The 57671-nt window shown below is 49.3% G+C and carries 48 protein-coding genes (1 of these 48 running past the window's edge); 41 read left to right on the top strand and 7 right to left on the bottom strand.

Translation table 11 applies throughout. The annotated features are described in order from the left end of the window. From aroA to ACXX53_RS21125, 8 genes are all read left to right on the top strand, one after another. A protein-coding gene (aroA, locus tag ACXX53_RS21160; protein ID WP_458570673.1) for a 3-phosphoshikimate 1-carboxyvinyltransferase crosses the window boundary here: on the top strand, positions 1-577 show its 3' portion. The gene continues 728 nt to the left of window position 1, outside the view; 577 of the gene's 1305 nt are visible here — the last part of the coding sequence; the start codon falls outside the window, past its left edge; its stop codon occupies positions 575-577. Between the two features lie 50 nt (positions 578-627). Further along, complete coding sequence (locus ACXX53_RS21155) at positions 628-1053, top strand: CoA-binding protein (RefSeq protein WP_458570672.1); 426 nt, start codon at positions 628-630, stop codon at positions 1051-1053. Between the two features lie 228 nt (positions 1054-1281). Beyond that, entirely contained in the window at positions 1282-3174 is a 1893-nt protein-coding gene (locus tag ACXX53_RS21150) for a glucose PTS transporter subunit IIA (RefSeq protein WP_458570671.1), read from the top strand. Beyond that, positions 3171-4949 (top strand): phosphoenolpyruvate--protein phosphotransferase, encoded by a 1779-nt coding sequence (gene ptsP / locus ACXX53_RS21145; protein WP_458570670.1) that lies wholly within the window; start codon positions 3171-3173, stop codon positions 4947-4949. Before ACXX53_RS21150 ends, ptsP begins: the two co-directional genes overlap by 4 nt. Positions 4950-5343: 394 nt before the next feature. Continuing rightward, on the top strand, positions 5344-5781 hold the full coding sequence (locus ACXX53_RS21140) for a hypothetical protein (RefSeq protein WP_458570669.1): 438 nt from the start codon (positions 5344-5346) through the stop codon (positions 5779-5781). Positions 5782-5849: 68 nt separating this feature from the next. Next, the gene (gene ytxJ, locus ACXX53_RS21135) at positions 5850-6191 is read left to right on the top strand and encodes a bacillithiol system redox-active protein YtxJ (RefSeq protein WP_458570668.1); all 342 of its coding nucleotides are present in this window, start codon (positions 5850-5852) and stop codon (positions 6189-6191) included. A gap of 118 nt (positions 6192-6309) precedes the next feature. Next, the gene (gene ccpA / locus ACXX53_RS21130) at positions 6310-7320 is read left to right on the top strand and encodes a catabolite control protein A (RefSeq protein ID WP_458570667.1); all 1011 of its coding nucleotides are present in this window, start codon (positions 6310-6312) and stop codon (positions 7318-7320) included. 99 nt (positions 7321-7419) lie between these two features. Further along, positions 7420-8112, top strand: coding sequence for a 5'-methylthioadenosine/adenosylhomocysteine nucleosidase (locus tag ACXX53_RS21125; RefSeq protein WP_458570666.1), 693 nt, complete (start codon positions 7420-7422; stop codon positions 8110-8112). Positions 8113-8172: 60 nt separating this feature from the next. Here the strand turns inward: ACXX53_RS21125 and ACXX53_RS21120 are convergent, their stop codons facing one another. Together ACXX53_RS21120 and ACXX53_RS21115 are read right to left on the bottom strand one after the other, a co-directional pair. Continuing rightward, entirely contained in the window at positions 8173-9357 is a 1185-nt protein-coding gene (locus ACXX53_RS21120; protein WP_458570665.1) for an acetoin utilization protein AcuC, read from the bottom strand. A 24-nt stretch (positions 9358-9381) separates the two neighbouring features. Then, positions 9382-10014, bottom strand: a complete 633-nt coding sequence (locus ACXX53_RS21115; protein WP_458570664.1) for a GNAT family N-acetyltransferase — start codon at positions 10012-10014, stop codon at positions 9382-9384. Between the two features lie 236 nt (positions 10015-10250). Between ACXX53_RS21115 and acsA the strand changes: the two genes are divergently transcribed. The 6 genes from acsA (at position 10251) to ACXX53_RS21085 (ending at position 17862) form a co-directional block, all read left to right on the top strand. Continuing rightward, complete coding sequence (acsA, locus tag ACXX53_RS21110) at positions 10251-11975, top strand: acetate--CoA ligase (protein ID WP_458570663.1); 1725 nt, start codon at positions 10251-10253, stop codon at positions 11973-11975. Positions 11976-12201: 226 nt separating this feature from the next. Further along, positions 12202-13506: an extracellular solute-binding protein gene (locus tag ACXX53_RS21105; protein ID WP_458570662.1), complete on the top strand. Its 1305-nt coding sequence runs from the start codon at positions 12202-12204 to the stop codon at positions 13504-13506. A 145-nt stretch (positions 13507-13651) separates the two neighbouring features. Next, complete coding sequence (locus ACXX53_RS21100; protein ID WP_458570661.1) at positions 13652-14608, top strand: carbohydrate ABC transporter permease; 957 nt, start codon at positions 13652-13654, stop codon at positions 14606-14608. 21 nt (positions 14609-14629) lie between these two features. Beyond that, complete coding sequence (locus tag ACXX53_RS21095) at positions 14630-15487, top strand: carbohydrate ABC transporter permease (RefSeq protein ID WP_458570660.1); 858 nt, start codon at positions 14630-14632, stop codon at positions 15485-15487. A 6-nt stretch (positions 15488-15493) separates the two neighbouring features. After that, positions 15494-16957, top strand: a complete 1464-nt coding sequence (locus tag ACXX53_RS21090; RefSeq protein ID WP_458570659.1) for a PTS transporter subunit EIIC — start codon at positions 15494-15496, stop codon at positions 16955-16957. 65 nt (positions 16958-17022) lie between these two features. After that, complete coding sequence (locus tag ACXX53_RS21085) at positions 17023-17862, top strand: PRD domain-containing protein (protein ID WP_458570658.1); 840 nt, start codon at positions 17023-17025, stop codon at positions 17860-17862. A 49-nt stretch (positions 17863-17911) separates the two neighbouring features. On the opposite strand, the gene ACXX53_RS21080 is transcribed toward ACXX53_RS21085, so the two are convergent. Further along, positions 17912-21079: a transglycosylase domain-containing protein gene (locus ACXX53_RS21080; RefSeq protein ID WP_458570657.1), complete on the bottom strand. Its 3168-nt coding sequence runs from the start codon at positions 21077-21079 to the stop codon at positions 17912-17914. Between the two features lie 329 nt (positions 21080-21408). Then, positions 21409-22008, bottom strand: a complete 600-nt coding sequence (gene rpsD / locus ACXX53_RS21075) for a 30S ribosomal protein S4 (protein ID WP_458570656.1) — start codon at positions 22006-22008, stop codon at positions 21409-21411. 531 nt (positions 22009-22539) lie between these two features. Between rpsD and ACXX53_RS21070 the strand changes: the two genes are divergently transcribed. The 5 genes from ACXX53_RS21070 to ACXX53_RS21050 all read left to right on the top strand — a co-directional run bounded on the left by ACXX53_RS21070 (position 22540) and on the right by ACXX53_RS21050 (position 27135). After that, positions 22540-24393 (top strand): diguanylate cyclase, encoded by a 1854-nt coding sequence (locus tag ACXX53_RS21070; protein ID WP_458570655.1) that lies wholly within the window; start codon positions 22540-22542, stop codon positions 24391-24393. Between the two features lie 303 nt (positions 24394-24696). After that, complete coding sequence (locus tag ACXX53_RS21065) at positions 24697-25812, top strand: aminopeptidase (RefSeq protein WP_458570654.1); 1116 nt, start codon at positions 24697-24699, stop codon at positions 25810-25812. 101 nt (positions 25813-25913) lie between these two features. Beyond that, the gene (locus ACXX53_RS21060) at positions 25914-26156 is read left to right on the top strand and encodes an HPr family phosphocarrier protein (protein ID WP_458570653.1); all 243 of its coding nucleotides are present in this window, start codon (positions 25914-25916) and stop codon (positions 26154-26156) included. 145 nt (positions 26157-26301) lie between these two features. Continuing rightward, positions 26302-26595 (top strand): DUF1507 family protein, encoded by a 294-nt coding sequence (locus ACXX53_RS21055; RefSeq protein ID WP_458570652.1) that lies wholly within the window; start codon positions 26302-26304, stop codon positions 26593-26595. 177 nt (positions 26596-26772) lie between these two features. Then, complete coding sequence (locus tag ACXX53_RS21050; protein ID WP_458570651.1) at positions 26773-27135, top strand: Asp23/Gls24 family envelope stress response protein; 363 nt, start codon at positions 26773-26775, stop codon at positions 27133-27135. A 33-nt stretch (positions 27136-27168) separates the two neighbouring features. On the opposite strand, the gene ftsW is transcribed toward ACXX53_RS21050, so the two are convergent. Together ftsW and ACXX53_RS21040 are read right to left on the bottom strand one after the other, a co-directional pair. After that, positions 27169-28401 (bottom strand): putative lipid II flippase FtsW, encoded by a 1233-nt coding sequence (ftsW, locus tag ACXX53_RS21045; RefSeq protein WP_458570650.1) that lies wholly within the window; start codon positions 28399-28401, stop codon positions 27169-27171. Positions 28402-28434: 33 nt separating this feature from the next. Further along, positions 28435-28782, bottom strand: a complete 348-nt coding sequence (locus ACXX53_RS21040; RefSeq protein WP_458570649.1) for a YugN family protein — start codon at positions 28780-28782, stop codon at positions 28435-28437. Positions 28783-29003: 221 nt separating this feature from the next. Between ACXX53_RS21040 and ACXX53_RS21035 the strand changes: the two genes are divergently transcribed. The 8 genes from ACXX53_RS21035 to ACXX53_RS21000 all read left to right on the top strand — a co-directional run bounded on the left by ACXX53_RS21035 (position 29004) and on the right by ACXX53_RS21000 (position 37454). After that, positions 29004-30200 carry an amidohydrolase gene (locus ACXX53_RS21035; protein ID WP_458570648.1) on the top strand — a complete coding sequence of 399 codons (1197 nt, stop codon included), beginning with the start codon at positions 29004-29006 and terminating at the stop codon, positions 30198-30200. A gap of 81 nt (positions 30201-30281) precedes the next feature. Further along, positions 30282-30707, top strand: a complete 426-nt coding sequence (locus ACXX53_RS21030; RefSeq protein WP_458570647.1) for a CBS domain-containing protein — start codon at positions 30282-30284, stop codon at positions 30705-30707. Positions 30708-30886: 179 nt separating this feature from the next. Next, the gene (locus ACXX53_RS21025) at positions 30887-32590 is read left to right on the top strand and encodes a DNA repair helicase XPB (protein WP_458570646.1); all 1704 of its coding nucleotides are present in this window, start codon (positions 30887-30889) and stop codon (positions 32588-32590) included. Further along, a complete protein-coding gene (locus ACXX53_RS21020) occupies positions 32556-34643 on the top strand; it encodes a helicase-associated domain-containing protein (protein WP_458570645.1) in 2088 nt (695 codons plus the stop codon). Before ACXX53_RS21025 ends, ACXX53_RS21020 begins: the two co-directional genes overlap by 35 nt. A 60-nt stretch (positions 34644-34703) precedes the next feature. Beyond that, positions 34704-35117, top strand: coding sequence for a YlbF family regulator (locus tag ACXX53_RS21015; RefSeq protein ID WP_458570697.1), 414 nt, complete (start codon positions 34704-34706; stop codon positions 35115-35117). A 54-nt stretch (positions 35118-35171) separates the two neighbouring features. Further along, positions 35172-35435: a YlbG family protein gene (locus tag ACXX53_RS21010; RefSeq protein WP_458570644.1), complete on the top strand. Its 264-nt coding sequence runs from the start codon at positions 35172-35174 to the stop codon at positions 35433-35435. A gap of 200 nt (positions 35436-35635) precedes the next feature. Further along, positions 35636-36535 (top strand): selenium metabolism-associated LysR family transcriptional regulator, encoded by a 900-nt coding sequence (locus ACXX53_RS21005; protein WP_458570643.1) that lies wholly within the window; start codon positions 35636-35638, stop codon positions 36533-36535. A 22-nt stretch (positions 36536-36557) separates the two neighbouring features. Further along, complete coding sequence (locus ACXX53_RS21000; protein ID WP_458570642.1) at positions 36558-37454, top strand: PHP domain-containing protein; 897 nt, start codon at positions 36558-36560, stop codon at positions 37452-37454. Between the two features lie 54 nt (positions 37455-37508). On the opposite strand, the gene ACXX53_RS20995 is transcribed toward ACXX53_RS21000, so the two are convergent. Then, positions 37509-39305 (bottom strand): Rqc2 family fibronectin-binding protein, encoded by a 1797-nt coding sequence (locus ACXX53_RS20995; RefSeq protein WP_458570641.1) that lies wholly within the window; start codon positions 39303-39305, stop codon positions 37509-37511. A gap of 212 nt (positions 39306-39517) precedes the next feature. Here ACXX53_RS20995 and ACXX53_RS20990 point away from each other — a divergent pair, with 212 nt between their 5' ends. The 14 genes from ACXX53_RS20990 (at position 39518) to ACXX53_RS20925 (ending at position 57599) form a co-directional block, all read left to right on the top strand. Next, positions 39518-42325 (top strand): calcium-translocating P-type ATPase, SERCA-type, encoded by a 2808-nt coding sequence (locus ACXX53_RS20990; RefSeq protein WP_458570640.1) that lies wholly within the window; start codon positions 39518-39520, stop codon positions 42323-42325. Between the two features lie 708 nt (positions 42326-43033). Further along, positions 43034-43870, top strand: coding sequence for a diaminopimelate epimerase (dapF, locus tag ACXX53_RS20985; protein WP_458570696.1), 837 nt, complete (start codon positions 43034-43036; stop codon positions 43868-43870). Positions 43871-44030: 160 nt separating this feature from the next. Further along, on the top strand, positions 44031-45953 hold the full coding sequence (locus ACXX53_RS20980) for a bifunctional homocysteine S-methyltransferase/methylenetetrahydrofolate reductase (RefSeq protein WP_458570639.1): 1923 nt from the start codon (positions 44031-44033) through the stop codon (positions 45951-45953). A gap of 32 nt (positions 45954-45985) precedes the next feature. Next, positions 45986-46870 (top strand): YicC/YloC family endoribonuclease, encoded by an 885-nt coding sequence (locus ACXX53_RS20975; RefSeq protein WP_458570638.1) that lies wholly within the window; start codon positions 45986-45988, stop codon positions 46868-46870. Between the two features lie 34 nt (positions 46871-46904). Next, positions 46905-47165 (top strand): extracellular matrix/biofilm regulator RemA, encoded by a 261-nt coding sequence (gene remA, locus ACXX53_RS20970; RefSeq protein WP_005548256.1) that lies wholly within the window; start codon positions 46905-46907, stop codon positions 47163-47165. 13 nt (positions 47166-47178) lie between these two features. Then, complete coding sequence (gene gmk, locus ACXX53_RS20965) at positions 47179-47745, top strand: guanylate kinase (protein ID WP_458570695.1); 567 nt, start codon at positions 47179-47181, stop codon at positions 47743-47745. Between the two features lie 103 nt (positions 47746-47848). Then, a complete protein-coding gene (gene rpoZ / locus ACXX53_RS20960) occupies positions 47849-48073 on the top strand; it encodes a DNA-directed RNA polymerase subunit omega (protein ID WP_458570637.1) in 225 nt (74 codons plus the stop codon). Between the two features lie 281 nt (positions 48074-48354). Beyond that, a complete protein-coding gene (gene coaBC, locus ACXX53_RS20955) occupies positions 48355-49668 on the top strand; it encodes a bifunctional phosphopantothenoylcysteine decarboxylase/phosphopantothenate--cysteine ligase CoaBC (RefSeq protein WP_458570636.1) in 1314 nt (437 codons plus the stop codon). A gap of 37 nt (positions 49669-49705) precedes the next feature. Beyond that, the gene (priA, locus tag ACXX53_RS20950; protein WP_458570694.1) at positions 49706-52276 is read left to right on the top strand and encodes a primosomal protein N'; all 2571 of its coding nucleotides are present in this window, start codon (positions 49706-49708) and stop codon (positions 52274-52276) included. A 442-nt stretch (positions 52277-52718) separates the two neighbouring features. After that, positions 52719-53195 (top strand): peptide deformylase, encoded by a 477-nt coding sequence (gene def / locus ACXX53_RS20945; RefSeq protein ID WP_458570635.1) that lies wholly within the window; start codon positions 52719-52721, stop codon positions 53193-53195. A 4-nt stretch (positions 53196-53199) separates the two neighbouring features. After that, complete coding sequence (gene fmt / locus ACXX53_RS20940; RefSeq protein ID WP_458570634.1) at positions 53200-54138, top strand: methionyl-tRNA formyltransferase; 939 nt, start codon at positions 53200-53202, stop codon at positions 54136-54138. Positions 54139-54143: 5 nt separating this feature from the next. After that, positions 54144-55523, top strand: coding sequence for a 16S rRNA (cytosine(967)-C(5))-methyltransferase RsmB (gene rsmB / locus ACXX53_RS20935; RefSeq protein ID WP_458570633.1), 1380 nt, complete (start codon positions 54144-54146; stop codon positions 55521-55523). Between the two features lie 251 nt (positions 55524-55774). Then, positions 55775-56821, top strand: a complete 1047-nt coding sequence (rlmN, locus tag ACXX53_RS20930; protein WP_458570693.1) for a 23S rRNA (adenine(2503)-C(2))-methyltransferase RlmN — start codon at positions 55775-55777, stop codon at positions 56819-56821. Between the two features lie 10 nt (positions 56822-56831). Then, on the top strand, positions 56832-57599 hold the full coding sequence (locus ACXX53_RS20925) for a Stp1/IreP family PP2C-type Ser/Thr phosphatase (protein WP_458570632.1): 768 nt from the start codon (positions 56832-56834) through the stop codon (positions 57597-57599). Positions 57600-57671 lie beyond the last annotated feature (72 nt).

Raw genomic sequence — 57671 nt, 5'->3', positions numbered from 1 at the left:
TTCAGCGGCGGTTCTGGCTGCTGCAGCGGTTACGCAATCAGACGTCGTATTGCGCGGCTTGACTCCAGACAGCAAGCAGGGTGAACGCGCGATCGTCGATGTGCTTCGTATGATGGAAGTGCCGCTTACGCACGAACAGAACAACATCCACGTCAAGAGCACAGGCAAGCTCAAAGCGGTTGAATTCGACGGCGACGCTGCAACAGATGCGGTCTTGGCGATGGTAGCGGCTGCGGTATTTGCAGATGGAACCTCCCGCTTCTATAACGTTGAGAATCTGCGTTACAAGGAGTGTGATCGCATAACGGATTATGTAACCGAGCTGGGCAAAGCCGGAGCCAATGTAGAAGAACGCCAGGCGGAGATTATTGTCCACGGCCGTCCAGAAGGTGTGGAAGGCGGAGTGGAGATCAATGCTCACTTCGACCACCGGGTCATCATGGCGCTCACAGTAGTGGGCTTACGCTCCAAACAGCCTATTCGCATCAAGGATGCGCATCATGTAGCCAAGTCTTACCCGAACTATTTTGATCATTTACAAGCTCTCGGTGCTCAAGTAGAATGGATTGAAGCTTAATCAAAATCATATTGATTGATGAATGGAATAGTGGAATGGAGGAATATAAAGTGGCATATGAACACCCTTCTCAAGACGCAATCAAGCAGCTGCTCCAAAATAGCAAGACGATAGCTGTAGTAGGATTGTCCGATGATCCTAGCCGTACTTCTCATATGGTTGCTCAAGCTATGAAGTATAAGGGCTATCGCATCATACCCGTCAATCCTAAGGCTGAGACGATATTAGGCGAGAAGTGCTACCCTTCACTGCAGGACATTCCAGAGCCTATCGATATCGTCAATGTATTCCGACGCAGTGAATACTGCTTGGATGTCGCCAAGGATGCTGTAGCAATCGGTGCGAGATCGATCTGGCTGCAGCAAGGTATCGTGAATGAGGAAGCCGCGGCTTATGCCAGTGAGCATGGCCTGCAAGTTGTGATGGATTCCTGCATTAAGGTAATGGACGCTATTCTGCTGCCAAAAGGCAAATAGAAGACATCCATTCGGCATATTGGAAACAGAATGAATGAAGTTAATAGGTGATAACGCTCATCCGTGTTATAATGATGAAGCCATTGACGCGTTATTTCATTGTGAGCCGGAGTGACGCTCCCGAAAGTCTGGGGCTGAACTTCGGCTATTCACGATTATTGAGACATCGAGTCACTCCAACCAATGAATATTCAGTAATTCATTCGATTGATCAAGGGGGGATCGTAGTTGAATCAGTTAGGGTCATTACAGCAGCTTTCACGCTCACTCATGCAGCCTATGATGGTGATGCCGGCTGTTGCAGTTCTCCTCGCGGCTGGGCAGTTGCTCGGTCTCTTTGGATTAGATGACGCGGCTGTCTGGTTCTCCAGTGCAGGCACGACGCTGCTTGGCCTGCTTCCATACTTCTTTGCGGTTGGTGTGGCACTTGGAATGTCCAACAATTCAGGGATCGCCGGATTGGCTGGCTTGATCGGTATCTTTATCTACCAGCGTTTACCCGGTTTATGGCTTGATGCGAACGTGATCGCACCGGAGCCGACGATATTAGTAGGTATCGTATTCGGCCTAATGGCCGGATTCGTACATGAAAAGTTCCGTACCCTGCAATTTCCGGAATACATTCAGTTTTTTGGCGGATCACGATTTGTTGTGCTCGTGATGGCGTTAGTATCTGTTGGGATGTCCTATGTTCTGACATTAGCGTTGCCGTCTATTAACGAAGGGATCGAATTTCTAGGGCAAGAATTAGTAAAGATGGGGAGCTTCGGTGTGTTTTTGTACGGAGTGCTTCATCGAGTGCTTGTTGCCTTCGGGCTGCACCACCTATTGAATAATGTAATCTGGTTTCAGCTTGGCAGCTATACAGACGCAGCGGGCGTAACGGTAACGGGCGATCTACCGAGGTTCTTCGCTGGCGATCCGACAGCAGGAATGTATATGGCAGGGCTATATCCAATCATGATGTTTGGCCTGCCAGCTGTTGCAATGGCGATTGTGCATGAATCAAGGGAAGATTTGAGGCCTAAGGTTCGCAAAACGTATTATAATGCCGCACTTGTATCGATGCTTACAGGCATCACGGAGCCGATCGAGTTTGCATTTCTATTCTCTTCGCCGCTGCTATTTATCGTACATGCGCTGCTATCAGGCGCTGCCATGTGGCTCACTGCGGAGCTTGGTATTTTACATGGGTTCTCATTTTCCGCTGGGGCGATCGATTATGTGATGAATTTCCATCTTTCCACACATGGATTGTGGTTAATTCCAATCGGTATCGCTTTCGGTTTTATTTATTATGTCGTGTTTCGATTTGCGATTCAACGCTTTCAGATTCCAACGCCTGGTCGGGTTGATGGCAGTCTACTGGATGATATGGCTGGTGATCTCGTGCATCGGGCACCGCTTATTATTCGTGCGCTCGGAGGCAAGGATAACCTTATTGACATTCAGGCCTGCATCACGCGCTTGCGGCTGCGAGTCAACAATGAGAAGCTGATCGATCGGCATGCCTTGCGCACATTAGGTGCGGCCGGAGTCATTCGATTAGGCGGCGGTCATGTTCAAGTGGTATTCGGTACATATTCTGAAGTCATTCGCGATGAAATGCTAAGGCGTCTGCAACGCAATGCACAGCAAGTATGGTTCGTTTCGCCCGTACAGGGTCGTATGATTCCGATCGAAGATGTGCCTGATACGATCTTCGCCAAGAAGATTGTAGGGAACGGTGTTGCCTTCTATCCGGATAAGGGTGAACTTGTATCCCCAGTAGCCGGCGTTGTACGCCACATTTACCCAAGCATGCATGCATTAGGGATTGAAACGCCTGAAGGGTTAGAGGTGCTGCTTCATATCGGGATCGAAACCTCTTCGTTAAATGGCGCTGGCTTTCAGGCTGTAGTTCAGGAAGGTGATGGAGTGAAGCCAGGACAGCTGCTAATTAAATTTGATATAGCATATATTAAGAAGAAGAATTTGTCGTTAGCTACGCCAATGGTCATTACGAATAGTAATAAAGTCGCATCTTGGAGCATCGCTCCATATGGTGCGGTTAAGAAAGGGCAGGAGTCTATTCTGTCTGTAGTTCTCATGGATGAAAGTCGCGGAGGTGAGAAGCATTGACACAAAAGATTAAAGGTATCGGTGCTTCAAGGGGTATTGCAATAGGCAAGGCTTTTGTACTTCCAACTTGGGAGTGGGATGTACCGGAAGAGAAGATGGATCCTACCGATCTGGCAAGGGAATTCGAGCGTTTGTATGAAGGGATCCGATCGTCGAAGGATGAGATTGAATACATTAAGAGAGAGATCAAAGATATGGTTGGAACGGAAGAGTCGTCGATATTTGATGCTCATCTTGCTATATTGGAAGATCCCATTTTCATGAATGAGATTCAGGGCATTATCCAACGCCAGTATAAGGCGGCCGAAGTTGCCGTGAAAGAGGCGATCGATCATTTCGTCACGATGTTCGATTTGCTGGATGATGAATATATGAAAGAGCGGGCACTTGATATTAAGGATGTGGGTAACCGTCTGTTGAAGCATCTGCTTGGCGCGCCAGAGATCACACTTCCAACAGATACTCAGCCTTATATATTGGTAGCTAAGGAGCTGTCCCCGTCACAGCTTGTCCATCTGAATCCGAAAAATGTGCTCGGCATTGTCATGCTGCAGGGTGGAAGAACTTCTCACTCCGCTATTATGGCACGCGCTCTCGGCATTCCGTTGGTGCTTGGTCTTGAAGGCAAGCTGAGCAAGCCGGTTCAAACGGGAGACGCAGTCATCGTAGATGGGGAGCATGGGTTTGTATTCCTGAATCCAGAGCACCATATCCGAACGTGGTATGAGGAACGGCGCGATCAGTATTTGAAGGAAGCTGAAGAGCTGGCTAAGATGAATGATTTGCCTGCGGAAACGGTAGATGGGCATCGAATTCATCTCGCTGCTAACATCAGCTCAACTCGTGAGCTGGATATCGCCATTCAAAGCGGCGCTGAGAGCATCGGTTTGTTCCGAACCGAATTTTTATATATGGATCGATCTTATCCGCCTAATGAAATCGAGCAGTATACGGTATACCGCGAAGTAGCGGAGGCGTTTAAAGATCAATCGGTCATTATTCGTACACTTGATATTGGCGGCGATAAGCCGATGGAATATTTGCAGATTCCGGAAGAAGATAATCCGTTTCTTGGATACCGCGCGATCCGCATCTGCTTAAACCGTACAGACGTGTTCAAGACCCAACTGCGCGCGATCCTGCGCGCCAGCGCGCATGGACAAGTTAAAGTGATGTTCCCGATGATCAGCTCTATGGAAGAGATTATCGCTGCTAAGGAAATATTGGAGGAAGCGAAGCGTGAATTGCGTGAAGAACAGCTTCCGTTCGATGAGAAGCTGCCGATCGGCATTATGATCGAAGTGCCTGCTGCTGCAGCAACTGCTGACTTGCTGGCTGAGGAAGTTGATTTCTTCAGTATAGGGACTAATGATCTGGTTCAATATACCCTAGCTGTTGATCGGATGAATGAGCAGATCGCACACATGTATGATCCTTATCATCCTGCAGTCCTTCGCCTTATTCGCAATGCGGTAGAGGGTGCGAAGCTGCATGGAATATCCGTAGGCGTTTGCGGGGAAATGGCCGGCGATCCGCAAGCGGTACCGTTATGGATTGCACTCGGCATTGACGAATTGAGCATGTCATCGCGTTCCATACCGCGCGTCAAGGCCGCGGTGAGACGAGCTCAGTATGAGCAAGCGGTGCAGGTAACGGAGCAAGCATATGCATGCCGCAACAAAGCCGGACTAGAGAAAGTGTTGGGCTTGGAGTCGCCTCCGGAGCACACGCCGCCTCTTGTTAACGAGGATGCAGCATCAAGCGCAACTCTATAACTAAGTCATGGAGCTAGAGCAGCTCTCTATGTAGTTCATTCTACTTAGGGAGCTGCTTTTTTGTATTTCAACAGGAGTACGGGTTACATTTTAAGTTGTAGGCGATACCAATTTAATCCTTTTCTCATTTATTTGAATAATTATTTTCCAGTTGTGTTTATAGATATATATAGGTATAAGTACATATAGACTAATAATTTCAAGCTCTGATTAGTGATATAAATCATTGCCATATGGAGATGCGTTTCTATTAGTGTAAATAAATACAAGTTCGATCTAAGCAGGAGAATGACAATCGAAGCAGAAATATAGGTTATTATCTTGCGTTATAGAGAAGAAATTAATATTCACTTATACACATACATTTATAAATATAATCTAGGGGTGAATGAAATTGAATAAACGATGCCAGTGTGGACAAGAAATGGATGTAACACTACGCACAATTGTATATGCGAGGAAGCTTATGATTATGCATGTTCCTGTATATACTTGCCTAAGCTGCGAGCATTCCGAGCTCGTGTCTGAGATCAAACAGGATGTCATAGACATCATGCAGCAGATGAATGAACATGCGCCGTCTAAACGCGTTAAAGTCATGTTCGATGAGCAGCAGGAATTAGCGAGTGTATATAAGGAATGTCTTGAGCATGAAGGCGGAGACCTCTCTATTTCATTCGAGAAAATAGCTCAAGAACGTGTAAATCAATTGCTTGACGTATATTTGCTGGCCCAGACATGGGGAGATATGACCTGGATGGAGGATGTTGAACGCAGATTAAGACAAGTTAGTTGTTTTAGAACTAACCAGAATAGGGTTAAAATAGGATAGTGTGCATATTAACGGACAATCATTGTCGGGATTGCCGAGTGCTATTCTATACATGAGGAGGCAGATCCATGATCGCGATTCAATCGGAAGAGGCATTGCTTGAGATGATCCAGCAATCGGTAGGGAAACCACTCGTGCTGTTTAAACATAGCACTCGCTGTCCTATAAGTTCCGCAGCAAATGAAGAGATGAAGAAGATCGAGGAAGATTTTCAAGATCGCGGTATAAATTTCGGTCTGATCTATGTAGTCGAGAACCGTGATGTATCGCTTGCATGTGCGAAGCTGGCTGATGTAAAGCATGAATCACCGCAAGTTATAGTGCTGCAGGATAATAAAGTGCTCTGGAATCAATCTCATTACGCTATTCGTTATGATCGATTGGAGCCTGTACTGTCGGAACTGTGCTAATCTGTGACAATTTTCGTGGAAAACAGGACGTATCGTTGCGGATTTTCTGAAAATAGCGTATCATAAATGATAAGTTTTAATAACGAACTAAATACTTTGCATATTGGAGAGAAGTATCGTGACGGTAACTATTTATGATGTAGCGAGAGAAGCAGGAGTCTCGATGGCGACTGTTTCCCGGGTTGTAAACAACAACCCAAACGTAAAGCCTCAAACTCGCAAGAAAGTGTATGAAGCGATTGAGCGTTTAGGTTATCGCCCGAATGCGGTTGCCCGTGGACTTGCTAGTAAGAAAACAACTACAGTAGGAGTTGTTATTCCGGATATTTCTAATTCTATCTTCGCTGAAATTGCTCGTGGTATTGAAGATATTGCGAATATGTACCACTACAATATTATTTTGTGTAATGCGGATAAGAAGAAGGAAAAGGAAATTCGGGTTATCAACACTTTGCTTGAGAAGCAAGTTGATGGATTGCTGTTTATGGGCGGTGTTGTAACTGAAGATCATATACAGGCATTCCGCACATCATCTGTGCCGATTGTACTCTGTGCGACGAAGGATGATAATGGCTCTATCCCGTCTGTCGATATCGACCATGAAGCGGCGGCATTTGACGCAGTCAATACGCTGATTCGTCATGGACATCGCGATATCGCGATGATCAGCGGCACGTTGCAGGATCCTGCTAACGGTTACGCTCGTTTCCAAGGTTATAAGAAAGCGCTTGAAGGAGCGGGAATCGAATACAAGGAAGATTTGGTTCGAATCGGCAACTACCGGTATGAATCCGGAATCGAAGCGATGAAATATTTCCTTGGATTAAAAAAGAAGCCTACGGCAATCTTCTCTGCAACAGATGAAATGGCGATAGGCGCTATTCACTGTATCCAAGATGCTGGTTCTAATGTACCTGAAGACTTCTCGGTCATCAGTGTGGATAATGTCCGTATGGCATCTATGGTTCGCCCTCAGTTGACTACAGTTGCTCAACCGATGTACGACATCGGCGCGGTAGCGATGCGTCTATTGACGAAGCTGATGAAGAAAGAACATGTGGAGCATGCTCAGGTTACGCTGCCGCATGAGACGATCTTGCGTCTATCGGTAAGCAGTGTGAACGAATAAGTAGCACTGCGGTGTGAGGCCCCGTGATACGGGGCCTTTTGCACGTCTGAGAGAATATCCAGCCATATTTTTAGATCGTGTCTATGGAGGTTATGAAGAATGATTATAGGTATTATCGGAGCGATGGATGAAGAAATTGCATTGCTGCTGCAGCAGTTAGACACGGTGAAAGAAGACGTACAAGCGGGCAATCGATATTACACTGGGAAAATGAGCGGCCATCAAGTCGTTATATGCAAATCAGGTGTGGGCAAAGTGAATGCGGCGATTACAACACAGGTGTTGATTGATCGTTTTCATGTTGAGCGCGTCCTATTTACGGGCGTTGCAGGCGCAGTGGCACCTGACTTGGATATCGGCAATATCGTCATCTCCACCGGCTGCATTCAGCACGATATGGATGTGACTGCGCTTGGCTTCAAGCTAGGTGAGATTCCGTATCAGGCGAACTCTACTTTTATGGCGGATGAAGGGTTAGTGTCATTAGCAGAACGTGTGTGCCAGCAATTGGTGCCGGACTCGTATAAGCTCGGTATTGTGCTGTCTGGGGATCAGTTTATTGCGAGTCGCGATAAGGTTCGCGAGCTCCATGAGACTTTCCAAGGAGCATGCACAGAAATGGAAGGCGCGGCAGTGGCGCAGGTTTGTATGGTGAACGCTGTACCGTTCGTTATCATACGTTCGATGTCAGATAAAGCGGATGGTTCCGCTCATGTCAACTTCGCGGAGTTCACGGTGAAGGCGTCTGAGAATTCGTTCCGAATTGTGGAACATATGCTTAAAGAGATGTAATCCATTTAAAAGAGCTGTGGTCTCCTATTGCTTATAGGGGAGGCCAACAGCTCTTATTGATTATCGCATATATTCTAGTGCGAGCTCTTTCACTTTTGCGTTATTATGACGAATAATTTCGCGCCTAGGCATCGGCTCCCACATTTCTACAGGATCCAGCCATGTCGTCGGCACCAAAACAGGCGAATGAGTCTGCCAAGTCTGGACCCACTCCTCGTCTATAGGCTTCAACGGATCAACTGCAAGCTGCTGGGCGAGCGGATGATCGCTCATTTCCAGCCATAGCAAACTCCATGCACGCGGAACGACTCGCCATATGTCATAGCCGCCGCCACCTAACGCAACCCATTTCCCATCGCAGTAGGTATGTGCTAATTGATGAATGATCTTAGGCATCTCCAGGTATATTTTCATGCTGCAATGCATGTGGGATAATGGGTCAAAGGCGTGCGCATCACAGCCGTGCTGGCTGACGATAAGATCAGGCTTGAAGGTGCGGGCAACTTGCTCAATCGTCGCTGCAAATGTCTCAAGCCAAGATTCATCCTCTGTATAGGGCTCGAGCGGAACGTTCACACAAGCTCCAAAGCCTTCGCCAACCCCGCGCTCATGCACGAAGCCTGTTCCAGGAAATAAGTATTTGCCTGTCTCATGGATGGAATAAGTCAAGACGTTCGAGTCGGTGTAAAATGACCACTGCACACCGTCACCATGATGCACGTCTGTATCGATGTATAAGACTCTGGCCTGATACTTCTGCCTGACTACCTCAATGGCTATTGCTGCATCATTATACACGCAGAATCCTGCGCCTTTATCGGGAAAAGCGTGATGCAGGCCGCCGCCCAGATGCAAAGCGTGTTCTGCTCGTCCCGACATAACAGACTCGCATGCAGCGACTGTTCCGCCAACGATAGCGGCCGCGGCAGTATGCATGCCTTCGAAGTAAGGTGTATCTTCGGTATGAAGTCCGTAAACATCGGCTCGCACGATCCAGTCTGGATCAGGGAGCGGCTTGCTCAACTGCTGGACCGCTTCAATATAATCGGAACGGTGAATCAGCTGAAGCGCTTCCAATGAGGCTGACGCTGGGACTAGATGTTTCTCCGGCTGTAAAGCTCCAATCCGGTTCAACAAATCGTGAGTCATCATTAATCGCGTCTGATCAAATGGGTGTTCCGCATTAAAGCGATATTTCAGCGCGTCAGGATGGAACACGTAGACCGCTCCTGTGTGACTGTTCATGAACTGCTTCCTCCCCTGTACATTTTAGTACATGAACCGCTGCTGGAAGCGTGCTCGGTCAAATTGCTCCTTGGATGAGAGGGGCACGTTCTTGCCGATGCGCACCATTAAGCAGTTGGCAGGATGCGAACAGATTTCAGGGTCATCCGTCGCATACCATATCATATCTACTGATTTCATTAACCGCTCCATCATTTTACGATAATCCCACACAGATAAGCCTGTACCTTCCAAGTCCCAATGCCAGTAATACTCTGTTGTAAATACGATGTAGTTCTCCATCTGCTCTTCTGAGAAGGCAAGACGAATCATCTTCTTCCCAAGTCCGAGCGAGCGGAAATCTTTGGCGACCTCAATGGCGCCAAGCTCGATCAGATCGTTCATCTTGGCTTCAGACCAACGTTCAAGCTCGTCTGGGTAATGGAAGGTCACATATCCCACAATCATCTGACCGAATCGCGCAATGATGATGCGCCCCTCAGGCAGTTCAGCGATCTCGGTCAATGCTTCTTTCTGTTCATTAGGCCTGCGAAATGCACGAAGATCAGGATGCATCTCAAGCGCGCGCAGCGTCTCCGGTTTTACTGGACCTTCAATGATAACCACATTGTCCTGATAGGGGATAATCTCGGCGTTGTAACATTTATGATGTTCCATGGGCGACAACTCCTTTTAGGCTTCAATTCGGTTATAACAAAAAAAGGAACAATTGAAAAGGAAAATTATAGGCGGGACATTATAGGTGTGATATAATGAATATGTTTTAAAATTTTCAAACATTTCCCCTTGACATCATGAATAACATCATCGTCCTTAGACATCGGTTTAATGTAAGCGGTTATATACCAGTATTTATGTCATGAAGATGTACAGAAACAGGAGGATGAACCCGAATGAGTAACGTTCAAGGAGAAATTGTGGCGGCGACCGTCACAAATTCCAATTTACCAAGCTATGAAGAAGCGCGGGCTAATTTTGACTGGAGCAACATTGAGAAGCATTTTACTTGGTATGAGACGGGCAAAGTCAACATGGCCTATGAAGCGATCGATCGTCATGTCGCGGAAGGCCGCGGCGACAAGGTAGCGCTGTTGTACAGCGATGCGACGCGCGATGAGTCTTATACATTCGCGGACATTAGCCGCAAGTCCAATCAATTCGCAAATGTCCTTCGCAAGCACGGCATTAGCAAGGGAGAGCGGGTATTTATCTTTTTGCCGCGTTCACCGGAACTCTATTTCAGCTTGCTCGGGGTATTGAAGGTAGGAGCGGTTGTAGGTCCATTATTTGAAGCATTCATGGAGACAGCGGTAAAGGATCGACTTGAGGACAGCTCAGCGGTTGCGATTATTACGTCACCAGCTCTCGTTCATCGCGTAAACCGTGATCTGTTGCCTGAGCTCAAGCATATCATCCTCGTAGGTGATGATGTTGGACAGGGTGAAGGCATGATCGATTATCATGCTGAGATGCTGGCTGCTGAGGAAGAGACGGAAATAGAGTGGATGGAGCGCGAAGACGGCTTGATTATTCACTATACGTCCGGTTCAACCGGCAAGCCAAAAGGTGTCTTTCATGTGCAGAATGCTATGATACAGCACTACTACACAGGTAAGATCGTGCTTGACCTTCAAGAGAACGATATTTACTGGTGTACAGCGGATCCAGGCTGGGTAACCGGAACTTCATACGGTATCTTCGCACCGTGGTTGAACGGCGCAACGAACGTCGTACGCGGCGGTCGCTTCAGCCCGCAGGATTGGTATAACACGATTCAAAAGTATAAAGTAACGGTATGGTACAGCGCTCCAACCGCGTTCCGGATGCTAATGGGAGCGGGAGATGACGTCATTGCGAATTATGATTTATCCTCATTGCGTCATGTTCTTTCCGTTGGTGAGCCGTTAAACCCGGAAGTCGTTCGTTGGGGATTGAAAGTATATAATCAACGCATTCATGATACATGGTGGATGACCGAAACGGGCGGTCAATTGATCTGCAATTATCCTAGCATGCCGATCAAGCCAGGCTCTATGGGGCGTCCGCTCCCTGGCGTTCAGGCTGCAATCCTTGATAATCAAGGCAACGAGCTGCCGCCGTACCGCATGGGGAACTTAGCGATTAGCACGCCTTGGCCATCGATGATGCGCAAGATCTGGAACAACCCGTCCAAGTACCAGGAGTACTTCCAATGGGAAGGCTGGTATGTTTCCGGCGATTCCGCCTATATGGATGAAGATGGGTATTTCTGGTTCCAAGGCCGCGTCGACGATGTCATTAACACAGCTGGCGAGCGTGTAGGTCCGTTCGAAGTCGAGAGTAAACTGATCGAGCATCCTGCAATTGCTGAAGCAGGCGTTATCGGCAAGCCAGATCCGGTGCGCGGAGAAATTATTAAAGCGTTCATCTCGCTCCGTGAAGGCTTCAGTCCATCAGATGAACTGAAGGCTGACATCGCGAAGTTCGTGAAGGTAGGCTTGTCCGCTCATGCTGCTCCACGCGAAATTGAGTTCAAGGATAAGCTTCCGAAGACGCGCTCCGGCAAGATTATGCGACGTGTGTTGAAGGCTTGGGAATTGAATCTGCCGACAGGCGACTTGTCGACGATCGAAGACTAATACTTGGTCACCGTTGACAAATGTAACAGAATGGTATAATATCCCAGTTAGTAAAGCGAAATTGCTGAACGAGTGGACAATTACATCGCTAGCAAACATAACATGTTACCGAAAGGGCATCCGTTATGGAAGTTATGTCGGAATCCGACTGCTTCTTAACGTATGCCCTTTTTGCCGTTCGCAGCGTTTCCTTACGAATAAATACGCTCATGAGAGGGGTAATGGAATGAACAAGCCACAGAAAAAGTGGAGCAGAACGGTAGTGCTGCTGTTGATTAGCGCACTGCTTGTGACGTTGGCAGCTGGTTGCGGTGAGAAGAAAAAGAGTGGAACATCTGGGGAATTCGAGATTCAATACTTTGTTGGCGGATATGGTGACGCAGGTTGGAAGCGCATTCTAGCAGCATTCCAAAAGAAATATCCTGACTTGAAGATCAAGGAAACGGCAGGTCCGAAGATTAATGAGCAGACGAAGCCGCGATGGATTCAAGGGGATACGCCTGACTTCGTATACATTGACGGAGCAGGGTCTAATGCAACCCAGATGGTTCTTGACGACCAATTGATGGATCTTACGGATTATATCAAGCAGGCGAAAAATGCTGACGGCAACTTAATCCTTGATGAACTCTACTTGAAGCCAATCGACTATAGCGGCAAGATCTATACTATTCCTTTCGTATTTGGCTCTTGGGGCGTGTTCTATGACCAGAAGTTCTTCGATGATAACAGCTGGAAAGCACCTGCAGACTTCGAAGGCTTCATGAGTGTGTCCAAGACGATCAAGGACTCAGGCAAGGTCACAGCGCCTCTGATTTATACGGGCATGTACCCTTATTACTTCCATGGGGGAATTCTTGACTCCGCATTTGTCGTGAACAACAACAATGACACGTCCATATTGAAGGATATGTCAGCGCTGAAGGAAGGCGTCTTCAAGAGCGATGCGGTGAAGAAGGCGTTGGATCAGATGGTAGCGATTCGGGATTCCGGCATAGTAGATCCCGCTTCTGCTGCAATCAATCACACAGACTCGCAGATGCTGTTCCTGCAGCATAAGAATGCATTCATTCCTAACGGCCTGTGGCTTGAAAATGAGATGAAGAAGGATGTTCCCGCGGACTTCCAATTCTCATTCCTGCCATCTATCACACAAGCGCCGGGTGGTAAGTCTGTCGCCATTCCATTTACCGCAACGGTAGGCATCTCGAAGAAAGCGAAGAACCCTGAAGCGGCAAAAGCATTCCTGGAGTTCCTGTTCCAGAAGGAGTCCGCGATCGCTTGGGCTGAAGAGACAGGCGCTTTGAGCAACCTGAAGGTGGATCTGGAGAATTCGAAAGCGAGCAGCCTTGTTAAGACGGCAATGAAAGTATATAGTTCCGATCAGACTATTGTTGCTCCTTTCGTAGAGCTGAATGCAGATGTAGACAAGGTGAAGCAAGATTCTACCCTTGCTTTGATGATCGGCAAGATAACGCCGGATGATTGGATGAACCGTATGGAAGAAGCAGCTGCGAAATATCGGAAATAATAGGCGACTGAAAGGGAATAAGTTGCGCTCTCAAGCAGAATAAGAAGTGATCATATTTGGAGATGTGCGCCGTATACTGTAGCACGCTTAAGCTTGATGCGGTCGGTGCGGCGCATATCTATTTTTCGATAAGGAGGGATTGAGCATGAACGATGCTCCGACTACGAGAAATTCATCTATAGACCAAGCTCTGCGGGCAGGCGGGTTAAAATGGAAGACGAAGCGGAAAGTGTTTATGTTCGTGTTCACCGTACCTACGCTGCTGTTCTTTTGCTTATTTATGATTTATCCGATATTTCATGGCTTGTACTACAGCTTCACCGATTGGTCAGGCGGATCGGAGACGCATAACTTAATCGGCTTGGACAATTACAAGGAGCTGGTCAAGGATCCCATTATCGGTACAGCTATTCTAAATGACTACTTCCTCGTGTTCTGGAAAGTCATAGGCATTGTCGGTCTAGGCGTATTCTTTGCGGTCGTGCTGACTCGGTTCCGATTGCGCGGAACCGGCTTTTTCCGGTCTGTCTTCTTCATTCCAAATATATTGTCGGTGGTTGTGATAGGAGTTCTATGGAGCTATATTTACAATCCGAGCATCGGCTTCTTGAATCAATTCCTGTCACTGTTTACGAGAGAGAAGGTGCAAACTCCATGGTTGGGTAATGTGGATACAGCTATGTGGTCACTGCTGCCGCCATCCATCTGGGCAGGGATCGGCTTCGTCATGGTGCTGACTATTGCGGCGATTCTAACGATTCCGAGGGATCTGTATGAAGCAGCCAGCCTAGACGGGGCGTCAGAACGCCAGCAGTTCTGGCGAATCACGCTTCCCCTCATATGGGAGCAGGTGAAGGTATCCATTCTATGGGTTGTCATGACGACATTGAACGGTTCCTTCGTGATTGTGTGGATTATGACCAAGGGGGGGCCGGATAATGCGACACAGGTACTTGGCTCTTATTTATATCAAATGGGCTTCAGACAGTTTCACTTCGGATATGCATCAGCTATTGGGGCGTTAATACTGACACTGTCTCTCATTACGACACTAGCCTTGCAGCGCTTAATGAAGCGGGATTCGATCGAGATGTCTGGCTGACGCCATAAGGGGGCAATTACGATGTACAATTCGGTTCAACATAAGCGCAGCAATCCAATCATTCGTATTCTGATATATGTAATCATGGCGGTATGGACGGTGTGCGTGATTTACCCGCTATTGTGGTCGGTTATGGGGGCATTAAAGACGAATCAGCAGTTTATACTTCAATCTCCTTGGAGCTTGCCGGAATTTCCTCTGCAATGGGGGAACTTCGTCAACGTATGGACTAACTACAATCTGGGTACGTATTTTATGAATTCATTAATCGTTACGGCGATCAGTACTGTGCTTGCATTGCTGTTAGCTTCATCTACCTCCTATATCATTGCAAGATTCCCTTTCCGCGGCAGTCAGGCTCTGTATAACTTGTACCTTACAAGCATGATGATTCCGATCATTCTGGGCTTAATTCCATTGTTCTTCTTGCTCACTGATCTTGGGGTGAACAATACGCTGTTCGGACTCATCCTCGTATATAGTGCAGCTAATTTGCCGTTTGGTGTGTTCGTACTGGTAGGATTTTTCAGATCCATGCCGAAAGAATTAGATGAAGCAGCGTCAATTGATGGCAGCTCGCATTACGGGGTGTTTTTTCGGATCATGCTGCCTTTGGCAAAGCCCGGGCTTATCTCAGTTGGCATGATGAACGTATTGAATATATGGAATGAATATGTTCTCGGAACGGTAATCGTGAGCAATCCTGAGAAATATACACTCCCCGTAGGAATCGCCGTCATGATGGAAGAGATGCAATATCGAACAGAGTGGGGCGCATTGTTTGCGGGTTTGCTCATCTCGATTATACCTGTATTGATCATCTATTTATTCTATCAACGTCAAATTACGAGCGGAATGATGGCTGGAGCAGTTAAATAAGAAGGAATGATGAAGCGAGTGGCAGCAAAACGAAGGGTATTCGTGTACGTTCAACAGATGGGGCGCTCATTGATGGTCCCGATTGCCGTTCTGCCAGCTGCCTCGATTCTGGTGCGTATCGGAGACATGCAGGTTGATACTCCTTGGCTCGCCGCGATTGTGAGCGTATGCAAGCTGGGGGGCAATGCTATATTCAACCATCTGCCGATCTTCTTCGCGATCGGAATCGCGATTGGCTTAACAGGCGGAAGCGGAATTGCGGCATTGGCCGCAGCGGTAGGGTACTTTGTATTCAGTGATGTGATCACCTTCTTTGAAGCGAGTGCAGCAGCCAAGCTGGATACCGGAGTGCTGGGAGGGATGCTGTGCGGCGCCATTACGACGATCATGTACAAGCGATTCCATCAGATCAAGCTGCCTGACGCGCTTGGCTTCTTCGGCGGCAAACGATTTGTGCCCATTGCAACTTCACTCGTGATGGTTATCGTTGGTCTCGCCGTCGGAGCGGTGTGGCCTGGGATTCAGTCTTACATTAAGGAATTTGGCATATGGATGACACAGCAAGGAGCGTGGGGAGCGGGGATATATGGCTTCATTAATCGAATGTTGATCCCCACAGGTCTGCATCATATTCTAAACCATATCGCTTGGTTTCAGCTTGGTGAATATGCTGCCGCGAACGGAAATGTTGTCAATGGCGATTTGTGGCGCTATTATGCGGGCGACCCAACTGCAGGCATGTATATGACGGGATTCTTTCCTGTGATGATGTTCGGGCTCCAAGGCTATGCCCTTGCGTTCGTGCATGCAGCTCATTCACAGAATCGAAAGCGCATTGCTTCCGTGATGCTGACTGCGGCGCTCACCAGTTTCTTAACAGGTATAACGGAGCCTCTGGAGTTTGCCTTTATGCTGACTGTACCATTGCTGTACGGAATACATGCGCTATATACAGGCTTATCGATGATCATCACCTCACTGCTTCATATGCGTGCAGGCTTCGGCTTCTCTGCTGGATTCATTGATCTCATCATCACATGGCAGAATGGTCAGAACCAATGGATACTGCTGCTGCTTGGTCTATGTTATTTTGCTCTGTATTACGGAACGGCAATGCTTTGTATTCGCCTCTTTAACCTCCAGACTCCTGGGCGAGAAGAGCTGGAACCGCTGCCTTCTGCAGTCATTTCACCGAATGCAGCAAGGACTTCCGGCAGCATACTGGATCAGCTGTTGGTTCATGTCGGAGGTATAACGAACATCGTGGACGTTGATGCGTGTATAACGAGACTTCGGCTTCATATTCGAAATGACAAATTGATTAACGAAGCGGCGCTCATGCAGATCGGGGCATACGGACTTATGAGAATATCGAGTCATCATATTCATATTATAATGGGTACCGATTCGGATGAACTGCGAGATAAGATTGAACAGATGCTTACAGCACAGACTGCTCGACAGGCATAAGATTGTTCTGTAGTTATGGAGTAAGGAGTGGTTATGATGAGACTACCCTTGACGGAGGGAGCAACATGATTGAACGAAAGATCGTGTATGTGCTGTCTCATAACGTCGTCATGACCAAGCTGTCTACGGGCAAGAACTCGATTGTGTTCGGTAAAGGTATCGGTTTTCATAATAAGCCGGGCATGATCATTGCCGAGAACCAGATCAATCAAGAGTTTCTGCTGCAAACGTCAGCCGTGATTGAGCATTATGAGCACATCTTGCAGGCTGTTGATTTTCATATTATCGGAGTCGTAGAAGAAGTCATCGCATTCGCGCAAGGACATCTCGAGGGCGCGTTCTCTGAGACGATTCACTCAGCGTTGGTGGATCATATCAATCTGGCTATCGAACGTACGAAACGCGGCATTCATATTAGCAATCCGTTTATGTTTGAGATTCAGCATCTGTACCGAGAAGAGTATCGTGTTGCTGAACGAGCAGTGGATTATTTGAACGAACAGCTTGATGTTAAGCTTCCGCAGGACGAGGTCTCGTTTCTAGCTATGCACTTTCACGGTGCAAGGCGTAATGAGAAAGCAGGGAAGCCTATGGCAGAAGTCAAGCTGATCTCCCAAGTGCTGGAGGAAGGGAAACGAGCGGGGATTCGATTCGACGAATCGCTGTCAACGGTACATTTCATTAGCCACTTAAAGGGACTGATAGATCGAGTCAAGGCGGGGCGAACGTTAAGCAATCAGCTGCTTGCCCAGATCCGCGAGGAATACGAAGATGTATTTGCTTGCGCGATCATTCTCGCTAATAAGATTGCAGATGGACTGCAGAAGCCGGTTCCGATGGAAGAGGTAGGCTTCTTAACGATGCACCTGCAGCGGTTGCTTCAACGACAGGATATGCTCATGTAGCTTTATATTATAACAGGGCCGTCTCGATGAGACGGCCCTGCTTGTTAATCTATTCGCCAACCTGCACTTGGCGTGATGGCTTGGATTCACCGACAGCATTTACTGCTGTGACGTAGTAGAAGCCTTCCGGCTTCAACGTAATGATCTCGAACTCCGGTGTTGGGCTGGAACCAATTCGTTCATAGTTGCCGTCCCGCTTCGAGCTGTAGTACACATTATAAGACTCCGTTTTATGGTTGGATGCCTTCCACGTAAGTTTCACTCCGAGATCCGTTACACTGGATCTTACTTGGTTAGGCGCATCAGGTACTTTGTCCACTGATGTAGTCGGAGGAGTTTCTTCCTCCGGCTCAGAAGGATCTGTCGGGTCCACTGGGTCGCCAGGTTCGCCAGGTGTTTCTCCTTCACCCGGATCTGTATCGCCAGGATCGGTGACCTCGCCGCCAGGCGTTTCTGGTGTCGTGCTGGCAGCACCCCATGCTGCGTGTGCGGAAGGGGCTGACTCTTTGCCAACTACGTCAACAGCAGTTACATAATAGCTATAACTGTTCGATGCAGATGCGTAGTTGAGGAAACGCAGCTCTTCACCTACTAGAGCTGAACCTTGAAGCTGGTGTGGTCCGCCGTTCAATGACCGATATAGACGGTAACCGACGATATCTTTCTCAGGACTGGCTTCAAATTTAACACGAACCGTAGAGTCGTTGACGGGTTCTACGACAACAGATCCGGGAGCGCTAGGAGCGCTGCCGTCATCGGCTCGCGGATCCTCCTTGGACGGTGCATCATTTCCCGCGTCTTCCGGTAGATAGCTTTCAATGGAGCGGCGCTTGCTGCTGGATGACAGCTTGTTAAGCGCAGTCTTCAGTTCTTCTACAAGGTCTTGAATCGGCTTCTCCCGCTTCACCATGACCTTTTCACGCACCATATCTTCCGGTGTAGCAGGGTTTGGTACATAGTTCACATTTTCATACGTTACATACTTCGCTTTCACAAGAGCATCCTCTTCTTCAGTAGGAATGTACTTGCGGTTAAAGATGTCGGTCACTAGTTTATTCGATTGACGTGTCAGATCATTCGGCAGCTTGCCGCTGTAACCAGAGACCGTCATGCGCACGATCCCGTCAGGACGCTCAAACTTCTTCGTTGAGAGCAATTCCGGCTTCACCTTGAGCGTTTCATTCATGACTTTGGACCATATTTCTCGCGCACGCGAGTATGCGCTCTTGTTCAACACATGCTTCTGCTCATCGTATCCGACCCACATGCCCAATGTAACATCAGGTGTATAGCCAACGAACCAAGTATCAGCATAATTCTGAGTTGAACCGGTCTTACCGGCAACTTCAATCTCGCCAAAGCCATCAAACTCAGATTGAATCTTTCGACCTGTTCCACGAGGATCCGTGATTACCGTCTTCAGCATATCCGTCATGAGATATGCGCTCTGCTGCGATACGACTTGCTGCGGTTCAACCTTGTGCAGATATACTTCCTTCGCGTTTGAGTCCAATATCTTCGATACGAAGTAGGCATCGGTAAACTTGCCTTGATTCGCAATCGCGCTGTATGCATTAGTCAATTCTTCAACCGTTACTCCGACTGTAAGACCGCCAATAACTCCGGTTTGCGAATAATAGTCGTCTGGCTGAATCGTCGTAATACCTAGCTTCTCGACAAACTCCCATGCGCCTTTAATCGTAACCTTATCAATGAACACCTTAATAGCAGGCAGGTTAAGGGATTGATTCAACGCGTCCCTCGCTGTTACTAAGCCTTGATAACGCATATTAGCGTTGCCTGGGATATGGAAACCCTTGTTAGAGTCCTTCAGCACGATTGGCGCATCGTCTATGATCGAAGCTGGTTGAATCGCACCGCTATCGATCGCAGGCAAGTAGGCCGCGACCGGCTTCATCGTTGAACCAGGCTGACGTGTCATCTGAGTAGCCAAGTTCATCTGCTCTTTATAGAAATCGCGCCCTTCGATCATCCCGAGGATTGCGCCTGTCTTATTATCAAGCATAATACCGGCTACTTGCTCCATGCCTTTCGTTTCACTGTCAGGAGAGAAGTTCTCCGGGTTCTCCGCAATCTCGCGCATCGAGTCATAGATCGTCTTGTCGATCGTCGTATAGATGCGGTAGCCGCCGCGAAGCAGTTCTACTCGAGCTTGTTCCATGAGATCCGCGTTCTCTGCTTTGCGAAGATCTTCCTTCGTGAGCTGCGGGTTCTTCTGCAGCACCATGACCTCGGCTGCCGCACGCTCTGCTTCCATCATGAGATAAGGATATGTAGAATAGGCTTTTTCTTTTGGTTTAGCCATGGAACCCTTAATGTCAAAGGCTAATGCCTCTTCGTATTGCTGCTGCGTAATCTTATTTTCTTCCAGCATATACTTTAGTACGCGCTTCTGACGCTCGATCGCCTTCTCAATTCCCTTCTCATTGTATTCACCTTTACTGGTGAAAGCAGAGTAGGTGGATGGCGCCTGCGGAAGCCCGGCTAAATAAGCGGCTTGCGCGACATTAAGCTTATCTTTCTCTTTGCTAATGTCGATATCGAATATACCTTTGGCTGCAGCTTTAATGCCGTATACGTTATATCCATTCGAACCATTGCCAAAATGCATCTTGTTCAGGTATGCGGTTATGATTTCTTGTTTCGATAGGATTCGCTCGATCCGCAATGAGAGGAAGATCTCCTTCGCTTTGCGGCTGTCCGTCTTATCTAAGCTCAGAAATACTTGACGCGCCAACTGCTGTGTAAGCGTACTGCCGCCCGTCTGTGTAGGAGTATTCAATACTTTTTGTAGTACAGCACGGGATAATCCCTTTATATCGATACCATTGTGTTCGAAAAATCGGTTGTCTTCCGTAGCCACCAATGCATCAATGACAAGCGGGGGAATCTGATCATAAGTGACTGGAGTGCGATCTTCATCTGTTCGCAATTGTCCAATTAGTGTTCCGTCGCTAAAATATACATAGCCTGTTATTGCATTCTCTGAAACTTTTTGCTTTATGAATTCTTCACTTCGCACTTCATCGTCTTTTACAAGAGAGGTCACATATCCGGTCACAACCCCGCCTGCCATGAAACCGCAGAGCAGTACGAACAGCATGAACCATTTCGTAGCTGTCCATATGACACGTCCAACGGAGCGCTTGGGCCGTGCCGGTTTAGGGGTAGGATCCGTCACTTTCTCTTCAGCCATGCATCTTATCCTCCTTAATGATTGCAGCGCTTTCCATTATATCATAAAAAAGTAGTATTGTACTTGAATGTATAGACGCATCTTCTATCAATTTGTTCTATATCCTTTGGCGCTATATTGAATAAATTTGGCAAATTAGTTTAGGAAAAATGGATAGAGCGCTTGAGCTCCAAGACGGTGATATCGTCCAAGTTGGAAGAAGCAAGTTCGCGAGAATTAAGCTGGTATAACGTAGCAAATAGCTTCTAATTGCGATTATGTGCGAATATATAAGCACAAAAAAACCGCTGAATCCCGAAGGGGTTCAGCGGTTTCTCTTTGTCCGAATATTAGCGGCTGTAGAACTCGACGATTTGCTTCTCGTCGATGTCTTGAGACAATTCAGCGCGCTCAGGAAGACGGATGAACTTACCTTCCATAGCTGCTTCGTTGTACTCAACGTAAGCTGGCAGGTGATGACGACCTTCGATAGCTTCTTTGATCGACTTCATGCTGCGGCTTCTCTCACGCAAGCCGATAACGTCGCCAGTGCTTACCAAGTAGGAAGCGATGTCGACTTTCTTGCCGTTTACAGTTACGTGACCATGGGAAACCAACTGACGTGCGCCTGCACGGGAGTTAGCGAAGCCAAGACGGTAAACGAGGTTGTCCAAACGGCTCTCGAGCAAGAACATGAAGTTCTCACCAGCGATACCTTGCATCTTCAATGCGCGATCGAACAAGTTGCGGAATTGCTTCTCGCTCAAACCGTACATGTGACGAAGCTTTTGCTTCTCTTGCAATTGAACGCCATAGCCGCTCAACTTTTTGCGTTGGTTAGGACCATGTTGTCCTGGTGGATATGCGCGTTTCAATTCTTTGCCAGTACCGCTCAAGGATACGCCCAGACGGCGGCTTAATTTAAACTTAGGACCTGTGTAACGTGCCATAATATAATTGACTCCTTCGTATATCATAATGGGATTAGATGAGGGTCAGTTTGCGCCGAATTCACTCTATGCTCAATTCTGTGAGCTCAATCGCGAAAGTTCAGCCGCTGTCGCGATTGTGGTGAGATCCGTAAGGGTGACACAACAGTTATTCCCCATATACATCATACAATTTTATAAGACAACAAGGTGCCGTGTCAAGTTTCAGTTTAGGAGTAAAATAGATTTCCATCATTTTATAGATTCCGAACCTAAAACAGCATAGTACTACAAATATCGGCACCGAGTGACGGAACTATTAGTAGTTATTCGACATAGTTCTAAAGACCCAAAAAAAGTTGTGAACTTCTGTCAATAGAGTACCTTTTGCTTAAGAAATCATGTATGATAGAAGTAGAAAATTTCGGTATGAAGGAGAACAGGATGACTGACCGGCAACTCTCACCTAAGTCAATTAACAATAGGATAGCCAATTGTGAGCATCTCGAGCATGTACAGGGCGACCAGAGCATGCCTCCAGGGCAGTCTCGGATGAGACCGGATGTTTTGGTGAATGATTTGCCCTGGGTGAAGCAGCTGCTGCAAACGGCTTACATTCAATGGCTTATAGAAATTCCAAAGTCAGTTCGGGCTTTGCTTGGCACGCCATTCCTGTATGACTATGCCGGTGTGAGCATAGAGGGAGAGGAGGCTCAGCTGGAATCAGTAGAGTCTGACTGCTTGCAGAAGTTAATAGCCCAAGCTATCTCTGAGCACACCTCTGCAACTATCGCTCTTGAACTAGATAAAGTATTAGTCGCGATTCCAATGATGACGAGATCAGCAAACATTTGCATTGGCGTACTTGTATATCGAGTAGCATCCGAACTTGCAAAAGACGGAGTGCTGTTGATTGAAGGCTGGGCAATGCAATTGCGAACTCATTTCTATAGAGAATATGACCTAATGGTATCGGATGAGGCACGAAACGCTGCGCTTGCCGTTGACATTGAAGCGAAGCGGAGACAGGTGCTGCTGGATGTTGTTCGGCATCTTCATGATCATATTGAGGTGGACTCCGTCCTGTCGCAGATCGTGAACGGAATCCTAATGCTGCTGCCAGATGTTCAAGTTGAAGTGTTCCTATCTCAAGACCATCACAGCGAGAATCCCCATGTTAAAGAGTTAACCTTTAACTCAGAGAGTGATCCGCTTGTCATGCAAGCTTTCATGAACGGGGAGGCTTGTTATTTGCAGCGTAAAGATCAGTACCTTGAAGTTGTACTAGCTTTGACTGGCAAGCAGGGATCTTATGGTGTGCTTAAGCTGACATTCTCCTCTGACAAGAATCCGGATCCATCTGATATGCAGATGGTTCAATTAATCGTAGAAACCGCAGGCACTGCGTTCGAGAATGCGCGATTGCATGAACAGGCGAATGCCGTCATACAAGAACTGCGCTTTATAAATGATCTGACCAAGCGTATCAACCAAAGCTTGCGCTTGCGGGATGTGTTTCATGACGCGACCCAAGAGTTAATACGTGTATTCCGTGCAGACTTCTGCATGCTGCTGCAGTTGGATGCGAATGAGGACAAGTTTGAAGTCGTGTCGTCGAACCGCGCCGAATACAATGGAGTGAAGCTTCCTGGAAACAGCGGCCTATTCGGATATATGCGCTCATTGCGCGAGCCGATCATTATCTCGGACACGAAGGAGCAGTCTCAAGAAAGAGTTCACTTCTTTGAGCAGATTCAGCTTCGTTCCATTATTGCTGTTCCATTGTTTGGAGGCGGAGAGATGGTAGGGATTGTAGTCGTAGCGGACAAGCGTCCTCACTTTTTCTCCTATGATAATTATAAGCTACTGCAGATGCTGGCAACTCACTTAGGACTTGCGATCGCGAATGCGAAGCTGCATGCGCGTGTAAAGCATCTTGCGAACAAGGATCAGGTAACGGGCTTATATGCTCGTCATTACTTAGACAAGCAGATTAACCGTCAATTGAACAATGATTTTTGCGGATCGCTTATTGTGGTCGACATCGACTTGTTCAAGCAAATTAATGATGTATATGGACACCAGATCGGCGATAAGATATTGAAGCAGGTCGCTGAGATCATCCGCACCTCGATCCGCGAGGCGGATATTGCGGCACGTTGGGGCGGGGAAGAATTCGCCGTGTACTTGCCGCAGTTGAATGTGGCGCAGACAATGAAAGTAGCAGAGCGTATTCGCAACCGCGTTCTGAATGAAACAGATCCAGGCGTTACGGTATCGTGCGGTATCTCAGAATGGAATTGGCAGGATGATAAGATAAGTGTAGAATCGTTATTTTACCGCGCGGATATGGCGATGTATGAAGCGAAGGACAATGGACGCAACCGAATTCGGATTCGTTCCTGATTATGAATATTAGCGGGGCTGTCTCGTTAGCGAAGAGCTAATGGGGCAGTCCTTTTCTTTCGTGTCACTAATGACAATATCGGTATACAGAGCAAGCATATGGTGGAATACTAGATTGACCGTTGGTCATTGAATCAATCGCTTCAATTCTGGCAGCAGCATATAGACAATATCGCTGACTTCAAATGCGGCTCGTGGTACAATTAAGGGTGCTCGGCATCATATGGCATCATATTCCGTATAGTCAGCGACAGCATGTCTTGTTCTGACTTCTTATTTACAGACGATTGAGGAGGAAGTTGTATGAAGGATCCAAGAATTGAACAATTGGCACATAATCTGGTCAATTATTCTGTTAAAGTGCAGACAGGTGAAAATGTACTGGTGGAGATGATCGGCTCAGAGCGTGAGCTAGTTCGCTGCCTTATTGATGAGATCGGCAAGGCTGGCGGTCGTCCTTATGTACAGCTAACGGATCGCTCGGTGCTCCGTTCCCTGTTGATGAATGCAACGAAGGAGCAAATGGAACAATGGAAAGAGTTCGATCTGCTTCGCATGCAGCGCATGGATGCATACATCGGTATCCGTGCAGGCGAAAATGCTAGTGAGCTCTCAGACGTACCTTCGGATAAGATGAGATTGTACGACAGCATCTACTCACATCCTGTACATATGGAAGAACGTGTGAAACGCACGAAGTGGGTTGTGCTTCGTTACCCGAATTCCTCCATGGCTCAATTGGCCAACACTTCTACAGAAGCGTTTGAAAATTTCTATTTCGATGTATGTAATCTTGATTACTCGAAGATGGATAAGGCAATGGATTCGCTCAAGACGCTTATGGAGAAGACTGATCGCGTACGGCTCGTAGCTCCTGGTACAGACCTTAGCTTCTCGATCAAAGGGATTAATGCGATCAAATGCGCTGGAGAACTCAACATTCCTGACGGAGAGGTCTATACGGCACCTGTTCGAGATTCAGTCAACGGAACAATCACCTACAACACTCCGACTTTGCACGGCGGCACAACATTTGAGAATATCTCTTTCCGCTTTGAGAATGGCAAGATTGTTGAAGCGACGAGCAATGATACGGATCGCTTGAATGAAATTCTCGATGCGGACGAGGGGGCGCGTTACATTGGAGAGTTTGCAATCGGTGTGAATCCGTATATTCTGCACCCAATGAAGGATACTCTATTCGATGAGAAGATCGCAGGCAGCATCCACTTTACACCTGGACAAGCTTATGAGATAGCTGACAACGGCAATCGTTCGTCTATTCATTGGGATCTAGTGCTTATCCAGCGTCCTGAGTATGGCGGCGGCGAAATTTACTTTGACGATGTTTTGATTCGTAAAGATGGATTGTTCGTCATACCGGAACTAGAATGCTTGAACCCAGAACAACTAAAGTAATCGATTTCCAACCCAAATCATGTTGCGTGTTCGAATAGGTTCAAGGTATGATGGTTATGAGTAAGTGTATACTTATCTAAATATTAGTTGGAGGGATTACGATGGCAGACAATGCTGCAATTGTTGAAATTTCCCAGAAAGCAAATCAATACCGTTCCTCGATTGTTCTTCAAGCAGACAACAAATACATCGATGTTAAGAGCATCTTGGGATTGTTTACAACGCTAGTTGATAATCATTCCTATGAGCTCCATGTGCATGGTGCGGATGCTGAAGAGGCAAGAGAAGGAATGGCGTCTGTATTTGAGAAGCATGGGTTGAAAGTTACGATCGTCAGCGAATAGTACATATGTACCCAAGCAGCCAGAAAGCCGATGAACGAGAATCGTTCTCGGCTTTTTTGGTGTGCGTGTCTTGTGTTCAAAGTCGTAATCGTCTAATATGATAGTAGAACAAATGTGACTTCGGGTCATAGGGGGGATATTAGGCATGACTTCGTCGAATGTGTTGCAACAATTGAATGACAAGGCGTTATTCTTGCTAGAAGAAGAAGCGCATCAGATAGAGAAACTGATCCAGGTTCAGATGGAGAACCTGGCGACACGTTATTGCCCTCTCTATGAGGAAGTGTTGGATACTCAGATGTATGGTTTCTCACGGCAAGTAGACTTTGCAGTTAAGGCAGGGCTTGTTGAAGAAAATGTAGGCAAGCAGCTAGTCAGTATGCTGGAACGGAACTTGGCTTCGTTATACGAAGCGTTAGATAAGTCTCGTCACAAATAATAAACAAGGGACTGCTCTAGAAGTCATTTGGCTTAGGGGAGTCCCTTTTTACACCATGATCAGTCACAAGAATGAGAGTGTTAGACATGTTTATTTGAGTACATATGAGCTTGTTCGTTTGATTTCATGTTGGCTGAACGTTACAATAATATCAAACGGATAGAGAGGAAGATGACAATGCCAGAAGAACAACTGTTGAATGAAGATGGAACGATTCGGATATCGAATGATGTCGTTGCGACGATCGCAGGGCTGGCTGCTCTTGAGACACCTGGGGTAGCTGCAATGTCCGGAGGTTTGTCAGAGGGTTGGGCTAAACGTTTGAGCGGTAAGAACGTGCAAAAGGGTGTATCGGTTGAAGTAGGTCAGGTTGAGGCTGCTATTGATTTGCGAGTAATCATAATGTATGGTATGCCGATTCATGAAGTTTGCCGACAATTGCAGCTGAATGTACGTGAAGCTGTTCAGAATATGACAGGCTTGAACGTGGTCGAGATCAACGTTAAAGTAGAAGGCGTTGCGTTCAAGGACGAGGAATAATACGAATACAATTGCTGTATAAAGAAAAAAAGACTACATAGGCCGTAAAGGCCGGTAGTCTTTTTTGCGTTCTAGCGTAGTTATCGCTTCACTTCGAATTGTCTTTGGTTGGTCTACTCGATAGCACTCTCGAGAAATGTTGAGCAGGATGCCGATGCTTGCCATCGTTATGAGCAGGGATGTACCACCATAGCTGATGAACGGCAGCGTGACTCCTGTTAATGGAATCGTACGGGTAACACCACCAATATTGATAAAGGCTTGCACTGCGATATTCCCGATGACACCTACACCGATGAGAGTACCGAAAATATCTGGGCATCTCAGCGCGATAAGCAATCCGCGCCAGATGAAATAAGCATAGACAAGCAGGAATATCGTCGTTCCGATGAATCCCAGTTCTTCCGCAATAACGGCAAAGATAAAGTCGTTATACGGATAAGGGAGGTAGAAGAGCTTCTGAATGCCTTGTCCGAATCCAGCTCCAGTCCATCCGCCGTGAGCAATCGCCTTCAGTGACTGCATCAAGTTGTAGCTGGAGTTCTGTTCGTCTTGAAACGGATCGATCCACGTTGTAATGCGATCGAATCGATAACTGTCAAACGGATTATCTGGTGAAATCAATAAGCTGATGCCCAGTACAATAACGACACCTAGCAATCCGACCAATAGACAGTTAAAGATATGCTTCAGGTTGGCACCGCCAGCGATGACGATAATTCCAGCAGTCATCGTTAAGATTATAGCAGAACCTAAGTCCGGCTGCAGAAGGATAAGTCCGACAACGATACCGACGATGATCATGACAGGGAACAAGCCTTTCTTGAAATCGCGGAACTTCTCGCCTTTCTTCGAGATGAGCGCTGCAAGATATAGCACGACAGAGATCTTGGCTAACTCTGCTGGCTGTAAGCTGACAGGACCGAAATTAAACCAACTGCGCGCCCCGTTTCGTTCAACCCCGATTATTAGTACTAAGATAAGTAGGATTAAAGTGACGATAAATATCGGAATAAACAGTTTCTTATAGAGACGATAAGGAATATTCATTGCGACCAGCATCGCAATAAAGCCCAGTACGGCATACATTCCCTGGCGTTTGACGAAGTAAAAAGCATCATGATTGTAATCAGCAGAAACGGCAGCAATACTGGAACTTGCACTGAACACCATGACAATCCCGAAGCCCACAAGCAGCAGAGTCAACACGAGTAGTTGAAAGTCTGGTTTACCTTTGGTCGGCGGTGTCGGGGTATTCCCTTGCATGGATTTATAAGATGTACGTTTCAATGAATCCCCTTAAGCAACCAGCGCATGCTTGAGTTCTTCAAGCTTCTTCGTTGCAGTATTTAAGATGGATTGTGGGATTGGAGATTCATAGTCCAAGCCGTGCGGGAATGATGCTCTTCCCATATATACTGCCTCTATTGCAAGAATGGAATCTGCATCCTCAAGCTTGCCTTCTGTCACACGGGTGTTGATGCGGAGGTAGTAGTCTTCGCCGTTTTGTTTGTCTTCGAGCTTCAAATCGTATGTAGCGCGGTAATATTCCCATTGCCAGCGAACGAAGCCGAGCGACTCGGATACTTCGTCCAGATGAGCTAGATCGGAAACGAGTCCGTTCAGGCCGGAATGTTCAATGATCATGTTCCAGTTCCTCCTATTCTATTAACGCCAAGTCAATCTCCATTCCATGATAGTATGTTTCCTTTGTCAGCGCAAGATATCGGCACATTTTGTGGTAAGAAATGGAACATATCTTTTGCGACGAAAAAGGGACAATCCATGCGGATAGGGTATGTGCTACAATATGGTATATATTTATTTCATGTATTCATCACGGCTGAGGAGAGGACGTGGAGGTTGTCATGGTAAAATGGTGGCTTCAAACTGATGAATGGAAATTTGACGAGATGGTGGAGTGGCGCCGACATCTTCATATGCATCCTGAGGTTTCCTATGAAGAGGAACGCACTGCACGATTCATTGCAGAGAAGCTGGAACAATTCGGTATTCCGGTTACTCGCAATGTGGGCGGACACGGTGTTGTAGGCGTTATTCGCTCTACCTTGGGAGAAGGACCGACTGTTGCATTGCGGGCAGACTTTGATGCACTGGCGATTCAAGATGAGAAGACGTGTGAGTATCGCTCAACGGTTCCCGGTGTGATGCATGCTTGCGGTCATGATGGACATACAGCCGGCTTGCTGGGAGCTGCACGAATGTTGATGAATAACCGAGATAAATGGCGCGGTGAGATTCGTTTGCTGTTTCAACCAGCTGAGGAAATCAGTCCTGGCGGCGCGCAAGCGATGATACGCGAACATGCTCTGGAAGGTGTTCAGGCGGTATATGGAATTCACCTGTGGACTCCAATTCAAACGGGCACGATAGCGACACGTCCGGGACCGATTATGGCATCTGTAGATGACTTCTTCCTTACGATATATGGCAAGGGCGGGCATGGAGGAATGCCGCATGTATGTACCGACGCAGTCATAATCGGCGCTTCGCTCGTGCAGCAGTTCCAGACTATCGTCAGCCGCAACGTTTCGCCGCTTGATTCAGCCGTTGTATCTATAGGAACTTTGCAAGCAGGGTCAACACAGAATGTGATAGCCGATCGCGCCATTATTAAAGGAACGGTTCGTGCGTTCCAGCCTCATGTGAGAACATTGCTACAAGAGCGCATCGAGCAGATGATCAAACACACCTGTGCGATGTATAATGCGGAATATGAGCTGGAATATCGTATTGGATATCCAACGCTGGTAAATGATGAACTTGAAGCTGAGCGCATGATGAAAGCGGCGACTGAAAGCTTCGGATCGCATGCTATAGAGGAATCGGAAATGATCATGCCTGCTGAGGACTTTGCCTATTATGCGGAAAAGCTGCCAGCCTGCTTTGCATTCGTAGGTGCTGGCAATGATCAGCAAGCCAAGTATCCGCATCACCATCCCATGTTTGATATCGATGAGCATGCAATGCTTCAGGCAGGACAATTGTTGATCGCGACGGCGATGGACGCGCTCGTCCATTTGAATGTTCCCGTTAGCAAATAAATACATAAGCTCACTCCTCCCGTCGCTGCATGAAGCAGTGATGAACTGGGAACTTTAGAAATAGATTGGAGTGATGCTAATATGGCAACAGTGAAAGATGTCATGACTACTTCTTGTAAGACATTAACATTGCAAGACAACGTATATGAAGCAGCGGTATTGATGAAAGAACAGGATATTGGCTTTGTGCCGATTGTTGATCAGAATCGTGTCATCGGCGTTATTACGGATCGTGACATCGTCATTCGAGGTGTGGCGGAGAAGAAGCCAAATTCCGCAAGTTTATCCGATGTGATGACACAGCATCTGATCTCTGTAAGTCCAGAGATGTCGTCTGAAGAAGCGGCAGGTGTAATGGCTGAACATCAGGTTCGGAGACTTCCGGTCATTGATAATGGACATTTAGTCGGTGTTGTTTCTCTTGGGGATCTGGCTATTCGTACGCCGCAGTCCCATGAAGCGGGTCCGGCTTTAAGCGAAATTTCAGAGTCTCATTACACACAATGATCGTGAGATCGTGTGATGGCGATAAGTTCATTTCGTCGGCTTTCCTGTTGACACCGGTTGTTCCGGCGATTCGGGATATGATGAAATGAGCTTTTTTGCTGTAAAAATGATTTCCGATAGTGTTCTACTGCAATAGATCAGAATTACAATCGGCTGTAAGAAAGAGAGGTGCTGGGATCATGTCGAAGTTCGAGCTGGTTGTCCAGCAGGATCTTAGTATATTGGTTCATGAGCAAGGTTCGCGATATGCCGAGATCCGTTCGGCGCTGCAGCGATTTGCTTCACTCATTAAACATCCTGCGGGTGTGCATACGTTCCAGATAACCGCACTAACGTTATGGAACGCGGCAGCATACGGCCTTAAGGATACAGATGTTATCGAGATACTGGATCGGTACGCATCATGGCCGATTCCACTTCGCGCCAAGCAGGATATATCCTTATGGATGAATCGCTATGGACTGTTCACACTGTCTGGCGGAGATGAAGAGCTTACACTTCGGTTAACATGTCGGGATAACACCTTATTGGAACGGATGATGAACGATACGGAAACGGGCTCCTTATTCAGTGGAAGGATTGAACAAGGAGTTGCAATCGTTCCAGCGAAGCATCGAGGTCGTCTCAAACGCGTGTTGGCGCGAATCGGATACCCCGTCATCGACAAGGTTGGTTATCATGATGGAGATAAGCTTTCCTTTTCGCTCATAGGGGCAGAAGAAGATGGCCTTACGCTGCTGCGGAGCTATCAATCGGAAGCGGTCGAAGCGTATATCGGCGGCAAAGACAAGCTGGGCGGCGACGGGGTTATACTACTGCCGTGCGGAGCTGGTAAGACGGTTGTAGGGATAGGCGCGATGGCGGCGTTGCAGAGTGAGACGCTTATATTAACGTCCAATACAACCTCGGTTCAGCAGTGGAAGCGTGAGCTAATCGCTAAGACTACGATTAAGCCTGAACAGATCGGGGAATATACTTCAGCGAGGAAGCAGATTCGTCCTGTGACGATCACAACCTATCAGATGATGACGTATCGGCGGACGGAGGGAGAGGAATGGTCGCATATGCGCCTATTTCACGAGCGAGACTGGGGCCTCATCATATACGATGAAGTACATCTGCTGCCCGCTCCGATCTTTCGTACGACGGCGGATCTCCAGGCTACCCGCCGCTTAGGGCTGACAGCGACGCTGGTGCGTGAAGACGGCTGCGAACGGGATGTGTTCTCGCTTATCGGTCCTAAACGGTTCGAGCTGCCGTGGCGTCAGTTAGAGGAGCAGGGCTGGATTGCGACGGTTCTCTGCACAGAGGTCAGAGTGGCAATGTCGGAGCCGACGATGGAGCGCTATCGCCGCGCTGTGCTGAGGGAGAAAACGCGTATTGCGGGCGAGAACGAGGACAAGATCAGCATGACACGCCAGATCCTAGCAGCGCACCCAGACGTTCCGACACTCGTAATTGGACAATATCTAGATCAGCTGGAGGAGCTGTCGCAAGCCTTGCATGCCCCGCTGTTGACGGGCAAGACACCGCAGGATGAGCGTCAGCGGCTGTATGAACAGTTTAAGAACGGCAGTGTGCCGGTATTGGTCGTATCGAAAGTAGCCAACTTTGCCGTCGACCTGCCGGATGCTACGCTGGCGATTCAGGTATCCGGGAGCTATGGTTCCAGGCAGGAGGAAGCGCAGCGGCTGGGAAGATTGCTGCGACCCAAGGCGGATGGAAGAATGGCGCATTTCTATACGCTCGTTAGCGAAGATACGAAAGAAACAGAATATGCGATGAAACGTCAGCTATTTTTAATCGAGCAGGGCTATGAGTATAGGTTGATAAAGGAGTGGGAGAACGGTGAATACGGCACAGCTAATTCAAAAAGCAGTTAGCAGCAATGGAGCGGGTGACGATCAGCTTATCTCACTTTGGACAGAATATGCACGTGATCGCAATACGATAAAGGAAGCAATAGAAGCTTTAAGTCCAGAACGTCGTTCCCTATTCAAGGCGTTGACGCGCCGAACGGGGCCACTGCCGTTTGATCTGAACAAGCTGGATCAGTGGCATCATATCGACCTGCCAGTGTCCTACATACGCGCTCTGCTCCCGCAGTTGCTCAAGACAGGATTAGTCGCGGCGCTGCGCAAAACGTGGGGAGAGCGGATCTATTTCATCCCATCTGATATATATGAGGTTATGATTGAGCTTCAGCTGACGGAGGCTTTAGATACGTCGACTATTCAGCATAATTTTGTGGAAATGCCTGCCGTACAGCCTCTTTCAGATACAGATGCAATTGAAGCGGGAGAAGGAGCTGCAGGTGCAGTCTTCAGGTTAGCTGTCAGAGCAGCGGAGGAAGGATTGCCGCTTACAGCCAAAGGATTGCTGCATAAGAAGACGATTCAGCGATTGGAGAGCGAGCTTAATCTTCAGGACGAAACGCTGTCTGTGCTACACATCCAGTATCCATTTTCCGACACATTATCAATAGCCGCCACTCTTGCTCTCGATGTTTCGCTTCGGCTTGGTCTATTGCTCAAAGAGCCAGGCGGATATCGGCTTCATCGAGCGACGCTGAAGGAATGGCTGCAGCGACCTCTTGAGACATGGCGTCAGGCGCTGTTCCATATTGCGGCTGAACACTACGTCCCTAACCAAGTTGAGTATAAGCATATCGTTTATGCACTAGCATGTTCGAGTGCTGGAATAGGCGAAGAGGCAGGAGGAAGTCGTACTTATCATTGGCAGTGCGCGGAGCGTGTTATGGCAGTTCTGCTGGAGCAGGGATGGCTTCATGTTCCCGCGGATCAGCAATCAAGTGCTCATGTTGCAGGCACCGTGCGTGAATGGTTGTCAGCGGCCCATGAACTCGGTTTGTGCGATCTTGGGACGGATGATGCCGGTCAGTGGTGGTATCGCTGGCTTGCTCCGCTTTACGAAGATGCTTCTAATTGTGCTGAGAGCGAGCAGCTTGAAAGTATGCTGGACGGAATATTTGTCCAGCCTGACTTTGAAGTTATCGTCCCGCCCGACAGCTCCTTCCTCCTGCGTTGGGAGTTAGAGATGATGGCTGAGCGTGCAGCTTCAGAGCCCATGATTACTTATCGACTGACGCGAGAAGCATGTCATCGTGCGATTGAGTTGCGTCGTTCTCTTGAATGGCAGCTGGCATTTCTGGAACAGCATGCGATGTCAGGAGTACCGGATAATGTTCGGGATGCACTCGAACGCTGGGCTTCTCAATACGGCAGGGTGCATTTTGCAGAGGTGGTATTGCTGCGCGCTGCGGATCAGCCGACTGGTGAACGTATTGCACAGGAGATCGCGCAGAATAGGCTTGCTGGCGTTGTTCCAATTGGGCCGCAGGATTATATCGTGGAACGCAGCCAAATTGAGTCCTTGCGCAAACAGCTTGACCAGCTAGGTTTAACTCCATTGAAGCGTTGGGAATCCGAAAACGGAAGCAATCCAGATGAAAAATCGGATGTATTATTTTGGTTGCCAAATTCCAATAATTCTCAAGACAGCCGCGGAAATGCGGAGCATAATGGTCAATCGCTTGAAGCGGCTGGAAAAGGAATGGTTTACAGTCAAAGTGCATTGCAGTATTATGAAATGGACACGAGCATTCCAGAGGATGACGTGTTGGCGCAGTTCCGCCAACTGCCTGCTATGTGGACGACCGCTGTCCGCAGCTATCATTCCTCTACTTTAAGGGAACTGGTGGATACTGCTGTACGCCTGCGAATTCCGCTTTATATCGAAGACGACCAAGTCGGATCGATGAAAGTGCTTCCGATCAGAACTGACGATGCTGCTGCTCCCGCAGGTTGGTCAGTGACTGTGAAACGTGATTCGGATGGTGATGCAGAGTCCGTTGTGTTAAGTTCCTCATCGTGGAAAGGTGTGCGGATTATGCTGCCAGGTTGGTTGGAACGTTAGCGACTATCTATTAAGGAATTGAGCGTGATAATCGTGCTGCAAACGAACGAGCAGGCCGATATGGCCGCTCTGCTAACGACAGCTTATGAGTTGGGAGACATGGTTAAGGAATCGGCCGAGATGGCCGCTTATCTATATTGGAAAGAGCGAGTAGACGCTCAGCAAGATGTTCAGCAGTTATTGATTGAATTTGCCCGCAAGAAGGAATTGTTTGCTGAAACGGAACGGTTTGGCCGTTTCCATCCTGATTATCATGAAGCCAGAAAGGCTGTTAAGGAGATGGAGGCTCGCTTAGAACAGTTTGAGGAAGTATACGAATTCAAGCGTGCAGAGGAAGCATTGGACGATATGCTTTACTCCATGTCCAAGACGATTGCAAACTCGGTGTCAGAGTCTATTAAGGTGCCAAGCAATTCGCTGAAATCTTCTGGCGGATGCGGCGGCGGTTGCAGTGGCAACTGCAGCAGCTGCTGATCGATCAGAGGTTGATGCTCTTTCAATTCGGTAGCTAGGAAAGAGAGGGGAAGCATGTTTCCAGAACGGACAGGTTATATCATATGGATTAGTGATGTCAAAGCCGCTCGCAATCTTGAGAAGTATGGGGCACTCCATTACATTTCACGGCGAATGCAGTATGCCGTATTGTATGTGAACGCTGACAAAGCGGAGGAGACGATGAAAAATGTAAAGCGTCTCAGCTACGTCAAGAAGATTGAACGCTCCTACCGCAATGAGCTTAAGACGGAATACAGCGGACAATTTGAAGAGAAGACACGATTCTACGGTATGTAAGCTGTAGGAGGATCGTGTCTCCATCAGTTAATATGCATCAACCGCTCGCATGCCGATATCGGCAGCGGGCGGTTTTTTTGTGCAGCGTGCGATGCGCGGCAGAACGGATACACTTTAGATGCAGCAGGTGAATCAACGCAAGGGGATTGGATATAAATGTGATATAATGGACGCAAATATAACGAGGGGCAGGCGGGTGAATGGGAGTCAATTTTCATCAGCTGCATATTTTTTATACGGTTGCTGCCAAGGGCAGCTTTTCTGCTGCTGCTCAAGCGCTGCATATGACACAGCCTGCAGTAACGATGCAGGTTCAATCGCTGGAAGAATATTTCGGGACGAAGCTATTTCATCGATCAACGAAGAAGCTCCAGCTATCTGATGCGGGCAGAACGTTGCTCCCATTTGCCCAGCGCAGCCTCGACTTGGTCCGAGAGACCGAGCTGGCTATGACCCATTTTACGAATGAGCTGCAAGGAAGGCTTCAGCTCGGCGCCAGTCTGACGATCGGCGAGTACGTGCTGCCGCAGGTGCTTGGTTCATTTGGCTTGAAGCATCCGAAGATGGTGCTGCGCATGCAGGTGATGAATACGCGGCAGATCGTTGAAGGGATACGGGCGCACCAATTGGACTTAGGACTGATCGAAGCCCCTATATCGGACGCTGATATTGAAGTGGAGTCTGTGATGGAGGATGAGTTAATGCTGATCGTCCCAGCCAACCATCGCTTGGCGGGTTCTGAGGTCGTAACGATGTCCGATCTGCTGGACTGCTCATTTGTCCTGCGCGAGCAGGGCTCTGGAACGCGGCTCGTCATGGAAGAGACGCTGCGGCAGCACGGAGTTGACCCATCGCAGATACGAGTGGTCATGGAGCTCGGCAGCAGCGGTGCGGTCAAATCCGCTGTTGAAGCCGGCATCGGCGTGACGATGCTCTCGCCGTCAGCTGTACGGCATGAGCGCGCCTTGAAGCTTGTGGACGCGCTGCGTGTAGAGGGTGTTTCCTTCACACGCCAATTTTACGCCGTGCAGCTTCGCGACAGCATGCTGGCATGGCCGGCAGCGGCCTTTCTAAGCCATATGAAAGGGCAAAAGACATAGTATCAAGAAGGAGAGACGGAAGATGATCGAACAACCATATAGCAGTATTGGATATCCGCTTGAATCCAGCGGTGCGGATATGCACTCCCATACGACAGCCTCAGACGGCATGGAACGTCCTAGCCGCAATGTTCAGTTAGCTAAGCTGGCAGGGATGGAAGCCGTCGCGATTACAGATCATGATACCGTAGCGGGAATTGCGGAAGCGAAGCGGGAGGCTGACGTGCAGGGGATCGAGCTTGTACCCGGTGTAGAAGTGAGTACAGTGCTTGAAGGCGTGGATATTCATGTGCTCGGCTACTACATCGATGATCAGGATGAGCAGTTCTTGAAACGGCTTGCGAGTCTGCGTGAGACGCGGGATCGCCGCAACGAGATGATGTGCGCCAAGCTCACGGAACTGGGTATTCCTCTGACTATGGAGGAGGTTGTGTCCGAGTTGGGTCGACCGTTAGCAGACGGTGAGACGGTCGGTCGCCCGCACATTGCGGACGCGCTCGTTAAACGAGGTGTGGTCCGCAACATGAAGGAAGCGTTCGACCGCTATCTTGGCGCTAACGGAGCGGCATATGTGAATCCGCCGCGCATACGTCCGCAGGATGCGGCGCAATGGATTCGTGATGCGGGAGGCGCGGTCGTGCTTGCGCACCCTGGGCTGTACGGCAGCGATGAGCTTGTAGAGCGAATCGTCGCGGATATTAAGCCCGATGGGATCGAGGTATGGCATTCCGATCATGGTGAGGAGGATGTCATACGGTATGAGAGGATGGCAGAGCGCTGCGGGTGCTTGAAGACCGCTGGCTCCGACTTTCACGGCGCCCGTCAAGGCGAAGTATTTCACGGTCGATTAGGCTCAAGACGGATCGGAATGGATACCGTTCATCAGCTGAAGCTGATTGCTGACCGTTTGAAGGCATAACAGCAAAGGCTGCCGATACAGAAGAGAAACCTTCCTGTATCGGCAGCCTTTCGTTTATCCGCCCTGCTTCATTTGGAATGGCAGGGTATTGATGAGGTCCGCATTCGGCGTAATAAACAGCGTTTTCTGACGCTCGTATATGACGAAGCCCGGCTTCGCGCCGTTCGGTTTGCGTACATGACGGATCAGGGTGTAATCCACCGGCACCTGGCTGGAATGCTTGGCCTGGCTGAAATACGCCGCGAGCTGCGCCGCTTCCTCCAGCGTCTGCTCCCCGAACTGTTCGGCTCGTATGACGACGTGCGAACCCGGAATATCCTTCGTGTGAAGCCAAGTGTCGTTCGACTTCGCTAGCCTATTTGTAACGTACTCGTTTTGTAAGTTGTTTTTACCAACATACATAGGTATTCCTTCGGAAGAGGTATAGCTGTACACCGTCGGGCGAGAATCCTTCTTCTTGCGTTTTTGTTTGCGATCCCGATTGCGCAATATGCCCTGTTCTACAAGCTCCTCGCGAATTTCCTGAGCGTCCAGCATATTGGCCTCTGACAACTGCTGCAGAAGAACTTCGTAGTATTCATTTTCCGAACGCGCTTCAGCCATCTGCTCTTCGACAACCTTCATGCTGTTCTTCAGCTTGTTGTACTTCTTGAAATACCGCTGCGCGTTATCAGACGGCATCAGGAGCGGGTCAAGCTCGATCCGGATCATGGCACCATTCTCATCATAGAAGTTAGGAAGCTCTACGCTGCTGTCCCCCTTATGCACCATGTGCAGCGATGCAAATAACAGCTCGCCCATGATCCGATATTGATCAGCCTCATGCGCTTCCTGCAGCGTATCCTGCAGCTTCGCGAGCTTCTTCTCGTTCTTGGCATGCTCTTGATGAAGGAAACGAGCTAGATCTCCCACTCGCTGCTTCACCATATCCCGCTCCGCTTTATCGCCGAAGAAGGCTTCCATACATTCGCTTATTGTTGAATAGGTGTGGACGTTCCCCTCTACGAAAGAGATCGGCAGCGCGGAGAAATATACTTTTCCCGCCTCGTCTTCCACCATTGTAGGCGAATACTGTTGCTTGCGGCAAGGCTCCACGATGGACTGAAAAGCAATCCAACCTCGCTGCACCGCATCGCCTTCTTCCGATTGAGCTCGATGCAGCCATTCGTCAGCTAATCGCGGGCTGAAGCCGGACATGTGCTGGACAAGCCATGAAGTAGGTTTAGCTGGTGCGCGGTCAGCAACTGCTTCCAGTGCATCTTGATCCAACGTGTCTAATTCGGCAGCAATGGCTTCATTCCACAGCACGGAGAAGCGATCTCGTGTTACTTCCAACGGATTATCCTTGTGCTGCTCTGGCGGAGCTGTATACGCGAAGCCCGGCATCACGATTCGATAGCTGCTGATCGCTGGCGTGATATGGTGAATACCGTCAACGATGGTGTCCGTTGTTGGATCGATCAGCACGATGTTGCTGTGTCTGCCTGTGAGCTCGATCGTGATTCGCTTGACAGCTTCATCACCCAGCTCATCTCGCTGCCGCACATCGATATGCAAGACGCGTTCCATGCCTGTTTGCACCACGCGTTCTATGAAGCCTCCCTCACAGTGCTTGCGCATCAGCATGCAGAACATAGGGGGCTCGGGCGGATTCACATACGTCTGCTCCGAAAAATGAACACGAGGATAAGTAGGATTCGCAGATAGGATAAGCTTTAAATTTTTGCCGGTTGATCTAATATGCAGAATAATATCATGTTCAGTAGGTTGATGAATTTTATGAATGCGGCCGCTGACGATCTGTTGCAGCTCATGAACGATCGCGCGGGTTACGATGCCGTCTAATGCCATAGCTTGATTCTCCTATTCCCTTACACTGTTTTCTCTATGATGCCATACTTTTGCTCAAAACTTAAGCACGGGTTTAGTTGAGTGGGATATTTCGAGACTCGTCCGAATAGATTTAGCGTAGAGGCTGTCCGCACGCGTGCCTTCCTAAATAGGTGCAGTGGTTGTGAAATGAATGCGTACGGGCGCACAATGGAGGGAAAGGGGAACGGACCATGGAACAAAACAAGTGGCACCAAATAGCGGCAAGCGACCTGCTGTCCGCGCTTGAGGTCCACATCGACGAAGGAATCAGCGACGAGCAGGCTTCCAAACGCCAGGAGCGTTTCGGAGCTAATGAGCTGTCTGAAGGGAAGCAAATCTCTCCCTTGGCGCTGTTTCTGAACCAGTTCAAAGATTTTATGGTGCTCGTGCTGGCAGGTGCAACTCTCGTGTCCGGAATGCTCGGAGAATATTTGGACGCGGTGACGATCATTGCCATTATTATTTTGAACGGGGTGCTGGGATTTGTTCAAGAGTTCCGCGCCGAACGGTCACTGCGAGCGTTGAAGCAGCTGTCGGCACCTACTGCCAAGGTGCTTCGCTCAGGTCAAGTGAAGCATATCGCTGCGAAGGAGCTTGTGCCGGGCGATATCATTCTGATGGAAAGCGGGGATCGTGTACCTGCAGACGTACGTTGGCTGGACACGAACAGCTGCTACGTGGAGGAGTCCGCGCTGACTGGTGAATCAGTGCCGGTCAACAAGCACCATCAAACGATCGAGAGAGAAGATATTCCGCTTGGCGATATGAAAAATATCGGCTTTATGGGAACGATGATGTCCCGAGGCACTGCGAAAGGGGTCGTCATTCGAACAGGTATGGATACGGAAATGGGCAAGATTGCTCATTTGATTCAGCATACAGATTCGATGGAGACGCCGCTGCAGCATCGATTGGAACAGCTAGGCAAAATATTAATCATCGTCGCTCTCGTTCTTACCGTAATGGTAGTCGTAGCAGGAATATTGCACGGACAACCCGCGCTCGGTATGTTTCTCGCAGGCGTCAGCTTGGCGGTTGCCGCTATCCCAGAGGGTTTGCCGGCGATCGTAACTATCGCTCTTGCACTGGGTGTGCAGCGCATGATCAAGCGCAAAGCGATCGTGCGCAAGCTGCCATCAGTAGAAACGCTCGGATGCGCATCTGTCATCTGTTCAGACAAGACGGGAACGCTGACCCAGAATAAGATGACCGTTACGCGCCTCTGGCTCGGAGGACGAGCGCTGGAAGTGAGTGGCGAAGGCTATGAGCCGACAGGTCAAGTAACGGAAGGCGGTAAGCCGATCGATCTGAAGAATGACCAGGCAATGCGCCGTTTGCTGCAGGTTAGCGCGTTATGCAACAATGCAGTGCTGGAGACGATCGACGCAGAGCAGCTTCGTTCGTCCCGCAATACGAAGGCGGCTAAGAAGAAGGAACAAGCTCCTGATAATAGTGTGTGGGACATCAAGGGCGATCCGACCGAGGGCGCGTTGCTTGTTATGGCGGCGAAGCTCGGCGCTACGCCGATGTCCTTGGGAGCGACTTATCGGAGAGAACAGGAGCTGCCGTTTGATTCAGATCGCAAGCGAATGTCGGTAGTCGTGTCGCACCAAGGTGGACGCAACGTCTACACGAAGGGCGCATTCGATGTGCTGATGGACCGCTGCGCCTATGTCCTGTGGGATGGCAAGGTTGTCCCATTCACGGCTACGCTGAAGCAGCGGGTGCAGAGTGCGAACGAGCATATGGCGAAGCAAGCGCTGCGCGTGCTTGGGATGGCTTACCGCGAGCTGAAAGCGAATGAGCATGCGGATGATGAGGATGGTATGGAGTCGCAGCTCATCTTTGTGGGTCTCGCGGGCATGATTGACCCGCCGCGCCGCGAAGTTCGCGAAGCGATCCAGCAGTGCCGCCGCGCTGGCATTAAGACGGTCATGATCACGGGTGACCATCAGTTGACTGCAGAAGCGATCGCGAACCAGCTCGGCATATTGCCGAAGAATGGGCTGACGGTCAATGGAACGCAGCTTGCGCAAATGGACGATGACGCGTTGGATAAGGTCGTCGACAATGTGTATGTGTATGCTCGCGTATCGCCTGAGCATAAGCTGCGGATCGTGAAATCGCTGCAGCGTAAAGGTCATGTCGTCGCGATGACAGGCGACGGCGTCAATGACGCTCCTGCGATTAAAGCGGCTGACATCGGCATCTCGATGGGAATTAACGGAACTGATGTATCTAAAGAGGCATCTTCACTTATATTGAGCGATGATAACTTCTCAACGATCGTATCAGCGATTGAAGAGGGGCGTGCAATATACGAAAACATTCGCAAGTTTATCCGCTATTTGCTCGCTTCGAATGTTGGCGAGATTCTCGTCATGTTCTTTGCAATGATGGCGGGTCTGCCGCTGCCACTCATACCGATTCAGATCCTATGGGTCAATCTGGTGACCGACGGTCTGCCTGCAATGGCTCTCGGTGTTGATCAGCCGGAGAAGGATCTGATGGAGCATCGTCCGCGCTCCGCGAAAGAGAATATATTTGCTCGCCGTCTAGGCTGGAAGATTATCAGCCGCGGCTTCCTGATTGGATTGTGCACGCTGGCTGCGTTCTGGATCACGCTTAACGCTATTCCGGGTGACGCCAATTCTCTGGTCCATGCGCAGTCTGTAGCATTTACGACACTTGTTATGGCGCAGCTTATTCATGTATTTGACTGCCGCAGCTCGCGCTCGATCTTTCACCGCAACATCCTGCAGAACAAGTATTTGGTGCTCGCTGTATTGTCTTCGCTCGTTCTGCTGCTGGCTGTCTTATATGTCGAGCCGCTGCAGCCGATCTTCAAGACCGTGCCGCTCGATCTGCGCGATTGGTGCGTCACGCTTGTCATGGCGGGCATCCCTACCTTCTTGATGGGAATCGGCTCCGTTATGTCGGGCAAGAAGAACCGCAACCGCATAAAGCCGATTCGACCAGTCGCACGTCGCGCGGCATAATGTCGGGGTATCATTTAGTTGAGACAGAACCTTCAACACCGCAATTTGCGGTTTGAGGGTTCTTTCGCGTTGAAGGGTAATCGGCTTACAGGATCTCGAGCGGTCGATGAGGTGGGGCCACGCACGGTGTAACAGGCTTTTACCCGGTTACAGCGATGGAACCCCACCCTAAGGAATGAGATAACGGGGTAAAATCGGCTTACAGGATCTCGAGGGGGCGAGGAGGTGGGGCCACGCACGGTGTAACAGGTTTTTACCCAGTTACAGCGATGGAACCCGACTCTAAGGAATGAGATAACGGGGTGAAATCGGCTTACAGGAGCTCGAGCGGTCGAGGAGGTGGGGTCAGGCGCGGTGTAACAGGTTTTTACCCAGTTACAGCGATGGAACTCCACCCTAAGGAATGAGATAACGGGGTAAAATCGGCTTACAGGATCTCGAGCGGTCGAGGAGGCAGGGTCAAGCGCGAGATAACAGGCTTTTACCCAGTAACTATGAAAGAGCTGCATACTGGAATACGAAGGATGACAGGACATTGTGATGTATTTTAGTGCAAATAAAACTTCAGTTACTCAATACCATAACACCTTTATTTAAGCTATTCTTTGGTCAAGGAAATCTTTAAGCTATGCAGGAAAAGACAAACAATTTGTGGCTATTAAGATCGTGCTGAAGATAGGGGAGCTAGATAAGGGAGTTGGGCTGAATATGCACTTTATGAAGATGAACGGTTTGGGAAATGACTTTGTGATCGTGTTCGGTGAACAGGAGCTGCCAGCAAACGCGGCGGAGCTGGCCGTAGCGACGTGTAATCGATACTTTGGAATAGGTGCGGATGGCTTAGTCTATATATTGCCGTCAGAGCGGGCTGACTATATGATGCGCATTATGAACTCGGATGGTACGGAAGCGGAGCAGTGCGGCAATGCGATTCGCTGCGTAGCGAAGTATGTAGCGGATCAGGGATACACGAATGGTGACGAGTTGACGATTGAAACGATTGGCGCTGGGGTTCAACGCGTTCATTTGAATAAACGGGACGGTCAAGTAGAGACTGTGCGAGTTGACATGGGAGAGCCGATTCTTAACGGGCTAAGCGTGCCAACGACAATTGATGCGGCACAGGTCGTCGATCAAACGATTGAGGTTGAGGGGCGTTTGTTTCATTTTACAGCAGTATCGATGGGTAATCCGCATTGTGTCATATATGTTGATGATGCAGCAACGTTCGATATTGGACGATGGGGACCAAAGCTTGAGAAGCATCCGATGTTCCCTCATAAAATTAATGTAGAGTTCGTGACTGTCAAGTCGCAGGACTATGCGGATATGAGAGTTTGGGAACGAGGGGCGGGGCCTACGCTGGCTTGCGGAACTGGCGCATGCGCAACGTTAGTGTCGAGTGTGTTGAACGGCAAAACAGATCGGGCCGCAACGATTTCACTGGCTGGCGGAGATTTATATATTGAGTGGAATGAACAAGACAATCATGTGTATATGACAGGTCCAGCTGAATTTGTCTATCAAGGGGAGTGGATTAAATAAAATATGTGAATATTTATCCAAATTCCATACACCAAATGGAATTGTGATGCTATAATTGATGAACTAACTGGAATACTACGGCGCCCCGAAAGGGCGCTTTTTATTCAACATTTATTCATAATCTCGCTATCATACATACACATAGAACGGGGGAGTTGGAATGGGAGAAATTGTCACCTCATCATTAAGAGAAGCAGTTCGCAGCGGTATTATTGTTGGCGACGGAGCAATGGGGACATATTTATATCAAATGGGATATCCAGTTGGAATCTCATACGAAGAATTGAACATTAGCAACCCCGATGTCATTCGCAGAATTCATCGAGAGTATGTAGATGCGGGCGCTCAATTGCTGGAAACGAACACGTTTACTGCGAATCGGGTCAAGCTGGCTAAGCATAATCTAGCTGACAAGGTTCAAGAGATTAACCGTGCCGGTGTACGTCTTGCCCGGGAGGCTGCTGCTGGAAAGGCATATGTAATCGGTGCTCTCGGCTCCATTCGCGCAGGTAAATGGGAAAATATCGATACCTCCGAAGTGACGCGAGATTATGAGGAACAGCTGTCCGCTATGTTGGAGGAAGGCGTCGACGGCATCATGTTCGAAACCTTCTACGATCTAGAGGAAATGCTGCTGGCGCTGCGTATCGCTCGCAGGCTGGATGCTGACGTCCCAACGATATGCCAATTCGCGGTTGAGGAAACAGAGCGCACGAAGGATGGCTTCTCACTGGTTGAGGCATTTCACATTCTGCAGCATGAAGGCGCGGATATTGTTGGCTTGAACTGCCGAATGGGTCCTAACGGCATCCTGCGCGCAATTGAAACATTAAAGCCGCATGTTCATATGCCGATGTCGGCATTTCCAAACGCAGGTCTGCCTGACTATGTGGACGGTCGCTACAACTTCGTAGCGACTGCAGAATATATGGCTGACAGCGCGATTCGCTTCGCGAAGAGCGGCGCGCGCTTGATCGGCGGCTGCTGCGGTACGACTCCGGAACATATTCGCGCGATTGCGAGTGCGCTGAGAACGGTTGACCCCGCGGAGCTGCCTGTTATTGAAGGTAAGCCTGCTTCAATAGACAGCGGTGAGCTGGACTTGTTGACAGAACGAATTCTTCATGAAGGCATTCGCCCGTCTGCTCCTGCAAGAATCCAAGGTGAAACGATCGTGGATATCGTTAAGCAGCGGCATACTATCATCGTTGAGCTTGACCCGCCGCGTGATCTGGACATCGCGAAGTTCATGAAAGGTGTAGACGTGCTGAAGGCTGCGGGCGCGGACGCGGTTACGCTGGCTGACAACTCGCTCGCCGTAACGCGGATGAGCAATATGGCGCTTGGTGCGTTAATGCAGCAGAAGGCAGGAGTTCGTCCGCTTATTCATATCGCCTGTCGAGACCGCAACTTGATCGGTACGCAGTCTCATATGATGGGGCTGGACGCACTTGGCATCGATCATGTGCTTGCCGTTACGGGTGACCCTGCTCGTTTTGGCGATTTGCCTGATTCCAGCTCTGTTTACGATCTGACATCATTTGAAATGATTCGAATGATCAAGCAGTTGAACAATGGCATTGCGTTCTCTGGCAAGCCCTTGAAGCAGAATGCTCGTTTCGTGGTAGGCGCGGCCTTTAACCCGAATGTTAAATATCTAGAGAAAGCAATCGGACGTTTACACCGCAAGGTGGAAGCAGGTGCTGATTATGTGATGACCCAGCCGGTATACGATATCGATTTAATCGAACGACTGGCTGAGATGACAAAAGATATCTCGATTCCTATATTTGTAGGTATTATGCCGTTAGCAAGCGGGCGCAACGCAGAGTACCTGCATAATGAGGTTCCAGGGATCCAATTGTCTGATGAAGTACGGGCTCGGATGAAGGGACTAGAAGGCGAACAGGGCCGCGCAGAGGGCGTTAAGATTGCAAAAGAGCTGATTGACGCGGTGATGAAGCATTTTAATGGCATTTATCTGATGACTCCATTTATGTTCTATGAGATGACAGCGGATCTCACATCATATGTTTGGCAAAAAGCGGAACGCCTAGCAGACCCCTTGTTTCATCAAACATAATCAATTAAAATAGAACAATGGATGTGGTTCCCATGGTTTTCAGTATGACTGGATATGGTCAATCCGCTAAAGAGATAGGCGGATATAAGATTAGCATTGAAATGAAATCCGTAAATCATCGATACAGCGAGATCGTATTCCGCATGCCCCGTGAGTGGACGTGTTTCGAAGATCGCTTGCGCCGCATCGTGCAGAATCAGCTCAAGCGCGGTCGTGTCGATGTGTTTATTAACAAAGAGCGTGAAGCGGAATCGACAAGTATTGTTGAAGTCAACTTGCAGGTAGTAGAAGCTTACATGCAAGCTGCTGACCAGCTGCGTCAGAAATACGGCATGACAGGGACGGTTGAAATTAATCAGCTGCTTAGCCTGCCGGATGTAATGACGGTGCGAGAACAAGCAAACTGGTCAGAAGAACAACTGGAAACTTGTTTAGTTGAAGGGTTGACGGAAGCTTTGGACGGTTTATGTCGTATGCGTGCTCAAGAAGGAAGTCATTTGAAGCAGGATACGGAGAAACGTTTGCTCCGAGTTGAGGCGATCCTTGCGGAACTAGTGAAGTGGGCACCCGAAGTCGTTGTAGAATATCGGGCGAAGCTGAAGCAACGCTTGGAACAGCTGTCAGAGCAGCATCTTACTTTCGATGACACGAAGTTCGGCATGGAGGTTGCACTCTTTGCGGAACGCTCCAACATCGATGAGGAATTAACACGGCTGAAGAGTCATATTCAGCAGTTCAACCAACTGCTTTCTAGTCAGGAACCGGTTGGTCGCAAGCTAGACTTCCTAATTCAGGAGATGAACCGCGAGACGAATACAATCGGCTCTAAGGCTAATCATCTCGAGCTTGTGAACCGGGTCGTGGATATGAAGGCCGAGTTAGAAAAAATACGCGAGCAAGTCGCGAACATGGAGTAACAATGGAGCGCTCGAAACAAGAGGAGGGCCAGTAATGGCGATTAAACTGATTAATATCGGTTTCGGCAACATCGTATCCGCCAACCGTATCATCTCGATCGTAAGTCCGGAATCGGCTCCGATCAAACGAATTATTCAAGAAGCACGAGACCGTCATATGTTGATAGACGCGACATATGGACGCCGTACCCGCGCCGTCATCATCACGGATAGCGATCATGTCATTTTATCGGCGGTTCAACCGGAGACGGTAGCGCATCGTCTATCGACAAAGGATGACGACAACGACGAATAAAATGGAGATGCAGATGAAGAAGGGGTTATTAATTGTGCTTTCAGGACCTTCCGGCGTGGGCAAGGGAACGGTATGCAAAGCACTTATGAAGAAAACATCGAATTTGATTTATTCCGTATCAGCTACGACACGCCAGCCGCGTCTCGGCGAAATCGACGGCGTCAATTACTTCTTTAAGACTCGCGAGCAGTTTATGCAGATGATTGAAGACGATCAGATGCTGGAGTATGCGGAGTATGTCGGCAATTACTATGGAACACCGCGCGGATTCGTTGAGGAGACGCTGGCCAAGGGTCAAGATATTATTCTAGAGATCGAAGTACAAGGCGCGCTTAAGGTGAAAGAGAAGTTTCCAGAAGGGGTCTTTATCTTCCTACTTCCGCCTTCTCTGGACGAGCTGAAGGATCGGATTCAAGGCCGAGGTACTGAGAATGACACGGTGATCGATCATCGCATGAATGCTGCTGTCGAGGAGATCGCGATGATGGAGCATTACGATTATGCTGTCGTTAACGATGAAATCGATCATGCTTGTCGAAGTATAGAAAGTATCATAATTGCCGAACATTGTAAGATTTAGGATGTTGGCAACCGGTTTATGAGGCGCACTGAATAAGTGTGCCTTCTGAACGTCGTGTAGCAGGTTGATAAGTGGTAGACTATATGTGAAGGGATGCGAATATATGTTATATCCATCTATTGATGAATTGGTGAAGAAGACTGACAGCAAGTACTCACTCGTCGTGGCGGCTTCCCGCCGCGCGCGTCAGCTGCGTGAAGGAGATCGCACAGAACTCCATCATCCTAAGTCACATAAGTATGTAGGCATGGCATTGGAAGAAATCTACGATGAGCTTATCCTTATCGAACAGCAGCCTGAGCTGCATGAAGAAGCAGAACAGCAATAGCAACGTCAGGCATCGCGTATTGAATCCAACGGATTCGATAGGCGATGCTCTCATATTACGAGTCATTTAATCGTTATGCGATAGAGCCTATGTCCACTTATTGGGGCACATGGGTAAAGCTTGCTCGTGACGGTGAGATTTCGGGTTAGTATCAAACAACCGTGAGGTTGTTCTTTTTTTCGATTGCACTGATACGTAGTTCATCATCTAGACAGATGTTACTGCAGTAGTTCCTAAGTTACGTGAAGGATTACATATAGAGATGTGAAAGGCGGGAGCATATGTTACACGGGAAAACGATCGTGCTGGGCATAACTGGAGGGATCGCGGCATATAAGGCTGCGGCGTTATGCAGTAAATTGAAGCAGGCGGGTGCTCACGTACATGTTATTATGACGAGGAACGCTACGCAGTTTATTTCGGAATTGACGCTGCAGACGCTATCGCGCAATCCGGTGTACACGGACACTTTTGACGAACGTGACGCTTCCGTCGTCTCACATATTGATCTGGCTGACAGTGCGGATCTGTTTGTCATTGCGCCAGCTACAGCGAATATGATCGCTAAGATGACCTACGGTTTAGCTGATGACATGCTGTCTACTACGCTTCTCGCTACGACAGCGCCAATTATGGTTGCGCCTGCGATGAATGTTCATATGTATGCGCATCCTGCCGTGCAGCACAATATGCAGCTGCTTCGCGAGCGCGGGGTCATGATGATCGAGCCTGGCGAAGGTCTGCTGGCATGCGGCTATACAGGTAAGGGACGTCTCGCAGAGCCCGAGGATATTGCGGCTGAGGTCGAGCGATTCTTTGACTTAGGCGAAGCGAAATACCGAGAAAGCTTATCCTCGGGATGTGCATGTGCCGAAGTGACGCAGGGGGCGAATATAGCGGCACAAGCTGGAGAAGAAGTTAGCCGTCCGCTTGCGGGAAGATCCGTAATCGTTACGGCTGGCGGAACGATTGAGCGCATTGATCCTGTTCGATATATAACGAATGATTCTTCCGGCAAGATGGGCTTCGCCATCGCTGCGGCAGCGCGCGATATGGGCGCTGATGTTACACTGATCGCAGGTCAGATTCAGGTAGCGCCTCCGGAAGGTGTACAAGTCATTCGTGTAGAGTCGGCACAGGATATGCATCATGCGGTGATGGACAGCTACGGCTCTTCAGATCTGGTTGTCATGGCAGCGGCAGTTGCTGATTACCGTCCAACAGTGCGTGCCGATAAGAAGATGAAGAAGAACGACGCGAAGCTTGTGATTGAGCTTGAGCGCAATTCTGATATTCTATCTGCTCTAGGCGAGAAGAAGCAGCACCAATTCCTGATCGGCTTTGCAGCTGAGACGGATCATGTTGAGCAGTACGCGATGGATAAGCTTAAACGGAAGAAATGCGATCTTATCGTCGCCAACGATGTTTCACGCGAGGATGCCGGCTTTGGCACGGATACAAATGAAGTGCTTATATTTGATGCGAACGGCTTGGTAGAAGGTATATCCCTGACGAGCAAGCAGACGATCGGGAAGCGTATCCTAGAGCTCGCGATCACCAGGATGAGCAGCGAGGTGCATCCGATTGAATCCTAATTCGGATTGGTTCGCTGACTGGGACGATTCGCCTTCGATTCAGCTTGATGTCAGACCTAAAGCTCATAGCTGGGGGGATGCCCCGTTATTGGCGCGAGTTATCGTAGATGTGCCGAGCAAGCATACGAATCGACCATTTGATTATGTAGTGCCCGAAGATATGCAGGCGTGGATCGAGATCGGCAGCCGTGTGGGTGTCCCCTTTGGACCGCGCACGGTTCAAGGATTCGTCATCGGCTTCGTAACCGAGACGGACATTCCGCTGAAGAAGCTGAAACCGATACAGCAGCTGCTTGATCTTGTTCCACCGCTGCCGCCAGATCTTGTCATGCTGGCAGAGTGGATGAGCGCGCGCTATATATGCACACATACAGCTGCGCTGCAGTCTATGATTCCGAGCGCGCTCAAAGGCAAGAGCGAGAAGGCGATCATTCTTGGGGATCAAGCGCTGAGCGGTGAAGTGGATCTGATCGGTTGGCTACAGCAGCATAAGCTTGAAGAACCCGCTGTGAGACGATTGCTGCATTATGTTCAAGACAACCAGCCGGTTCCAGCAGATAAGCTGCTGCAAACATTCCCGCATGCGGTGCACACGTTGAAGACTGCACTGCAAGCAGGTTGGCTGCTCGAGACGGAGCACATTAAGGATCGTATCGGCGTTAAGAAGCTGAAGCGGGTGACGCTGAATATGGATCCTGAGGAAGCGGAGCGTTACTCAGCGGGGTTAAAGGCGAAGCGTCAGCAGGAAGTCATCGAGATGCTGCTCACCTTCGGGGGCGAGATGCCACTCAAGGACTTGAATGCGACCGCCGTAAAGGCGCTCGCGGACAAGGGCGTTGTAACGATCGATGACTTCGAGGTGCTTCGTGATCCGTATGCGGATAAGCGGTTTAAACCGACCGAACCGCTCGAATTGACGGAGGAGCAGCAGCAGGTGTTTGGCCAATTGGTGGAAGCACTGGATGCGGAAGTGCCGAAGTCTTTCCTGCTGAGAGGCGTGACGGGAAGCGGCAAGACCGAAGTTTATTTGCAATCGATTGACCGCTGCTTGAAAATGGATCGTGAGGCGATTGTTCTCGTTCCAGAAATATCGCTGACTCCGCAGATGGTTGAGCGCTTCAAGGGAAGGTTCGGCTCCAAGGTTGCTGTGCTTCACAGTCGACTGTCGCAAGGAGAGCGCTATGACGAATGGCGCAAGATTCGTGAAGGACGTGTGCAGGTAGCGATCGGCGCGCGGTCTGCGGTGTTTGCGCCGTTTCGTCGAATCGGTCTGATTATAATAGATGAAGAACATGAAACGTCCTATAAACAGGAAGAAACACCGAAATATCATGCACGTGACGTCGCGATTGAACGCGCGCGCCAGCATGACGCTGTCGTCGTACTGGGATCAGCGACGCCGTCGATGGAGACGTACTACGCGGCTAAGATGTACAATTATCAGGGCGCAGCACAGGGGCTTGAGGCTCCAAGCTGGAGTCTTGCGCCGCTCATGATGCCGCACCGAGTAGGCGCCAGAGAGCTGCCGCCGGTTACAATCGTCGATATGCGCGCACAGCTGAAGGCGGGCAACCGTTCGATGTTCAGCATGGAGCTCGAAGCCGCGCTGGAGCAGCGGCTCGAACGCGGCGAGCAAACGGTGCTCCTGCTTAACCGCCGCGGCTACTCGACGTTCGTGATGTGCAGAACATGCGGCTTTGTAGCGCAGTGTCCCGAATGTGATATATCACTCACCTACCATATGAAGAAGGAACATCTGCGCTGTCATTATTGCGGCTATACGGAGCGTGCGCCGTCCGTTTGCCCTTCCTGTGAGAGCGAGCATATCCGCTTCTTCGGCACAGGGACGCAGCGTGTTGAAGAGCAGCTGGCGCGCCGATTCCAAGGCATCCGAGTGATTCGCATGGATGTGGATACGACGACAGAGAAAGGCTCGCATGAGCGGATGCTCGATCAATTCCGGCAACGGCGCGCGGACGTGCTGCTCGGCACCCAGATGGTAGCGAAGGGGCTCGATTTCCCCTACGTGACGCTCGTTGGCGTAATCGCAGCCGATTCTGCACTGCATATGCCGGATTTCCGCGCGGCGGAGAAAACGTTCCAGCTCCTGACCCAGGTGGCGGGACGCGCAGGAAGGCATCATCTGCCAGGCGAGGTTATCGTGCAGACCTATGCACCGGAGCATTATTCCATCGTGCATGCCTCGCAGCACGATTATACGAACTTTGCGTCCGAGGAGCTGCGCCACCGCCGCGTTCAGATGGTGCCGCCGTTTTGCCGGCTGGCGCTAGTCACGATGACGCATGAGCAGCTTCCGCTGCTCGTGCGCGCGGCCGAGAATGCGGTGATGCGCATCAAGGAGCTCGCGGACCGCAAGGGGTGGCTGCGACCGCTGCATAGCTCTGCGCATGCGGTCGATGTGTTCGGTCCAGTCGCATCGCCAATTCCACGCATTAAGAACAAGTATCGATTCCAATGCGTTGTGAAATGCCGCGGCGATATCGATCTGTCTGCCTTGATGGCGGCAGCGATGGAGACGCTGGAGCCGATGTCGCGCGAGCAGAAGGTGCTGTTCAGCGTAGATATGGATCCGCAGATGATGATGTAGGATGTTGGATGGCACAAACGGCATATTTATTATAAAGACTATGTTATGGTTAGTTGTTGATATACGAAGAGCTCAGGGTGATAAGAATTGTTGTATAAAGTGCAACATAATGAGCTTCTAATGATCCAGCCCCATCATATTGTTGTACAGAATACAACAATGTCTAGCAATTAACTATGAAATGAGGGAGATTGAGGGCATAATGTTGTATAACGTACAACAATATGCTTATTATCGTGGATCATTGTAAGTAATGTTGTATTCTGTACAACATTTTGCCTATTATATTGCAATTCATATTGCTGGAGCGGTTATGGGCTTGTTGTATGAAAATCAACACTAACATGTAACAGAGCTATTATAAAGCAGCACTAAAGAAGAATAATGTCTGTTCACAGGCAATCGTATATTAAACAATCATAGTCAAAGGATGGTGCCCATAATGGCGATACGAATAATTGTAATTGAGCCGGACCCGGTCCTGCATCAGGTGGCAAAGGAAGTCACAAAATTCAATGCTAATCTGCATAAGCTGCTTGATGACATGGCGGATACGATGTACTTCGCTGAAGGAGTAGGCCTCGCAGCTCCACAGATCGGCGTATTGAAGCGAGTCATTGTGGTTGATGTTGGGGATGACAACGGCTTGATCGAGATGGTGAACCCGGTCATGATCGAACATGAAGGCGAACAGCTCGGAGCGGAAGGCTGCTTGAGCATTCCAGGAATCAACGGCGAAGTGCGCCGATATAAGAAGATTAAAGTACGCGGTATGGACCGCTACGGCAAAACGTTTGAAATGGTTGCCGAGGATTTTCTCGCGCGTGCGTTCCAGCATGAGATAGACCATCTGAACGGTGTGCTGTTCACGTCGATTGCCGACAGTGTATACGAAATAGATATGCAAGACAAGGAGTAAGCGAATGACGAAAATAGTATTTATGGGTACACCTCAATTCGCGGTGCCTGTTCTGCAGATGCTGCTTGATGAAGGCTATGAAGTAGCTGCGGTAGTCACACAGCCGGACCGTCCGGTTGGACGCAAGCGTGTCCTTACGCCAACGCCTGTGAAGGCGCTGGCTCTTGAGCATGGCATCACAGTATGGCAGCCGGAGAAGCTGCGCAAGTCTGAAACCGTGCAGGATATTCAGGCGTTGGCGCCGGACCTGATCGTGACAGCGGCATATGGTCAGATTCTGCCGAAAGCGGTGCTCGACGTGCCGTGCTATGGCTGCATTAATGTTCACGGCTCGCTTCTGCCTGCTTACCGCGGAGGAGCGCCGATTCAGCGTTCGATCATCAATGGCGAGCCGAAGACGGGCGTGACCATTATGTATATGGCTGAAGGCATGGATACAGGCGATATGATCAGCCGGGTCGAGGTTCCGATCACGGATGCCGATAACGCCGGCACAATGTTTGAGAAGCTGAGCGTCGAAGGCTCTGAACTGCTGCGACGCACACTGCCGGAGCTTCTTGCGGGCAGCATTACAGCAGTGCCGCAGGACCACGAGGCGGCAACTTACGCGCCCAACCTGAAGCGTGAAGATGAGCGTATCGATTGGAGCCGCACCTCGCGTGAGCTGTTCAATCAAGTTCGCGGCCTAGTGCCGTATTCCGGAGCCTTCACGACGTGGAACGATGAAGTATTTAAAGTATGGGCGACGAAGCTGACTTCTGCTGCAGTACGAGGCGACCAACAGCCCGGAACCGTGTTGAATGTTAGCGAGCAGGGAATCGAAGTGAAGACCGGTGACGGCTCGCTGCTGTTGACCGAAGTACAGCCGGCTGGTAAGAAAGCGATGCCTGTTCAAGAATTTATGCGCGGCGGCAAGCTGGAAGCCGGGACGGTGCTGTTGTGAGCCGCATGGAACCGCAACAACGATCACGTCGCAAAACCGCTCGCGAAGTTGCGCTCGAGGTGCTGGTGCAGGTTGATAAGGAAGGCTCCTACAGCAATCTGCAGCTGAACGAAGCGCTCAAATCATCCAATCTGGAGCGTGTAGATGCCGCATTGGCGACAGAGCTGGTGTATGGCACGATTCAGCGGATGTATACGATAGATGGCGTACTGGAACGCAAAGTTACAAAAGGGATCGCTAAGCTGAAGCCCTGGATGCGCAATCTGCTGCGCATGAGCTTATACCAGCTGCATTATCTGGATCGTATTCCAGACCATGCGGCGGTTAATGAAGCAGTAGCAATCGCGAAACGCCGCGGTCAGCAGTCGATGGGCGGCTTCGTGAACGGCGTCCTGCGCGGCGTTATGCGTGAGCCTGAGGTGTGGAATGCGCCTGCGGATGCTTCTCCTGTTGCGAGAATCGCCTGGAATGAGTCGCATCCAGAGTGGCTAGTTGCCCGCTGGCTAAAAACATATGGCGAAGCGGAGACAGAGGAGATGTGCGCGGCGAATAATGAAGCGCCGCATGCTAGTGCCCGCGTGAATCGCACGCGGGCTGTACGCGACGAGCTGCTCGCCGAGATGAGAGCGGCAGGGCTGTATGTTCAGCCCTCCGCGCTCAGCGCAGACGGCATCGTTGCAGGCGGGGCGGGCAACTTGGCGCTGACCGATTGGTATCGCTCGGGCAAGCTGTCCGTGCAGGATGAGAGCTCCATGCTCGTCGTCGAGGCGGTTCGCCCTGCGGCAGGTATGCGCGTGCTGGACTGCTGCGCTGCGCCTGGCGGTAAGACGATGCACATCGCCGAGCGAATGGGCTGCGAGGGCGAGGTCATCGCGAATGACGTGCATGCGCACAAGGTCAAGCTCATTCAGGATCAAGCCGACCGCTTAGGCTTGTCCTGCATCCGAACGATGAATGAGGATGCGCTGAATCTGGCTGATCGGCTGGAGCCTGCCTCATTCGACATCGTGCTGCTGGATGCGCCATGCACAGGCTTCGGCGTCATTCGCCGCAAGCCGGATCTGAAGTGGCGCAAGCGTCCGGAGGACGTATCTGCAATCGCCGCGCTTCAAGCCGAGCTGATTGAAACAGCGGCGAAGCTGGTCAAGCCTGACGGCAGGCTCGTCTACTCTACCTGTACGGTAGAACGGGAAGAGAATGAGGAAGTTGTCGAGCGTTTCATGAAGCAGAATCCCGATTGGAAGCTGGATGAGAGCTGGAAGAACGCGCTGCCGCAAGACAAGCTGTCGGATGCGCTGGCGCGAAGCAAGTCTGGCATGCTGCAGGTGCTGCCGCATGACGGAGATTCGGACGGATTCTTTATTGCTTGCTTAACGAGAGCTTAGCGGCTTCAATCTTATATGTAGCCATGTGAATATAACCCGCGTCTTCAACAGTCGAACGTGTAGATTCGGCTGTAAGACGCGGGTTATTTGTGTGTTGGAACTGGTAAGCTAACGATTAATGAATTCCTGATCATGATGGATAAAGTACAAACTTTATGCATGATAGCCAATTGTGGTAAAATAGATCAAATGCACAATTCTTATTGTCCATAATGAAGTATACTCTGAAAGATAGGCGCGTGAATGAACAGATGAAACCATTTATATATGACCTAACGTACGATCAACTCCAGACTTGGATCAAGGAGCAGGGAGAACCCGCATTTCGCGCGGGACAGATCTTTGATTGGATCTATGTGAAGCGAATTACAGACTTCGACCAGATGTCAAACCTGTCGAAGCAGCTGCGTGATAAGCTGAAGGAGCATTTCCAATTCGTAACACTCAAGGAAATTACACATATGAAATCCTCCGACGGAACGATTAAGTTCCTGTTCGGTCTTCACGACGACCATGCTATTGAGACAGTTGTCATGAGGCATGATTACGGCAACAGCGTGTGTGTAACGACGCAGGTAGGCTGCCGAGTCGGCTGTACCTTCTGCGCGTCTACGCTCGGGGGGTTGAAACGCAATCTGACAGCAGGCGAGATCGTAGCGCAAGTTGTGGCTGCTCAGAAAATATTGGATGAAACAAATGAGCGTGTGAGCAGTATCGTCATTATGGGGACAGGCGAGCCGTTTGAGAATTATGACGCGACGATGGCCTTCCTGCGCATTATGATTCATGAGAAGGGTTTGAACATCGGGCAACGTCATATAACGGTATCGACCAGCGGTATCGTACCTAGCATCTACAAGTTCGCTGAAGAGAACACACAGATTAATCTGGCGATCTCGATTCATGCACCTAACGATAAGCTGCGCTCGAAGCTGATGCCGGTCAATCGCCGCTTTCCGTTCGAAGACGTTATGCTTGCACTGAAGCACTATCAAGAAAAGACCGGCCGTCGCATCACATTCGAGTACGCGTTAATAGGCGGTGTGAACGATCAGGTGGAGCATGCGGAAGAACTGGCGGATGTGCTGAAACGAATGGAAATGATCGCTCACGTCAATCTGATTCCGGTCAATTACGTTCCAGAACGCAATTACGTCCGCACACCGCGCAATGAGATATTTAAGTTTCACCGCACGCTAGTCGACAAAGGCATTAACTCAACAATTCGTCGCGAGCAAGGCCATGATATTGCCGCTGCGTGCGGACAATTGCGAGCTAAGCATATGGAATCCAAATGAGGTGAGTGGTATGAAAGCAGTACATCGTTCCGACGTTGGACGAGTACGCGCTGTCAATGAGGACCGCGCCTATTCGGCCAAGCTGCCGAATGGATATACGTTAGCTATTGTGGCTGACGGCATGGGTGGACATCAAGCTGGGGATATTGCCAGCCGATTGGCGGTAGATACCGTCATCCAGGAGCTGGCTGTACTGCCGGAGGACTTGGCGCGCGAAGAGCGAGCGCAAGCAGTGAAGCACGCTATACTGCGGGCCAATGATACGATCTACCATATCGCATCCCAAGATGAGAAGTACAATCAGATGGGAACAACTATCGTTACCGCGTTGTTATCTGATCGAGAAGTGGCGCTTGGTCATATAGGCGACAGCCGAGCTTACTTGATTAATCGCGGAGGCATTCATCAATTGACTGAGGATCATTCACTCGTGCACGAGCTTCTGAAGTCTGGACAGATTACTCCAGCAGAAGCAGAGCGCCACCCGCGCCGCAATGTACTGATTCGCGCGTTAGGAACGGATAAAGAAGTGAAGGTTGATATGAATGAGGCGCATCTTGAACCGGGCGATATATTGCTGTTATGCAGCGATGGTCTGACGAATATGATCAATACCGATACGATGTGGTCCACAGTCATTGATCCTTCGCTGCCGCTCGAAGCGATAGCGGATCGTCTTGTCGGTCAAGCGATCGATGCAGGCGGAGATGACAACATCTCGGTCATTCTTGTCCAGCCCCATGAATCAGACTCTGAGAAAGAGGGGTGTGACTCTTGATAGGGACTATTTTAGGGGGCAGATATGAAATATTGGAGCGCGTAGGCGGAGGCGGCATGGCCTTGGTTTACA

The organism is Paenibacillus marinisediminis (assembly GCF_054343325.1).
The sequence above is the reverse complement of the archived record's forward strand: the minus strand, read 5'-3'. Positions and strand labels throughout refer to the sequence as shown.

Coding starts and splice junctions, on each gene's coding strand:
- coaBC (WP_458570636.1), top strand. CDS start 48,355: ATGTTACACGGGAAAACGATCGTGCTGGGCATAACTGGAGGGATCGCG.
- ftsW (WP_458570650.1), bottom strand. CDS start 28,401: ATGCAAGGGAATACCCCGACACCGCCGACCAAAGGTAAACCAGACTTT.
- ACXX53_RS21090 (WP_458570659.1), top strand. CDS start 15,494: ATGATGAAGCGAGTGGCAGCAAAACGAAGGGTATTCGTGTACGTTCAA.
- ACXX53_RS21040 (WP_458570649.1), bottom strand. CDS start 28,782: ATGATCATTGAACATTCCGGCCTGAACGGACTCGTTTCCGATCTAGCT.
- ACXX53_RS20975 (WP_458570638.1), top strand. CDS start 45,986: ATGGTTTTCAGTATGACTGGATATGGTCAATCCGCTAAAGAGATAGGC.
- remA (WP_005548256.1), top strand. CDS start 46,905: ATGGCGATTAAACTGATTAATATCGGTTTCGGCAACATCGTATCCGCC.
- ACXX53_RS21085 (WP_458570658.1), top strand. CDS start 17,023: ATGATTGAACGAAAGATCGTGTATGTGCTGTCTCATAACGTCGTCATG.
- ACXX53_RS21050 (WP_458570651.1), top strand. CDS start 26,773: ATGCCAGAAGAACAACTGTTGAATGAAGATGGAACGATTCGGATATCG.
- rlmN (WP_458570693.1), top strand. CDS start 55,775: ATGAAACCATTTATATATGACCTAACGTACGATCAACTCCAGACTTGG.
- ACXX53_RS21005 (WP_458570643.1), top strand. CDS start 35,636: ATGGGAGTCAATTTTCATCAGCTGCATATTTTTTATACGGTTGCTGCC.
- ACXX53_RS21095 (WP_458570660.1), top strand. CDS start 14,630: ATGTACAATTCGGTTCAACATAAGCGCAGCAATCCAATCATTCGTATT.
- ACXX53_RS21030 (WP_458570647.1), top strand. CDS start 30,282: ATGGCAACAGTGAAAGATGTCATGACTACTTCTTGTAAGACATTAACA.
- rpsD (WP_458570656.1), bottom strand. CDS start 22,008: ATGGCACGTTACACAGGTCCTAAGTTTAAATTAAGCCGCCGTCTGGGC.
- ACXX53_RS21100 (WP_458570661.1), top strand. CDS start 13,652: ATGAACGATGCTCCGACTACGAGAAATTCATCTATAGACCAAGCTCTG.
- dapF (WP_458570696.1), top strand. CDS start 43,034: ATGCACTTTATGAAGATGAACGGTTTGGGAAATGACTTTGTGATCGTG.
- ytxJ (WP_458570668.1), top strand. CDS start 5,850: ATGATCGCGATTCAATCGGAAGAGGCATTGCTTGAGATGATCCAGCAA.
- ACXX53_RS21070 (WP_458570655.1), top strand. CDS start 22,540: ATGAGACCGGATGTTTTGGTGAATGATTTGCCCTGGGTGAAGCAGCTG.
- ACXX53_RS20995 (WP_458570641.1), bottom strand. CDS start 39,305: ATGGCATTAGACGGCATCGTAACCCGCGCGATCGTTCATGAGCTGCAA.
- fmt (WP_458570634.1), top strand. CDS start 53,200: ATGACGAAAATAGTATTTATGGGTACACCTCAATTCGCGGTGCCTGTT.
- rpoZ (WP_458570637.1), top strand. CDS start 47,849: ATGTTATATCCATCTATTGATGAATTGGTGAAGAAGACTGACAGCAAG.
- ACXX53_RS20990 (WP_458570640.1), top strand. CDS start 39,518: ATGGAACAAAACAAGTGGCACCAAATAGCGGCAAGCGACCTGCTGTCC.
- ACXX53_RS21065 (WP_458570654.1), top strand. CDS start 24,697: ATGAAGGATCCAAGAATTGAACAATTGGCACATAATCTGGTCAATTAT.
- ACXX53_RS21010 (WP_458570644.1), top strand. CDS start 35,172: ATGTTTCCAGAACGGACAGGTTATATCATATGGATTAGTGATGTCAAA.
- rsmB (WP_458570633.1), top strand. CDS start 54,144: ATGGAACCGCAACAACGATCACGTCGCAAAACCGCTCGCGAAGTTGCG.
- ACXX53_RS21125 (WP_458570666.1), top strand. CDS start 7,420: ATGATTATAGGTATTATCGGAGCGATGGATGAAGAAATTGCATTGCTG.
- ACXX53_RS21000 (WP_458570642.1), top strand. CDS start 36,558: ATGATCGAACAACCATATAGCAGTATTGGATATCCGCTTGAATCCAGC.
- ACXX53_RS21035 (WP_458570648.1), top strand. CDS start 29,004: ATGGTAAAATGGTGGCTTCAAACTGATGAATGGAAATTTGACGAGATG.
- ACXX53_RS21115 (WP_458570664.1), bottom strand. CDS start 10,014: ATGGAACATCATAAATGTTACAACGCCGAGATTATCCCCTATCAGGAC.
- ACXX53_RS21105 (WP_458570662.1), top strand. CDS start 12,202: ATGAACAAGCCACAGAAAAAGTGGAGCAGAACGGTAGTGCTGCTGTTG.
- ACXX53_RS21015 (WP_458570697.1), top strand. CDS start 34,704: ATGGCCGCTCTGCTAACGACAGCTTATGAGTTGGGAGACATGGTTAAG.
- gmk (WP_458570695.1), top strand. CDS start 47,179: ATGAAGAAGGGGTTATTAATTGTGCTTTCAGGACCTTCCGGCGTGGGC.
- ACXX53_RS20925 (WP_458570632.1), top strand. CDS start 56,832: ATGAAAGCAGTACATCGTTCCGACGTTGGACGAGTACGCGCTGTCAAT.
- ACXX53_RS21080 (WP_458570657.1), bottom strand. CDS start 21,079: ATGGCTGAAGAGAAAGTGACGGATCCTACCCCTAAACCGGCACGGCCC.
- def (WP_458570635.1), top strand. CDS start 52,719: ATGGCGATACGAATAATTGTAATTGAGCCGGACCCGGTCCTGCATCAG.
- acsA (WP_458570663.1), top strand. CDS start 10,251: ATGAGTAACGTTCAAGGAGAAATTGTGGCGGCGACCGTCACAAATTCC.
- ACXX53_RS21055 (WP_458570652.1), top strand. CDS start 26,302: ATGACTTCGTCGAATGTGTTGCAACAATTGAATGACAAGGCGTTATTC.
- ACXX53_RS21025 (WP_458570646.1), top strand. CDS start 30,887: ATGTCGAAGTTCGAGCTGGTTGTCCAGCAGGATCTTAGTATATTGGTT.
- ACXX53_RS21120 (WP_458570665.1), bottom strand. CDS start 9,357: ATGAACAGTCACACAGGAGCGGTCTACGTGTTCCATCCTGACGCGCTG.
- ACXX53_RS20980 (WP_458570639.1), top strand. CDS start 44,031: ATGGGAGAAATTGTCACCTCATCATTAAGAGAAGCAGTTCGCAGCGGT.
- ACXX53_RS21060 (WP_458570653.1), top strand. CDS start 25,914: ATGGCAGACAATGCTGCAATTGTTGAAATTTCCCAGAAAGCAAATCAA.